We start from the raw sequence: 56,452 nt of genomic DNA, 5'->3' as shown, positions 1-56,452 counted from the left end.
CGCGGTCGGAAGCGCCGCGCTTGATGACGCCGACCACGCCGGTCTTGGCGATGCCGGTATGGGTCTCGATGCCCCAGCCGCGCAGCGCATCGGCCACCACCTTGGCGGTGCGGTGCTCTTCGTAGCAGAGCTCGGGATGGGCGTGCAGGTCGCGCCGCAGCGCCACAATATCGTCGAGATTGGCCAGGTCGGACACCGCTGACTCCGTAACAAAATTTGAGGTTTCAAGGATCCGGGGAATAGTACCCAGGGGCGTTCCCCCGGGACGCAAACATTTGCCTAGGGAAAACCCGACTCTTATTTACGTTTACGTAAACGTAATATTTGCGGTGCATCATTGCGTAGCCAGCGTCGATCAGCGCATCATGGGGCCACGCGGCGAGATCCGGCGCGATCCTGGCGCCCATAAGAATGTAAGTACCCACTATCACGGAGACAGCGATGAACCTTCCTGGCCTGAACTTCGATCTGGGCGAAGACCTGGACATGCTGCGCGACGCCGTGCGCACTTTCGCGCAGGCCGAGATCGCGCCGCGCGCCGCCGAAGTCGACCGCAGCGACCAGTTCCCCATGGACCTCTGGCGCAAGTTCGGCGACCTGGGCGTGCTGGGCATGACGGCCAGCGAGGAATACGGCGGCGCCAACATGGGCTACCTGGCCCACATGGTGGCGATGGAGGAAATCTCCCGCGCCAGCGCCTCGATCGGCCTGTCCTATGGCGCCCACTCGAACCTGTGCGTCAACCAGATCAACCGCAACGGCACCCCGGCGCAGAAGGCCAGATACCTGCCCAAGCTGATTTCCGGCGAACACGTCGGCGCGCTGGCCATGAGCGAACCGGGCGCCGGCTCGGACGTGGTCAGCATGAAGCTGCGCGCCGACAAGAAGGGCGACCGCTACGTGCTCAACGGCACCAAGATGTGGATCACCAACGGCCCCGACGCCGACACCCTGGTGGTCTACGCCAAGACCGACCCCGAGGCGCACCAGCGCGGCATCACCGCGTTCCTGGTGGAAAAGGGCTTCAAGGGTTTCTCGGTGGCGCAGAAGCTGGACAAGCTCGGCATGCGCGGCAGCCACACCGGCGAACTGGTGTTCCAGGATTGCGAGATCCCCGAGGAAAACGTGCTGGGCCAGGTCAACGGCGGCGTCAAGGTGCTGATGAGCGGCCTGGACTACGAACGCGCGGTGCTGTCGGGCGGCCCGGTCGGCATCATGCAGGCCGTGATGGACGTGGTGGTGCCGTACATCCATGACCGCAAGCAGTTCGGCCAGGCCATTGGCGAATTCCAGCTGATCCAGGGCAAGGTGGCGGACCTGTACACCACGCTGCAGGCCAGCCGCGCCTTCTGCTACCAGGTCGGCAAGAACCTCGACCGCCTCGGCGCCGAGCACGTGCGCCAGGTGCGCAAGGACTGCGCCGCGCTGATCCTGTACACCGCCGAGAAAGCCACCTGGATGGCCGGCGAGGGCGTGCAGATCCTGGGCGGCAACGGCTACATCAACGAATACCCCGTGGGCCGCCTCTGGCGCGACGCCAAGCTGTACGAGATCGGCGCCGGCACCAGCGAAATCCGCCGCATGCTGATCGGCCGCGAGCTGTTCGCCGAAACCGCCTGAGCCCGGCCGCCATGATCCGCACGTCCGACGTCCAGCACATCGAGCAGGCGCCCGCGCAGGGCCCCTCGGCGCTGGAGGTCGCGCGGCGGATCCTGGCCGGCTTCGACCGCCACTACGCGCTGTTCCGCTACAGCGCGCAGCGCGCCAAGGCGCTGTTCGAATCGGGCGACTGGCACGGCATCCAGCGCCTGTCGCGCGAACGCATCGAGTACTACGACATGCGGGTGCGCGAGTGCGCCAGCCAGCTCGAGGGCGTGCTGCGCGGCCGTCCCGAAGGCGCGGTCGGCGTCCACGGCGCTGACGAGGCCAACGGCGCGGCCGCCCCGGCCCTGACCGCGACGCAGACCGCCTACTGGCAGCAGATCAAGCAGGAATTCGTCGGCCTGCTGGGCGAGCACCGCCAGCCCGAATGCGCCGAGACCTTCTTCAACTCGGTGTCGTGCCGGCTGCTGCATCGCGACTATTTCCACAACGATTTCCTGTTCGTGCGGCCGGCCGTGGCCACCGACTACCTGGACAGCCGCATGCCGTCGTACCGGGTCTACTACCCGGTGACCGAGGGCCTGCAGAAGAGCCTGATCCGCATGGTGGCCGACTTCGGCCTGGCGCTGCCGTTCGAGGACCTGCCGCGCGACACCCGCCTGCTGGCGCGCGCCGCGGTGCGGCAGCTGCGCCAGCAGTTGCCGCGCCACGTCGGCCGCCGCATCGCCAGCGACTGCCAGGTGCACGCGCTGGGCTCGCTGTTCTTTCGCAACAAGGGCGCCTACATCGTCGGCCGCCTGATCAACCAGGGCACCGTCTACCCCTTCGCCGTGGCGCTCACGCGCAACCCGGCCGGGCAGGTGAACCTGGATGCGCTGCTGCTGGGCGCGGACGACCTGAGCACGCTGTTCAGCTTTACGCGCGCGTATTTCCTGGTGGACATGGAGACGCCGGCCGCGGTGGTCAACTTCCTGGCCAGCCTCTTGCCGCGCAAGCCCAAGGCCGAGCTGTACACCATGATCGGGCTGCAGAAGCAGGGCAAGACGCTGTTCTACCGCGATTTCCTGCACCACCTGGCGCATTCGCGCGACGCCTTCGACATCGCGCCCGGCATCAAGGGCATGGTGATGTGCGTGTTCACGCTGCCGTCCTATCCCTATGTGTTCAAGCTGATCAAGGACCGCATCGACAAGGACGGCATGGACCACGCCACCGTGCGGCGCAAATACCAGATGGTCAAGCTGCACGACCGCGTCGGCCGCATGGCCGATACCTGGGAATACTCCCAGGTGGCGCTGCCGCGCGATCGCTTCGCCGCGCCGCTGCTGGACGAACTGCGGCGCCTGGTGCCCAGCCTGATCGAGGAAACCGGGGACACCGTGGTCATCCGCCACGTCTACATCGAGCGGCGCATGACGCCGCTGAACCTGTATCTGAGCCAGGCGTCCGACGCGCTGCTGGAGCCGGCCGTGCGCGAATACGGCGACGCCATCCGCCAGCTGGCCGCGGCCAACATCTTCCCCGGCGACATGCTTTACAAGAACTTCGGCGTGACGCGGCTCGGACGGGTCGTGTTCTACGACTACGACGAAATCCAGCGCATGACCGAAATGAATTTCCGACGGATTCCACCCGCCCCCAACGAGGAGGCGGAAATGGCGTCGGAACCCTGGTACGCCATCGGACCGAACGACGTCTTCCCCGAGGAGTTCGGCCGTTTCCTGCTGGGCGACGCGCGCGTGCGCGGCGCCTTCCTGCGCCACCATGCCGACCTGCTGGAGCCGGATTGGTGGCAGGCCTGCCGCGCCCACGTGGCGCAAGGCCGGATCGAAGAATTTTTCCCTTACGATACGGACAGACGCCTGCGCCCGGCATCCGCCGGCGCGGCCTCGTAAGCAGACGCTGTCCCGACCCTCACAGGAGCTAGTCATGTCAGATCCCATCGTTATCGTTTCCGTCGCCCGCACGCCCATGGGCGGCATGCTCGGCAGCCTGTCCGGCCTGGCCGCGCACGAACTCGGCTCGATCGCCATCAAGGCCGCCGTCGAGCGCGCCGGCGTCAAGCCCGAACAGATCGAAGAAGTCATCATGGGCAACGTGCTGCAGGCCGGCCAGGGCCAGGCGCCCGCGCGCCAGGCCGCGCTGGGCGCGGGCCTGCCGCTGGGCGTGGCGTGCACCACCATCCACAAGGTGTGCGGTTCGGGCCTGAAGGCCGCCATGTTCGGCCACGACCTGCTGGCCGCGGGCTCGGCCAACATCGTCGTCGCTGGCGGCCAGGAAAGCATGAGCAACGCCCCCTACCTGCTGCTCAAGGGCCGCCAGGGCTACCGCTACGGCCACAACACCGTGTATGACCACATGGCGCTGGACGGCCTGGAAGACGCCTACGACAAGGGCAAGGCCATGGGCGTGTTCGCCGAGGACTGCGCCGCCAAGTATTCGTTCACCCGCGAGCAGCAGGACGCGTTCTCGCTGGAATCGCTGCGCCGCGCCCGCGCCGCCACCGAGGACGGCAGCTTCAAGTGGGAAATCACCCCCGTCACGGTCGCCGGCCGCAAGGGCGACACCGTGATCGACACCGACGAGGCCCCCACCAAGGCCATGCCGGAAAAGATCCCCACCCTCAAGCCCGCGTTCAAGAAGGACGGCACCGTCACCGCCGCCAACTCGTCGTCGATCTCCGATGGCGCCGCCGCCATGGTGCTGATGCGCGCCTCCACCGCCGAGAAGCTCGGCGTCAAGCCGCTGGCCCGCATCGTGGCGCACAGCCAGCACTCGCAGGAACCGAACTGGTTCACCACCGCCCCCGTCGGCGCGTTGAAGAACCTGTTCGCCAAGACCGGCTGGAAGGCCGAGGACGTGGACCTGTACGAGATCAACGAAGCCTTCGCGGTGGTCACCATGGCCGCCATGGCCGACTTCAAGCTGCCGCACGACAAGGTCAACGTGCACGGCGGCGCCACCGCCCTGGGCCACCCCATCGGCGCCTCCGGCGCCCGCCTGATGACCACGCTGATCGGCGCGCTGCGCAAGACCGGCGGCAAGCGCGGCGTGGCCACGCTGTGCATCGGCGGCGGCGAAGCCGTGGCGATGGCGATCGAGATGATCTAAGGCGGTACTTCTCCCGAGGCGCACTTTTTCCCTGGATGTCCCTGGGAAAAAGCGCCCCCTCGGGGGGCAGGAAGCCCGCGTAGCGGGTACACCGAGGGGCATCATTTCGCTGCGCCTTTTCCGCAAGGCGAAGTCCGCGACGGGTCGGTCGCGGGCCGTGCGGGAGAGGCGCAACGAAATGCAGCTGAGTTAATCCATGACAAGAATGCCCGGCTCAGCGGGCAGCGAGACAAACCGCTCGATCCCGAGCGCCTTCAACATCCCAATCAGCAGGACGGGTGGTACCCCATGCCCATCATCGAATCCCGCATCAATCCGCGGTCGCAGGACTACACCGACAACGCGCGCGCCATGCAGGCGCAGCTGGACGACCTGAGCCGGCAACTGGCGCAGACCGCGCTGGGCGGCAGCGAATCCTCGCGCGCCAAGCACGTGGCGCGCGGCAAGCTGCTGCCGCGCGACCGCGTCGAGAACCTGATTGATCCGGGGTCGCCGTTCCTGGAACTGTCGCCGATGGCGGCGCACGGCATGTACGACGGCGACGCGCCGGGCGCGGGCGTCATCACCGGCATCGGCCGCATCGCCGGCAACGAATGCGTGATCGTCTGCAACGACGCCACCGTCAAGGGCGGCACCTACTACCCGATGACGGTCAAGAAGCACCTGCGCGCGCAGGAGATCGCCGCGCAGAACCGGCTGCCGTGCGTCTACCTGGTCGACTCCGGCGGCGCCAACCTGCCGCAGCAGGACGAGGTCTTTCCCGACCGCGAACACTTCGGCCGCATCTTCTACAACCAGGCGCAGATGTCGGCGCAAGGCATCGCGCAGATCGCGGTGGTGATGGGCTCGTGCACCGCCGGCGGCGCCTACGTGCCCGCCATGAGCGACGAGTCCATCATCGTCAAGAACCAGGGCACCATCTTCCTGGGCGGCCCGCCGCTGGTGAAGGCCGCCACCGGCGAGGAAGTCAGCGCCGAGGACCTGGGCGGCGGCGACGTGCACACGCGCCTGTCGGGCGTGGCCGACCACCTGGCGGCCAACGACATGCACGCGCTGCAACTGGCGCGCGGCGCCGTGGCGCGCCTGAACCGCCAGAAGCCCGCGCCGCTGGCCACCGTGCCGGTGCGCGAGCCGCGCTACGACCCGGCCGAGCTGAACGGCATCATCCCCGCCGACACGCGCAAGCCGTATGACGTGCGCGAGGTCATCGCGCGCATCGTCGACGGCTCCGAGTTCGACGAATTCAAGGCGCGCTTCGGCCCCACGCTGGTGACGGGCTTTGCCCACATCCACGGCATGCCAGTGGGCATCGTCGCCAACAACGGCATCCTGTTCTCGGAATCGGCGCAGAAGGGCGCGCACTTCATCGAGCTGTGCGCGCAGCGCAAGATCCCGCTGGTGTTCCTGCAGAACATCACCGGCTTCATGGTCGGCCGCAAGTACGAAAACGAAGGCATCGCGCGCCACGGCGCCAAGATGGTGACGGCGGTGGCCACGGCCAACGTGCCCAAGTTCACCGTGCTGATCGGCGGCTCGTTCGGCGCCGGCAACTACGGCATGTGCGGCCGCGCCTATTCGCCGCGCCTCCTGTTCATGTGGCCCAACGCGCGCATCTCGGTGATGGGCGGCGAGCAGGCCGCCAGCGTGCTGGCCACGGTCAAGCGCGACGGCATCGAGGCGCGCGGCGGCCAGTGGTCGGCGGCCGAGGAAGACGCCTTCAAGGCGCCGATCCGCGAGCAGTACGAACGCGAGGGCCATCCGTACTACGCCACCGCGCGGCTGTGGGACGACGGCATCATCGCGCCGGCCGACACGCGCCGCGTGCTGGGGCTGGCGCTGTCGGCGGCGCTGAATGCGCCGATCGAGGACACGCGCTTCGGCGTCTTCCGGATGTAGAAGAACCCACCCCCTACGCGCTGCGCGCGCCCCCTCAAGGGGGCGACACCGGCGGACCGGCGAAGCCGGATCCGCGGTGTCCCCGATAAGGTCGGCGTAATGCGACGTGTGAGGGTTTTGGATGCAACGCGCTCGCCGCTGCAACGTAGTCAACGAATCATCCCAGTCTGGATAACGCCATGTTCGATACCCTGCTGATTGCCAACCGCGGCGAAATCGCCTGCCGCGTCGCCGCCACCGCCCGCCGCCTGGGCATCCGCACCGTCGCCGTCTATTCCGACGCCGACGCCAACGCCCGCCACGTCGCCGCTTGCGACGTCGCGGTGCATATCGGCGGCCCCGAGCCGCGCGCCAGCTACCTGCGCGCCGACGCCATCCTGCAAGCCGCGCGCGACACCGGCGCCGGCGCCATCCACCCCGGCTACGGCTTCCTGTCGGAGAACGAAGCCTTTGCCGAAGCCGCCGAACAGGCCGGCATCGCCTTCGTCGGCCCGCCGGCCTCGGCCATCGCCGCCATGGGCAGCAAGTCCGCGGCCAAGTCGCTGATGGAAAAGGCCGGCGTGCCGCTGGTGCCCGGCTACCACGGCGACAACCAGGACCCGCAATTCCTCAAGGAACAGGCCGACGCCATCGGCTACCCGGTGCTGATCAAGGCCAGCGCCGGCGGCGGCGGCAAGGGCATGCGCGTGGTAGAGTCGACGGGCGCGTTCCTCGATGCGCTGGCCTCGTGCCAGCGCGAGGCCGCCTCCAGCTTCGGCGACGACCGCGTGCTGATCGAACGCTATCTGCAGAAGCCGCGCCACATCGAGATCCAGGTGTTCGCCGACACCCACGGCAACTGCGTCTACCTGTTCGAGCGCGACTGCTCGGTGCAGCGCCGCCACCAGAAGGTGATCGAGGAAGCGCCCGCGCCCGGCATGACCGAGGAACGCCGCCGCGCCATGGGCGAGGCCGCCGTGGCCGCGGCGCGCGCGGTGGGCTATGTGGGCGCCGGCACGGTGGAATTCATCGCCGAGCCCGACGGCCGCTTCTATTTCATGGAAATGAACACGCGCCTGCAGGTCGAGCATCCGGTCACCGAGATGATCACCGGCCACGACCTGGTCGAATGGCAGCTGCGCGTGGCCGCCGGCCAGCCGCTGCCGGCGCGCCAGGAAGACCTGCGCATCCACGGCCACGCCATCGAGGCCCGCATCTACGCCGAGAACCCGGAAAAGGGCTTCCTGCCGTCGATCGGCACGCTGGCCTACCTGGGCCTGCCGGCCCACGTCGCCTTCGCCAACGGCGACATCCGCGTCGATGGCGGGGTGCGCACCGGCGACACTATCACGCCGTTCTACGACCCCATGATCGCCAAGCTGATCGTGCACGGCGCCGACCGCGACCAGGCCCGCGCCCGCATGCTGCAGGCGCTGGCGCAGACCCAGGCGGTGGGGGTGCAGACCAACGTCGCCTTCCTGTCGCGCCTGATGCGCGACAGCGCCTTCGCCGCCGCCGACCTCGATACCGGCCTGATCGAGCACCAGCGCGCCACGCTGCTGCCCGAGCCGACGCCGGCCGACGCCGCCACGCTGGCGCTGGCTACGGCCGCCGTGCTGGCCAGCCAGGGCCAGGCGCAATCGGCGCCGCATGCCGCCGCGCCGGCCGATCCGTGGGACACACGCGACGGCTGGCGCCTGGGCGGGCGCTACCAGCGCCAACTGCAATGGATCGACAACGGCGAGACCCGCCACGTCGGCGTCGCGCGCCAGGGCGCCGACTGGACCCTGGACAGCGGCGACGGCGCCCGGCCCTTCGCCTGGCGCGCCGAGCAGGCCACGGGCCCGGCCCGCGTGCTGCGCATCACGCTGGACGGCCGCGAACGCGCCGGCACCGTGGTGCTGCACGCCGACAAGGCCCACGTCTTCGGCGACGGCGGCGCGCGCGTGCTGGACCTGTACGACCCGCTGGCGCACGCCCAGGACACCCAGGGCGACCACGGCGGCGGCCTGACCGCGCCGATGCCCGGCAAGATCATCTCCATCGCCGTCAAGGCCGGCGACAGCGTCGCCAAGGGCCAGCCGCTGCTGGTGATGGAGGCCATGAAGATGGAGCACACCATCTCGGCGCCGGCCGACGGCAAGGTCGAGGAACTGTTCTACGCCGTCGGCGACCAGGTGACGGAAGGCGCGGAACTGGTGTCGATCGGCGACTGAGGCCGTCCCCCCGGGAGGCACGCAAGACCCCACGGCCGGCGGGCGCTTTAGTTTGGCGTCAGCCGGCTGTTTATAGAATGCGCATTCCGGCGCCGTCCGCGCGCCTGCCGCGCGCCCGCCCCGATGCCTGCCCCCGACTCGCCCAGTCCGCTTTACCGCCCCGCCTTCCTGCACTTCCTGTTCGCGCGCATCGGCGCGTCGCTGGCCTTCCAGATCGTCTCGGTAGCGGTGGGCTGGCAGATCTACGCGCTATCGGGCAGCGCGCTCGACCTGGGCCTGATCGGGCTGGCGCAGTTCCTGCCGATGGCGGCGCTGACGCTGGTGGTGGGCCACGTGGCCGACCGCTACGACCGCCGCAAGATCGTCGCCATCTGCATGGCGGTCGAGACCCTGGCCACGCTGCTGCTGGCGATCGCGGCGCTGCACGGCGTCGGCGGCAAGACGCTGATCTACGCCACCCTCATCATCATGAGCTCGGCGCGCGCCTTCGAGGCGCCCACGCTGACCACGCTGATTCCGGCCATCGTGCCGCGCGAGTGGTTGCCGCGCGCCACCGCGCTGTCGTCCTCCGGCGGCCAGATCGCGCAGATCGCCGGCCCGGCGCTGGGCGGCATCGGCTACGGCCTGGGGGCCGGGTGGATCTACTGCGTGGCAGCCGCGCTGTACCTGTGCGGCTTCGCCTGCATCGCCAGCATGTCGATCGACCGTGCCCCGCCGCGCAGGGAGCCCACCACCTGGCGCACCTTGTTCGCGGGCATCACCTTCATCTTCCAGCGCCGCATCCTGCTGGGCACGCTGTCGCTGGACCTGTTCGCGGTGCTGCTGGGCGGCGCCACGGCGCTGCTGCCGATCTTCGCCAAGGACATCCTCGATGCCGGCCCCTGGGCCCTGGGCGCGCTGCGCGCCGCGCCGGCCTGTGGCGCCATGCTGATGTCGCTGACGCTGGCGCGCCTGAGCCTGGGCGAACACGTCGGCCGCCTGCTGTTCGGCGCGCTGATCCTGTTCGGCCTGGCCACCACCGTGTTCGGCCTGTCGACCTCGATCCCGCTGTCGGTGGGCGCGCTGGTGGTGCTGGGCGCGGCCGACGCCATCAGCGTGGTGGTGCGTTCGTCGCTGGTGCAGCTGAATACGCCCGACCACATGCTGGGCCGCGTCAGCGCGGTCAACACGCTGTTCGTCGGCGCCTCCAACCAGCTGGGCGAGTTCGAGTCCGGCGTGATGGCGGCGCTGCTGGGCGCGGTGCCGGCGGTAGTGGTCGGCGGGCTGGGCACCATCGCGGTGGCGGGGCTGTGGATGCACTGGTTCCCGGAGCTGCGCCGGCTGCGCACGCTGCACCCCGAATCCGAGCCGGCCTGACCCCGGCGCCAACACCCGGCAAAACCGCGATTGTTGCTGGGCGAAAATTTGTTGCGACGCAACTTTACCCGCTTCGCGCGCCTGCCTATCTTGTGACCATGTTCAGCCATCGGGTTATGCCGCTGCCATGTCTTCACCGGATACAAGCCTGGTTTCCGCCACGAAAAAGGTCTGCCGCGTCCTCGCCAGCCTGTCGAACCGGCGCGTCCAGCGCCTGACCGACATCGCCCAGGCGGCGCAGCTGGACGTGTCCACCGCGCTGCGCATCCTGAAGGACCTGGAGGCCGAGGGTTTCGTGGAGCGAGACCCGGTCAGCAAGCACTACATGCTCGGTCCGCAGGTCTATGCCATGCACCACGCCATGGTCGACGGCCTCGATCTGCGCGCCCTGGCGCGGCCCGCGCTGATCCGCCTGGCGCGCAAGTTCGGCGACACCGTCATCCTGTCCCTGCCGACCGGCTGGGAGTCGGTCTGCCTGGACCTGTGCTTCGGCGACTATCCGATCCGCGCCAACTACCTGGAGGTCGGCAGCCGCCGTCCGCTCGGCATCGGCGCCGGCAGCCTGGCGCTGCTGGCGGCCATGGACGACAGCGAGGCGCAGGCGGTACTGCCACCGGTGCACCAGCGGTTGCAGGAACGCTACCCGCGTTATCCGGTGCGCCTGCTGGAACAGATGACGGCGCGCGCGCGCAAGCTCGGCCACGCCATGCTGCTGGACGTGGTGGTGGAAAAGATGGGCGGCCTGGGCGTGGCCGTGCGCGGCCCCAGCGGCCGCGCCATCGCCGCGCTCAGCGTGGCCGCCTTGAGCGAGCGCGTCGAATCGCGCGAACAGGAACTGGCCCAGGCCCTGGCGGCCGAAGCCCGCGCCATCGAACGCGCCTGGATGCCCCATGCCTGACCTTCGCCACGCCCACCTGCTGGCCGCGGCCACCACCCGCTTCGGCCGCCACGAGGGCCGCTCGGCCCTCGACCTGATGGCCGAGGCCGCCAACGCCGCGCTGGCGCAGTCCGGCCTGCGCCGCGCCGATATCGACGGCGTGCTGTGCGGCTACGCCACCACCTTCCCGCACCTGATGCTGGCCACGCTGCTCAGCGAAAAGCTGGGCCTGGACCCGCACTACGCGCACGGCATGCAGATGGGCGGCGCCACCGGCGCGGCCATGGTGATGCTGGCGCGCGAACTGGTGCGCGCCGGCCGCTGCCGCCGCGTACTGGTGGTGGCGGGCGAGAACCGCCTGACCGGCCAGGCCGTCGATGCGTCCATCCAGACCTTGGCCCAGGTCGGCGAGGCCGATACCGAAGTGCCCAACGGCGCCTCGGTGCCGGCCTACTACGCGCTGCTGGCCTCCGCCTATATGCACCAGACCGGCACCCGCCGCGAGGACCTGGCCGAGTTCGCCGCGCTGATGCGGCGCCATGCCGCCAGCCATCCGCATGCGCACCTGAACGAGGCTATCAGCGTCGAGCAGGTGCTGGCGTCCCGGCCCATCGCCACGCCGCTGCACCTGCTGGACTGCTGCCCGATCTCGGACGGCGCGGTCGCGCTGGTGGTGAGCGCCGACGAAGGGCCGGTGCGCATCAGCGGCGCCGGGCAGGCGCACCGCCACCAGCACCTGTCGGCGCTGCGCGACCTCCTCGACACCGGCGCGGCGCGGGCGCTCAAGTTGGCCTATGCCGACGCCGGCATCGGCCAGGACCAGGTCGACTACCTGGGCATCTACGATTCCTTCACCATCACGCTGGCCATGCTGCTGGAAGAACTGGGCTTCGCGCCACGCGGCGGCGCCGCGGATCGCGCGCGGCGCGGCGACTTCGACGCGGCCGGGCCGTTGCCGCTCAACACCCACGGAGGCCTGCTGTCGTTCGGGCATTCCGGCGTGGCGGGCGGCATGGCGCACGTGGCCGAGGCCTGGACCCAGCTGGCGGGCCGGGCCGGGTCGCGGCAAGTGGGCGCGCCGCGCTGCGCGCTGGTGCATGCGGACGGCGGCGTGCTGTCCGCCCACGTCAGCCTGGTGCTGCAGGCGCAGGAGGCCCGATGAACACCCGCGATCCCCTGGAATTGCAACGCTGCGAGGATTGCGGCGCGTGGTGGGCCCTGCGTCCCTATGCCTGCGCCCATTGCGGCGGCGCCAACCTGCCATGGCGACGCAGCAGCGGCGCGGGCGAAGTGCTGGCGCGCACCGAGATCCACCGCGCGCCCGACGCCTTCTGGCGCGCGCACGTGCCCTACGTGCTGGTGCTGGTGCGCCTGGAAGAGGGCGCGGTGCTGATGGGCCATGCCGACGCCGGCATCGCTATCGGCCAACAGGTCATGGGCCGCGCGATCACGATCGACGGCCGCGCATTGCTCGGTTTCGAGGCGCGCCGGCCGCCTTGAAGCGCCGCCGGCAACACCATCCCCAGCAAAACAACATATCCGCACGACGGAGGAGACAATCATGCGCGCAATCGCAGCATGCCGCACGGCCCTGGCCGCGCTTTCCCTGGTGGCAGCCGCCGCCTCGGCCGGGCAGGACTGGCCCGCCAAACCCATCACCGTGGTTGTGCCCTATCCCCCGGGCGGCCCGACGGACATCGTGGCCCGCGTGGTCGCGCAGGGACTGGGCGACGAGCTCAAGCAGACCATCATCATCGACAACCGCTCGGGCGCCGGTGGCAACATCGGCGCCGACATGGTGGCCAAGGCCGCGCCCGACGGCTACACGCTGCTGCTGGCGACCACGGCCCACGCCATCAACATGTCGCTGTTCAAGAACCTGAACTACGACACCCGCAAGAGCTTCGCGCCGGTATCGCTGCTGACCAGCGGCCCGCTGGTGATCGTGACGCGGCCGGACCTGCCCGCCAGCAACGTGCGCGAGCTGATCGAGCTGGCCAAGTCGACGCCGGGCAAACTGACCTTCGCCTCGTCGGGCAATGGCCAGTCGACCCACCTGGCGGCCGAACTGTTCGGCGCCATGGCCGGCGTGCGCATGGTGCACGTGCCCTATCGCGGCAGCGCGCCGGCGCTGACGGACGTCATGGGCGGCCAGGCCGACATCATGTTCGACACCATGCTGTCGTCGATGCCCTACGTGAACGGCGGCAAGCTCAAGGCGTTGGCCGTGACCGGCGCGGCGCGCTCGCCCGCCGCGCCCAACGTGCCCACCGTGGCCGAGGCCGGACTGCCGGGCTACGAGGCCACCGCCTGGAACGGCCTGCTGGCCCCGGCCGGCACGCCCGCGTCGGTGGTGGACCGATTGAACAGCGCCTTGCAGAAGGTGCTGGGCCGCGCCGACATCCAGCAGAAATTCGCCGCGCAGGGCTTCGCCTCGGAATGGAAGACGCCCGCCGACACGGCGCGCTTCCTCGACGTCGAGGTCGATAAATGGGCCGGCGTGGTCAAGACTTCCGGCGCCACGGTCAACTGACCGCGCGCGCCCGCCTTCATCCTACCCAGGGGAGTTTCATGGCTTCTGTACCCACCGGCGACGCCAGCCTCGCGCGCCTGCTCGATCCGGCCTCGATCGCGATCGTCGGCGCTTCCGACAATCCGGACAAGATCGGCGGCCGGCCCATCCACTACATGCGGCGCCACGGCTATGCGGGCGCGCTGTACCCGATCAACCCGCAACGCGCCGAGGTCCAGGGCGAACGCGCCTGGCCCAGCCTGGCCGCGCTGCCCGCGGCGCCGGACCTGGCGATCGTGGCGGTGGCCGGCGAGCAGGCGGTGCGGGCCGTGGATGACTGCGCGGCGCTGGGCGTGGCGGCGGCCATCGTCATCTCGGCCGGCTTCTCGGAAACCGGCGAAGCCGGCCGCGCCCTGCAGGATGCGATGACGGCGCGCGCCCGCGCCGCCGGCATGCGCATCGTCGGCCCCAACTCGCAAGGCCTGGCCAACTTCGGCAACGGCGCCATCGCCAGCTTCTCCACCATGTTCCTGGAGGTGGAGCCGGGCGACGGGCCGGTGGCGGTCATCAGCCAGAGCGGCGGCATGTGCGCCATGGTCTACGGCCTGCTGCGCCAGCGCGGCATCGGCGTGCGTCACGTGCATGCCACCGGCAACGAGGCCGATGTGTCGGTCGCCGAACTGGCCTGCGCGACGCTGCGCGATCCGGAAGTCGGCTGCGTGCTGCTGTACCTGGAATCGCTGCGCGAGGCCGGCCCCCTGGCCGAGGCGGCGGCGCTGGCGCGGGCGCGCGGCGTGCCGCTGATCGTGGTCAAGTCGGGCCGCTCCGAGGCCGGCGCGCGCGCCGCGGCCTCGCATACCGGCGCGCTGGCCAACGAGGACCGCGCGGTCGATGCGTTCTTCGAACACCACGGCATCCTGCGGGCGCGCGATCCGCAGGAACTGGTGCGCTACGCCGAACTGGCCCTGCGCAGCCCCTTGCCGCAAGGCCCGCGCGTGGTGGTGGTCAGCAACTCCGGCGCCAGCTGCGTGCTGGCCTCGGACGCGGCCGCCGAGCGCGGCCTGGAGATCGCGCCGCTGGCCGATGCCACCCAGCAGGCGCTGGCCGAGCGCCTGCCCGGCTATGCCACCACCGTGAACCCGGTGGACATCACCGCCGCGCTGCTGTCGAACAACGGCCTGTTCGGCCAGGTGCTGCCCGTGATCGGCGCCGACCCGGCGGCCGACATGTTCCTGCTGGACATTCCGGTGGCGGGGCGCGGCTACGACGTGGCCTCGTTCGCGGCGGATGCCGCCGGCTTTGCACAGGCCGCTTCCAAGCCGGTCGTGGTGGTGGCGTGGCAGGACAACGTGGCCAGCGCATTCCGCGCGCGCGGCCTGCCGGTCTATGCGGACGAAATCCAGGCGATGGATGCGCTGTCGGCGCTGTTCCGTCTGCGCCGCTTGCGCGAGCGCGACGGCGTGATCCCGGCGCCACAAGACGCGGTGGCGGTCGATCCGGCGCCGGACGCGGCCGGCGGCTTCCTGTCCGAGGCGGCCAGCCTTGCGCTGCTGGCCGACAACGGGCTGGCGGTGATCGAGCACGCCGTCTGCCGCACGGCCGACGAGGCCGTCGCCGCGTGGCGCCGTATCGGCGCGCCGGTGGCGTTGAAAGCCTGCTCGGCACAACTGCCGCACAAGTCCGAGCACGGGCTGGTGGCGCTGGGACTGAACGACGAGGCCGCGCTGCGCGCGGCGTTTGCCCATCAGGCCCAAACCTTGGGTAAGCTGAACGTGCGGGATGGCGCCTGGCTGGTGGCGCGGATGCAGCGCGGCCTGCACGAATGCGCGTTGGGCGCGCGCGTCGATCCAGTGCTGGGGCCGGTCGTCATGATCGGCAGCGGCGGCAAATACGTGGAAGCGCTGCGCGACGTGGCGGTGCTGATGCCGCCGTTCGACGCCGCGCAGGTGATCGAAAAGCTGCGCGGCCTGCGCATCGGCACGCTGCTGCAAGGCGTGCGTGGCGATCCGCCGGCCGACGTCGAGGCGCTGGCGCGGCAGGCCGTGGCGCTGGGCGATTACGCATTGGCGGCCGGTCCGCGGCTGGCGTCGGTCGACATCAACCCGGTGATGGTCGGCGCGGTGGGGCAGGGCGCGGTGGCGGTGGATGCGCTGGTGGAACTTCATCCCGCCAGCCAGGCCGCGACCCGTGAGGCGGCGTAATGCCGCCGGCAGACAAACAAAGGAGACGCACCGATGTTTGAAGACCTGAAATCCAAGACCGCGCTGGTCACCGGCGCCTATAGCGGACTGGGCCGCCACTTCGCACTGCGGCTGGCGGAAGCCGGCGCGCGCGTGGCCTTGTGCGGCCGCCGGACCGAACTGGGCGACGCGCTGGCGCAGGAGATCCGCGGCCATGGCGGCCAGGTCTGCGTCGCGGCCATGGACGTCACCCAACCCGACAGCGTGCAGGCGGCGTTCGCGCAGGCGGAACAGGCGCTCGGCCCGATCGACATCGTCATCAACAACGCCGGCATCGCCATGACGCGCCCCGCGCTGGAGATCAGCGAGGACGAGTGGACCGGCCTGATCGACGTCAACCTGAACGGCGCGTGGCGGGTGGCGCAGTGCGCCGCGCGCCACTTCCACGGCCACGGCCGGCCCGGCGCCATCGTCAACATCGCCTCGATCCTGGGCCAGCGCGTGGCCTCGCACGTCGCCGCCTACACCGCCGCCAAGGCCGGCCTGCTGCACCTGACCCGCGCCCTGGCGCTGGAATGGGCGCGCCACGGCATCCGCGTGAACGCGCTGGCGCCCGGCTACATCGGCACCGACCTGAACCGCGATTTCTTCGCCACGCCCGCCGGCGAGGCCCTGGTCAAGCGCATCCCGCAGCGCCGCCTGGGCCGTCCGCAGGACCTGGACGGCCCCTTGCTGCTGCTGGCCTCCGATGCCTCCGCCTACATGACGGGCGCGGTCATCGACGTCGACGGCGGCCACCTGGCCAGCTCGCTCTGAACCCGCATCCCCATCCGGAGACCCCGCCATGGATTTTTCGCTGCCCCCTGAACTGGAAGACTACCGCCAGCGCGTGCGCGCCTTCGTCGACCGCGAGCTGATTCCGCTGGAAGCCGACCGCGCCAACTACGACGACCACGAGAACATCGACGGAGCCCTGCTGGACCGCGTCCGCGCCAAGGCCCGCGAGGCCGGCCTGTGGGCGCTGCAGATGCCGCGCCAGCGCGGCGGCCAGGGCCTGCCGATGGTGGGCCTGGCCGCCTGCTACGAAGAAATGAACCGCTCCATCTTCGGCCCGGCCGCCTTCAACGCCGCCGCGCCCGACGACGGCAACATGCGCGTGCTGGCGCAGGTGGCGCGGCCCGACCAGCAGGACCGCTGGCTGCAGCCCATCATCGACGGCAAGGTGCGCTCGTCCTTCGTGATGACCGAACCCAACCCCGGCAGCGGCTCGGACCCGTCGATGATGCGCACCACCGCCACGCGCCAGGGCGACAAATGGCTGATCCACGGCCGCAAGTGGTTCATCACCGGCGCTGGCGCGGCACAGCATTTCATCCTGATCGCGCGCACCTCGGACGACGCCCGCAAGGGCCTGTCGGCCTTCCTGTTCGACGCCGACCAGCCCGGCTGGCGCATCGTGCGCCGCATCCCCATCATGGGCCCGGAAGAACACGGCGGCCATTGCGAACTGGAATTCGACGGTCTCGAAATCCCCGACGAAAACCGCCTGATGGAAGTGGGCGACGGCCTCAAGCTGACGCAGATCCGCCTCGGCCCGGCGCGCCTGACGCACTGCATGCGCTGGCTTGGCCTGGCGCGGCGCGCCATGGCGGTGGCGGTGGACTACGTCGGCGAACGCAGCAGCTTCGGCCAGAAGCTGGCCGACCGCGAAGGCGTGCAATGGCTGCTGGGCGACGCCGCCATGCAGATCGAGATCGGCCGCCTGCTGACCATGCGCGCCGCCGCGCGGCTGGACCAGGGCGACTTCGCGCGCAAGGAGATCTCCATGGCCAAGATCGTCGTGTCGGAAACCCTGCACAAGGTGGTCGACACCGCCCTGCAACTGAACGGCGCGCGCGGCTATTCCAAGGACACGCCGCTGGAATGGATCTACCGCTACGCGCGCCAGGCGCGGCTGGTGGACGGCGCCTCCGAAGTCCACAAGATGGTGCTGGCGCGCTACCTGATGGACCAGGGCGATGCGTTCTGGCAGTGGGACGCCGCGGACGCGCCGCGCAAGGCGCTGGTATGAGCGCGCCCGATCCGGCTACCAACGCCGCCCCCGACTGGCTGCCCGCCCTGGCCGCCTACCTGTCGGCCCAGGGCCTGGGCAACGCCGACGGCCTGCGCGCGCGGGCCTTGACGGGCGGCCAGTCCAATCCGACCTACCTGCTGGAAGACGCCAGCGGCGCGCGCGTGCTGCGCAAGCAGCCGCCCGGCGCGCTGCTGCCCTCGGCCCACGCCATCGACCGCGAATACCGCGTCATGGCCGCGCTGGCCGGCACCGCCGTGCCGGTGCCGGCGATGCTGCACTATTGCGCCGACCCTTCCATCGTCGGCACGCCGTTCTACCTGATGAGCTACGCCCGCGGCCGCGTCTTCATGGACCCGGCGCTGCCGGGCCTGGCGCCCGCCGAACGCGCTGCGCTCTACGCCGAGACCGGCCGCGTGCTGGCCGCGCTGCACGCCGTGGAACCGGCCGCCGTCGGCCTGGCGGACTACGGCAAGGCCGGCGACTATTTCGCGCGCCAGGTAGCGCGCTGGACCCGCCAATACCGCGACACCGAAACCACGCCCATCGCCGCCATGGACGCGCTGATCGACTGGCTGCCGCAGCATCTGCCCCACGACGACCAGACCCGCCTGGTGCACGGCGACTACCGCATCGACAACCTGGTGTTCGCGCCCGACGCGCCGCGCGCCATCGCCCTGCTGGACTGGGAACTGTCCACGCTGGGCCATCCGCTGGCGGACCTGGCCTATCACTGCATGTGCTGGCGCATCCCGCCGGCCCTGTGGCGCGGCATCGCCGGCCTGGACCTGGCGGCGCTGGGCATACCCGACGAAGCCGCGTTCGTGCGGGCTTATTGCGAGGCGCGCGGCATCGCGCCGCCGGCCAACTGGGACTTCTACCTGGCCTACAGCTTCTTTCGCATCGCCGCCATCCTGCAGGGCGTGTATGCCCGCGCCCGCGCCGGCAACGCCGCCGCCACGGACGCGCTGGAGATGGGCGCGCGCGTCGAACCGCTGGCCGCGCTCGGCTGGCAGGCCGCGCAACGCGAATCCGCACGCCTGGCCGCCGCCGGCCACTAGGAGCGCATCATGACCCCACCGTCCACCGACGCGCTGCCGCGCAACGCCGCCAACCACCAGCCGCTGACGCCGCTCGGCTTCCTGCAATGGGCCGCCGCCGTCTACCCGGAACGCGCCGCGCTGCTGCACGGCGACCGCAGCCAGAGCTGGCGCGTCACCGACGAACGCTGCCGCCGCATGGCCGCGGCGCTCGCCGCCTGGGGCGTGCGTCGTGGCGACGTGGTGGCGGTGCTGGCGCCCAACACGCCGGCCCTGTACGAAGCGCACTTCGGCGTGCCGATGGCCGGCGCGGTGCTGAACGCGCTCAACACCCGCCTGGACGCGCGCACGCTGGCGTTCATCCTGGAACACGGCGGCGCCACCGTGCTGCTGTACGACAGCGAATACGCCGCCCTGGTGCGCGAAGTGCTCGGCCACCTGCGCGCGCCGCCGCGCACCGTGCGCATCGAAGACAGCGAATACGCTGGCCCCCACGGCGACCTGGGCGACGCGGAATACGAAGCCTGGCTCGCCGCCCAACCGGCCGACGCCCCCTGGGAAGGGCCGCCGGACGAATGGGACAACCTGTGCCTGAACTACACCTCCGGCACCACCGGCAACCCCAAGGGCGTGCTCTATCACCACCGCGGCGCCTACCTCAACGCCACCGGCAACGTGCTGGCCTGCGGCATGCCGCCGCACGCCGTCTACCTGTGGACGCTGCCCATGTTCCACTGCAACGGCTGGTGCTTCCCGTGGACTCTGGCGGCGCTGGCCGGCACCAGCGTCTGCCTGCGGCGCGTGGAACCGGCCGCCATCTTCGAGGCCATCCGCCGCCACCAGGTCGGCTTCTTCTGCGCCGCCCCCGTGGTGCTGAACATGCTGGTCAACGCCCCCGCCGACGTGCGCCATCGCGCCACGCACCGCGTGCAGGCCATGACCGGCGGCGCCGCGCCGCCCGCCGCCATCATCGAAGCCATGGAGCAGCTGGGCATAGGCGTCACGCACCTGTACGGCCTGACCGAGACCTACGGCCCGTCGATCAGCTGCGCCTGGCATGAGGAATGGGACGACCTGCCGCTGGCCGAGCGTGCCGCGCTCAAGGCCCGCATCGGCGTGCGCAAGCTCAACGTCGAAGCCGTGCAGGTGATGGACGCCGCCATGCGGCCGGTGCCGGCCGACGGCGTCACGCTGGGCGAGATCATGCTGCGCGGCAATACCCTCATGAAAGGCTATCTGCGCAACCCCGACGCGACCGCCGAAGCCTTCGCGGGCGGCTGGTTCCACTCCGGCGACCTGGCCGTGGTGCACCCGGACGGCTACATCGAGATCAAGGACCGCGCCAAGGACATCATCATCTCCGGCGGCGAAAACATCTCGACCGTCGAGATCGAAAGCGTGCTGTACCGCCACCCCGACGTGCTGGAAGCCGCCGTGGTGGCGCGCCCCGATGCAGTGTGGGGCGAAACGCCCTGCGCCTTCGTCACGTTGAAAGAGGGCGCATCGCGCAGCGCGGACGAGTTGATCGCCTATTGCCGCGAACACCTGGCGCGCTTCAAGACGCCGCGCACCGTGGTGTTCGGCGCCTTGCCCAAGACCTCGACCGGCAAGATCCAGAAGTTCGTGCTGCGCGAGCAGGCGGCGGCGTTGGCGGATCGCGATCCGCCGAACTGAGGAGCGAGGTCCGGCGGTTCGCGCCCGCCCGGGCCTCGCGACGACGTCACGCTAATCGCATTGATACGTGACGCGCGCCAGATCGAACCGGCGCGCCGCGATGTCCTGCTCGCGCATCAGCACGTAGTAGGCGCCCGGCTGCGGAATGCCGGCACGCGGATCCGCGCCGATCTGCAACACCAGCCGCCAGTCGCGCGCCCCCGGCAGCAGGGCCTGCGCGGCCTCGCTGCGCCAGACCTCGCTGCCGCCGCAGTCCAGACCGTGCGACACCAGCTGGCAAGTGGCCTGCATGCCGTTCTGCAAGGACTGCGGATGGCCGCCAAGCTGATGGTTGTCGCGGCCGTCCATGTCCGGCGTGCCGAACTGCGAGCGCCAATCCTGGTAGCCGTCGTAGAGATCGTCGTCGTCGAGCTTGAACGCGTCCCAGCCCGCGTCGTCCACGCCGATCGGCGTCAACACGGTGCGCGCCGCCACCGGCGCGCCGGGGAACACGCAGGTCCATTCCTCATCCGACAGCGCGACAAGCTGCGCTGGCGCCGGTGCCCGCGTCAGCATCGCGGCGGGCGTGCTGTCCCACAGCACGCGCCAGCCCACCGAAGCCGCCGGCGTGAAGCTCTCGGCCTGCTCCAGGAAATCGTAGAACACCAGCAGGCGACCCTCGCTCGGCAAGGCGGCGTCGAATCCCGCCTGCCGCGACAGCGTGGCCAGATCGAACTGCCCCAGGAACGTCAGCGGAAACGTCGTCTCCACCGCATCTGCCCGGGCGCGGGCATCGGCGGCAAAACGCACGCCTTGCGCCGGGGTCATCCACGAGCCCTTTTTTTTGGAATCCGCCAGCAGGCGGTCGGCCTCCTGGCGATGCCCCGCGGCGCGCGCGCCCGCGTCCGGATAGGCGGGCCGCGTCGGCCAGGCCATGCCCGGCGGCAGGTCGGGGCGCCCGCCGATCTTGCTGGCGCCCAACGGGATGGCGTCCTCGTCGCCGGCGGTGGTTGCCAGCAGCAGCGCGGGGCGCGCTTGCGCCAGCAGGCGATCGATGACGGCGCGAGGCAGGTCGGTGTCGGCCAGCGAACGCTGCAAGGCGTCGTGGTCCGCGGGCAGCGGCTTGAAGTCCATCGGCGCATCCTTTCCCGGCGGTCGCGCTCTGCCGGCATGGGGTGGGTGTCGGAGACGAAAGCGCCATTCTAGGACAGCGACGCGTCCCCGCTCGCCTTGCAGTCGGACACAATTGGCAAACTGCTGTCCGACGCCAACCCCGGCCGCCCACTAAGATGGCGCCGCATCATGCGCCACGGTGCGCCTACCGAAGACCGATGAGAAAAAGTCCGATATGAAAACGCGTCTGAACGTCCGCCCATCCTCCCGTCGTCCGCTGCTGCGCGCCACGCTGGCCAGCCTGTGCCTCGCCACGCTGGGCGCGCTCGCCGGCCCGGCCGCCATCGCCGCCGAGCCCGCCGCCACCGCGCCGCGCCTGGATGCGGTCCAGGGCGCCGCCGCCGCCGTGACGCCGCCCGACGCGGCCACCGTGCTCTATTACATTTATCAAATCGACGGCAAGGGCGCCGATTCCTACGAAGTGGCCAACGGCAGCGTCGCCACCTACTGGTTCGGCCATGCCTTCGAGCTGGGCGGCACGCAGTACTTCACCGGCTTCGCCTGGGACACCCGCGAGAAATACGGCAAGCCCGGCGAAGACGAAGTCGGCCCGGAGACCCAGGTCAACCTGGCCGAGTCCACCTTCACCCTGACCGGCTCCAGCGCCGAACGCCCCTGGAAGTTCCGCGGCATGGAGCACACCATCGGCATGTTCGGCGCCTACGAGCGGCCCGAGGCCATCGACACCCGCCGCAAGCCGCTCGAATACCGCACCCCGGCCGGCAAGCTGGTGCTGGCCGTGCCCACGCAGGGCTTCGACAACGGCACCAGCTTCGAGGGCTACGCGCTGTTCGTCTTCAACATCGGCCCGCGCGACGAACTCAAGGACAACGTCTGGACCTACGTCGGCAGCCTCATCACCGGGGACGACAACAGCGCCGCCTGCGCCGACGGCGACGTCATGCCGTGCGTGTCCAAGACCGGCAAGCTGACCTTCACCGCGCAGAACGGCGGCGACATGCCCAGGATCACCGTCACCCCCAGCGGCAGCGAAATCTCCGGCCCGGGCAAGACCCGCCAGCTGGGCGCGGCCGACGCCGTCAGCTACGTCTACGACGCCGCCAGCAAAAAGTACGCCGAGAAGTAAGCCACCCCGCGGGGCGGCGCTGGCCGGCATGGCCCGCGCCGCGGCCCCGCGACTGCCGCTACACTGACAGGTCATGACGCACGTCTTCACGGAACGGACCATGACCTCCCAGCCCCCGGCCATCATCCCCGCGCGCACCGCGCTGTTGGTCATGCACTACCAGACCGACATCATGGACCTGTTCCCGTCGGTCGCCCCCCGGCTGCTGGCCGACGCGCGGCAACTGTGCGATGCCGCGCGCCAGGCCGGTGTGAGCGTCTACTTCGCCAAGATCCATTTCAGTCCCGGCTACCCGGAAGTCAGCCCGCTCAACAAGAACGGGCAGGGCATCCGGCAGCTGGGCCGCTTCGTGCATGACCGCGTCTCGCCCGAACTCGGCCGGCGCGACGACGAGCCCCTCATCCTGGCCCACCGCGCCAGCGTGTTCTTCGGCACCGACCTGCAGCCGCGCCTGTCCGCCCAGGGCATCGACACCCTGATCATGGCGGGCGTCGCCTCCACCGGCGTCATGCTGTCGTCCATCGCCCACGCCAGCGACGCCGACTACCGTCTCCTGACCGTCAAGGACTGTTGCTACGACCCCGACCCGGTCGTGCACGACCACCTGTTCGCGACCGCTTTCGAGTCCCGCACGACCGTGCTGTCGCTGGACGCCGCCCTGTCCCTGCTGGGCGGTCTATCGAACGAATGAGTTGACCCATGCGTACCCTGATCATTGCCTCCTTTGTCATCGCCCTGAACTTCTCGGCCGCCGGCGCGGCGCAAGCCGAACAAGGCTGCCCGGACGGCTACGCGCCCAGCGTCGGCACGCCCGGCCAGCAATGCGTGCCGATCCCCGTGGAGATCGCGCCCGCCGCGGGCGACGCGTCCACCCCCGCGTCGGGCAACGCCCAGCGCTGGGGCGCCGTGGCGTATGACGCCCCCTCGGGCTCGATCGGCATTTCGGCCGACCGGACCAGCAAAGCCAAGGCAGAGAAAGACGCGCTGGCCCAATGCGCCACCAAGGGCGGCGCCCGCTGCGCCATCAACACCACCTATCACGACCAGTGCGTGGCGGTGGCCTATGGCCCGTCGCCCAAGGGCAGCGGCGTCGTGATCAACTCCGCCCTCGCCGCCAGCGAAGAACTGGCCCGCATGCGCGCGCTGGAGACCTGCGGCAAAGACGCCGGCGGCAGCTGCCAGACGTTCTACGCCGGTTGCAGCCTGCCCCCGGCGGCCCAGTAATCGACGCCGCGCCGGCCCGCCATTCTCGAAGGACCTTCCATGCTTGACCCCGCCACCCTTGTCCTCTTCGGCGGCGCCTGCGTCGCCCTGGCCATGACGCCCGGCCCCGACATGCTGCTGATCGCCTCGCGCAGCGCCGCCCAGGGCAAGGGCGCCGGCTTCGCCTCGCTGGCGGGCATCCAGGCCGGCACCTACTGCCACGCGCTGCTGGCCGCCTTCGGCCTGTCGCAGCTGTTCGTGGCGGTGCCCATGGCCTACGACGCGGTGCGCTTCGCCGGCGCGCTCTACCTGCTGTACCTGGCCGTGCGCACCTTCCGCAGCAAGCCCGCGCAGAGCGTGCCCGACGCCGGCAGGGCCCGCTCGCCGGTGCGCGAGGTCTTCATGCAAGGCCTGCTGACCAACCTGCTCAACCCCAAGATGGCGCTGTTCGTGCTGGCGCTGTTCCCGCAGTTCGTGCGGCCGCAGGACGGCTCGGTGGCCCTGCAGATCCTGGTGCTGGCCACCATCCTCAACGTCATCGGCCTCTTCATCAACGGCGCCGTCATCCTGGCCGCGCACCAGCTCAGCCGGCGCTGGGCCGGACGGCAGCGCGTGTCGCGCTGGCCGCAGTACGTCCTGGGCTCGGTATTCCTGGCCCTGGCCTTGCGCCTGGCCACCGCCAACCGCACCTGACGCGCGCCCATGCAGAAAATCGAAGGCCAGGCATTCCGGATGGCCCTGGACAAGGGCAATGCGCATTTCCACGACCTGCATCTGCGCGACTGCGCCTTCGACAACTGCGGCCTGTCGATGGTCAAGTCTCCGCGGCGCATGTCGCGTGTACAGCACCTGCGGCTGTCCCAATGCCGCGTGACGAATTCAGAGATCAAGCCGTGCGTGTTCGAGGACGTGGTGGTCGAAGACCTGTCCACCAACCCCATCCTGCTGGTGTGGGCCTCGTTCTTTCGCCGCGTCACGCTCAAGGGCAAGATCGGCAAGCTCAATCTCAACCTGACGCCCGAAGCGTTCTGCACGGACGCGGACCGGCTGCAGCAATTCGAGACCGCCCGCGCCGCGTTCTATGCCGAGACCGACTGGGCGCTGGACATCAGCGAAGCCAAGCTGCTCGGACTGCGTTGCGAAGGCGTGCCGCTGCACCTGATCAGGCGCGATCCGCGGACCCAGGTGATCCTGGACAAGCGCGGCCGCTATCGTGGCCAACCGGCGCTGGACGCGGGCTTCGCCAAGGCCTTTCCCGTCGCCGACAGCGTGCTGCGCGGCTTCGACGAATCCGACAAGCCGGCCATGCTGCTGACCGCATCGCTGGGCGCGCCGAAGAAGCGGCGCGACGAGGAGCTGGGCGCGATCGCCGAACTCAGGACCCTGGGATTCCTGGAGGATTGAGCCTCATGACGCAGCGGCCTCATAACGCAACGGCCTCATGACAATGACCATGGACAATGACGATCGCACCTTGGTGATCCCCCGGCGCACACCCGCATCCGCCGCCATGACCGCGAACGTCAAGCGGGCCATGGCGCTTACCGCCGAGTTGAACCGCCTGACCTTCAACGACGCCGATGCCGTCCGCGCCCTGCTCAGCGAATTGATCGGCCAGCCCGTCGATGACAGCGTCCTGCTGATCCCGCCGTTCTACACCACCGGCGGCCCCGACATCCGGCTCGGACGCAATGTCTTCATCAACCAGAACTGCACCTTTTACGACCTGGGCGGCCTGTCCATCGCCGACGATGTGATGATCGGGCCGAACGTGAGCCTCATCACCTCCGGCCACCCGCTCGCGCCATCGCAACGGCGCGATTTCGTCACCGCCAGACCCATCGCGATCGAAAGAAACGTCTGGATTGCCGCCGGCGCCACCGTCATCGGCGGCGTGACCGTCGGCGAGAATTCGGTCGTGGCGGCGGGGTCCGTCGTCACCAGGGACGTGCCGCCGAACACCCTGGTGGCGGGCAACCCCGCGCGCGTGGTCCGGTCCCTCGAAGAGCCTGAAGGATAAAACCACGGCCGGGCGATCCATGAAGGAATCGTGTGGCCCCCCCATCGCGCAGGACATCGCCATGCCTCTTTCCGCCTTGTTGCACACCACCGATCTCGCCGCGACCCGCGACTTTTACGGGTCTGTGCTGGGCTTCACCGTCACCGACTCCGCCGAAGGCACGCTCACGGTCGAGAAACACGGCGGCCGGCTGATCTTCACCACGCTCGACCTGTGGCAGCGGGCGCCGGGATTCAGCGGCACCCTGTATTTCTCGCTTCCCGATGTCGAAGCGTTCTATCGGCAGATCAAGGACAAGACGCCCATCGCGTGGCCATTGCAACGCATGGCGTATGGCTCCCATGAGTTCGGGCTGGTGGATGGCAACGGATATACGCTGGCGTTTGTGCAGGGGGTTTGACGAAGACCCGGGCAAATCAGACCGGCGGCTGTGTGGGATGAGAAGCCCTGGTGTTACCTTCAATCGACTGCAAAAGTCGGTTGCAGCGTTTGTGGCCGGCGATAGACGACCACCATGCCAAGCCAGTCCTCTTTTATTGAACCGGTTTTTCTTCCTCGTCCATGGCATATACAATTTGGCATATGCCAAAAGGAAGAAGCCATGACGATTCCGACCTCCCCCGCCAAACCCCGCGAAGCCAAGCTCTTTCGCAACAACCGCAGCCAGGCGGTGCGCATTCCGGCAGAGTTCGAATTGCCAGGTGATCGTGTGCTGATCCATCGTGAGGGCACGAAGCTCATCATCGAACCGGTAATCGGGCCGCGCGACATCGTGGAATTGTTGGTCCAATGGCGACAAGACGAACCGCTTGGGCCGGAAGACCAATTTCCGGACATCGCCGACGCGCCGCTCAAGCCGGAGGACGTCCTGTGAGCGGTTATCTGCTGGACACCAACATCATCAGTGCGCTGCTGCGTGATCCCAACGGCCCGGCGGCCCGCCACATCGAGCGGGTAGGCCCAAAGAGGATATTCACCAGTATCGTCGTCGCGGCGGAACTGCGCTACGGCTGCGCCAAGAAGGGGTCCGCGAAGCTGCAAGCGAAAGTCGAAAGCCTGCTGAGCGCGCTCCCTGTACTGCCCCTGGATGTGCCCGTCGACATCAAGTACGGCAGCCTGCGCGCTGAACTGGAAGCCGCTGGCGAGCCGATTGGTGCAAACGATCTGTGGATAGGCGCACACGCCTGCACGCTCGGGCTGACGCTGGTGACGGGTAATACCCGGGAATTCGAGCGTATCCCCGGACTCGCCGTGGAAAACTGGCTGGCCTGAATCGATCACATCGTCTCGTTGCTTTAGCAGCATCGAGACCACGTGCCCCGATGCCGCCAATCTGCAAAAGGCGGTTTCGAACCTGCAACAACGGCGGCTTATTCAGCCCTGGCCTTCATCGAATGCTTCGGCGCCCGGTAATGCGTCGGCACCTTCGGCTCCCTGCGCGTGATGGCCGTTGGCGCGCCTCCCGGCGCCGCCAGCGCCTGCGCCAGCAACTTGGCGAACATCTTGCGGATGGCGGAATTGCTGTCGTTCACATCCTGCTTGCAATACAACCGGAACAGCCAGAATTGCCGCTCGGCGTCGCACCAGTAATAGATGACTCGCAAGCCGCTGCGCTTGCCCCGGCTGCGCTGCGGATCAACGTAACGCAGCTTGCGCAGCCCGCCGGTGCCTTCGATGACGACGCCGGCCTCGGGCAGTTTCAACATCAGGCATTGCAGCGCGCGAAATTCGTCGTCGGCCAGAAATTCCTCGCGGTGGCGAGAGAATTCGGGCAGCTCGACAAACAGGGCATTCATGGCAACGCACGCGTATCGCGTCTGGGGATCGACTGAAGCCCATTTTGACGGGCTTCATGTCGTCCATGCGTGTGCTGGGCGTGGGTTTCGGACGAAGCGAATGACGCTGCCTTGTGGCTGCAAGACGCGCCTTGCGCTTACACGACTGCCAGTCGTTCCACGGTATCGGGGAATCTCTCGACCAGACGAATCAGCAAGGCCGCCTGCGCATTCGGCTTGGCGCGGCCTTGCTCCCAGTTTTCCAACGTGCGAGGGTTGGTGCGCAGATAGTGCGCGAATACCTGCCGCGACAGGTGCAAGCGCTCGCGCAGAGCCAGCAGCTCTTCCGCGGTCACCTCCGGTGCGGGATTGCGTTCTACTTTGTGCGTGCGCAAGGTTCGCTTGCCCGCTCGCTCATCGGCAAGCGCATCGAGGCCCTCGGCTATTTCCGCATACAAATTCCGCTTTTTCATCGCCGCGCCTCGCGTTCCGCTTCCAACATGCTTTTGAGCAATTTCCTGTCCCTAGCGGTCAGGTCGTTCATTTCGTCCTTGTCATACAGCGTGAACAGCCAGAACTGAGATCGGCCATCCCACCAGTAGTAGATGACTCGCAGGCCGCCACGTTTACCCTTACCACGCCGCGGATCGCCAAACCGCAATTTGCGCAATCCACCTGTGCCTTCGATGACATCCCCAGCCTCCGGGCGTTGCATCATGGCTTGCTGCAGGGCATGAAAGCCATCGTCGTCGAGATAATCCGTGCGATGACGGGAAAACGCGGGTAATTCGACAAAAAGGGCTTTCATTAAAATGTACGCAAGTTGCGTATAAAAATCAACAGAGCAAAGACGCACAAAGGTGCCAGCGCGATCAAGACGAATCGGCGGAGCTGGAGTATGGAATGCCGGCAATAGCCAGGAGAGCCATTTTGGCGAGGTTGCCTTCTCAAGCGGATACGCAGCAGCTGATATCCGACCAACAGAAAAGAAAGTCGACATTGCATCGACGCAAGGCCCCGCTGCGTATCAACAGCGAGCCGACCCGCGCGATCGGCTCGCCGTTCACTCAACCCGTCGCGTCAGACATCGACTAAACGCTGTGCCCCAGGCAACGCGCTAGAACCGCCCCCGCAACGTCAACAACACGCTGCGCGGCGCGCCATAGTTGTTGCGGTTCTCCACGTACCCCGGGTACTCGTAATACACCTTGTCGAACAGGTTGTTCACGTTCAGCGCCGCCGTCCAGTGCGAGGTCAGGTCGTACGCCACCCGCGCATTCCACACGCTGTACGACGGCCGCCGCACCTTCGAGATGCTGTTGGTCAGCGCGCTCTGCCAGTTCACGCCGGCGCCCAGGCTCAGGCGGTTCCACTCGTCCGGCAGCCGGTATTCGCTCCAGACGCGCAGCAGGTGGCGCGGGGTTTCCTCGCTGAAGGTCTGGCCTTCGCGGTCGGGGTCGCTCAGGTACTTGTTGCTGTTGAAGGTGTAGCCGGCCGCCAGTTGCAGGCCGGTCATCACCTCGCCGCTCAGCTCGGCCTCGAAGCCCTGGCTGCGCACCTTGCCGGCGGCGCGCGAGCAATAGCCGCCGTTGCACACCGGGCCGGCCTCGTAGTCCTGCACCGCGCGGTTCTTCTGGTCGATGCGGTAGACGGCGAACGAGGTATTGAGTTTGCCGTCCATCAGCTCGCCCTTGATGCCGGCCTCGTAGTTGGCGCCGACGATGGGTTTGAGGATGCTGCCGTCCAGCGTGGTGGCGGTCTGCGGCTCGAAGATGTCGGCGTAGCTGGTGTAGACCGACCAGTTCGGCGTCAGCGCGTACACCAGCCCCAGGAACGGCGTGAACTCGGCGCTGGCCTTGCTGGTGCTGACGTCGCTCCAGGTGGCCGCCTGCGTGCTGTAGCGGCTCTCGAACCAGCTGAAGCGGCCGCCCGACACCAGCGTCAGGTCATCCGTCAGGCTGCTGCGCAACTGCGCGTAGACGCCTTTCTGCACGTGCGGCTCATAGCGCGAGGTGCGCTGCGAATCCGGGAAGCTGTCCGGCCTGGGCACGCGCGCAGCCGGGCGGAACACGTCCAGCGGCAGGTAGTTGGAGGCGTACTCGATGCGGTCGGTGGACTTGAGCCGCGACAGGCTCACGCCCACCACCAGATCCTGCTGCATGCCGAAGGTGGTGAAGCGCCCGTTCACGTTGGCGTCAAAGCCGATGTGCCGCGCCGACTTGTCGTAGTTCCAGGCGTTGCGCATCGGCCCCATCCGCGTCACCGGGTCCACCGCGCCCGTCGCGTCCAGCGCCGTGGTCAGGCTCTCTTCCTTGACGTAGGTGGCGGCGATCTTCAGGCGCCAGTCGTCGTTGAAGCGGTGCGTCAGGTCGGCGAACAGCTGCGTCTCGTCGCGATCCCACTTGTTCCAGTCCGCCCCCAGGAAGGTCGACCGCTTCAGGCCCAGCGAGCTGCCGTCGCTGTAGCGCGGCAGGCCGCCGAAGAAGGGCGTGGAACGCAGCCGCGACACCAGCACGCCCGCGCCCAGCGTAGTGCGCGGCGTCAGGTCGTAGTCGAGCGCGGCGTACAGGTTGGTGTCGCGCTCCTTGACCACGTCGATGAACGAACCCTTGGTGTCGTAGTCCAGCACCGCGCGGCCGCGCAGGCTGCCGTCGGCGTTGAGCGCGCCGCCCGCGTCCAGCATGCCGCCGTAGTGGTCCCACGACCCGGCGCGCGCTTCCATCAGCACCTGCGTCTCGGCGGTCGGGCGCTTGCGCACCAGGTTGACCGAGCCGCCCGGCTGGCCCGCGCCCTCGAACAGCCCCTGCGCGCCGCGGAACACCTCGACGCGGTCCAGATAGGCGGTGCTGCCGGTGAAGCTGTTGCCCACCGCATAGAAGCTGCGCGACAGCGGCACGCCGTCGTACTGGATATTGCTGATCTTGAACCCGCGCGAATAGAAATTGCGCCCGCCGTCCGCCACTTCGCTGATGGTCACGCCGGTGGTGTTCTCCAGCACCTCGCTGATGGTGGCCAGGTTCTGGTCGTCGATGCGCTTGCGCGTCACCACCGTGACCGACTGCGGAATGTCCTTGAGCGCCTGCTCCGTCTTGCCGATGGTCGCCGCGCTGGCCGCGTACGACTGCGAGCCCTCGGTATGGGCGTGGTACGTGCCGCTCACCAGCACCGGCGACAACGTGCTGACGCCGGTGCGCGGCTCGGCCTCGATGCGGATGCCGCCATCGACATTGACCGCGCGATAGCCCGTGCCCGCCAACAGCGCGCGCAAGCCGTCCGCCGTGTCGAAGGCGCCGTTCAACCCGGCGCTGCGCGCCCCCGCCAGCTGCGCGGACGAATACGCCAGCGAGATCCCCGCCTGCCGCGCGAACGCCGACAGCGCGTCATTCAAAGGCCCGGGCGCGATGGCATAGACGCGCGCCGACGCGGTCGCCGCCTGCGTCGCGGGCGGCGCGGCCTGGGCGCGCGCCGGAGCCGCGCTCGTCAACGCGCCCAGGGCCACCATCAACGGCAGCAGCGCAACAGGGGAAAGGGAAGGGCAGGCGCGCAAGCAAGCCCGGTCACCGGGCGGCGTCGCCGCGGCCCGGAGGCGGTGGGTCTTCACGAGAGATACTCCATTGAGGGTCGGTCGATACGGGGCAGTGCGCACTGCTGCACCCGGTATGACGAGCGTCTTGCCCAATCCCCTCAAATTCTTTGTAACGGCGCTCAGCCGCGCGCCCGCACCCGCGTCACCCGGCCGCCCCACCACAGGCGCCCGGCCTGCGGCTCCACCGGCAGGATCTGGCGTAGCAGCGCCAGCACCTTGCGCGTGTCGTCCAGCTGGAACACGCCCGACACCTTCAAGCGCGCCACAGTAGGGTCGCACTCGATCGGCCCGTGATAGCGCGCCAGCTCGCGCAGGAAGGCGTCCAGCGGCATGTCGCGCACCGACAGCGCGCCCTCGACCCAGGCGCCGCCGTCCATCATGCGAGCGGCCTCGGGCGCGATCGGCTCGACGCCGCGCGGCGTCATGCGCGCGGACTGGCCCGGATGCAGCGTGGTCGAGGTATCGCCCTCGCGCGGCGCCAGCGCCACCGCGCCTTCATCCACCGCGACCTCGCTGTAGTCGTCCCACTGCCGCACCCGGTAGCGCGTGCCCAGCGCCTGCGCGCGGCCATCACGCGTCTCCACGAACAGCGGCCGCGCCTGCGGCTCGTGTCCCGAGATCAGATAGATTTCACCGGCCAGCAACCGGATGCGACGCACCGCGCCGCCATAGTCGATATCGACGGCGCTATCGCTGTTGAGCACCAGCGTGCCGCCATCCTGCAGGCGGACCTCGCGCCGCTCGCCGCGCGCGGTGGACACGTCGGCCAGCATCTGCTGCACCAGGGGCGCATCGCCCAGCCGCCACGCCATCCACCCGCCCGCCGCCAGCGCGCCAAACGACGCCAGCACCTTGCGGCGCGAACGCCGCGCCTGTGCCGCGCCCGTCTGCCGCAGGATGCGCGCGGCCGCTTGCGGCGGCATCCCCGCCGCCGGCCGTTGCAACCGGGCGCCCAGCGCCTGCAGGCGTTCCCACACCACCGCGTGCGCCGGCCGCGCATGCAGCCAGGCCTCGAACGCCTGCCACGCGCCAGCATCGGCCGTGTTGTATTGCAGCTTAATGCGCCACTGGATCGCCGCGTCCAGCACGGCCGGTTCCGCCGCGCCGTCCGTCGCCGGGCCGGAATCGGCCTGCGCCGCGGGCGTGCGATCAAGACTCATAGACCAGCCGATAGCAATGGCCCAGCGCCTGCGCCAGATAACGTTCCACCGTCGCCACCGACTTGCCCACCTGCCGCGCGATCTGCGGGCAGGTGTAGCCGTCCATCTGCGCCAGCAGGAACACATCGCGCACCTCGGGCTTGAGACGCCCCAGCATCTGCGCCACCTGCTCCAGCGATTCCAGGATCAGCAGCCGCGATTCTTCAGAGGGCCAGTGCTGTTGCGGATAGGTCTGCAACACCGCCAGATAGCTGCGCTCGATGTCGAGCCGGCGCCAGTGGTCGACCAGCAGCCGGTTGGCGATGGTGCGCAGATAGGCGCGCGGCTCGCGCAAGGCGGTGTCGGGAGGGTGGGAGGCGTTGGACGCGTGCGGGGTGTCGGACGGGCTTTGCGCGTCGGACGGGTGCGGCGTGCCGGACGGATTGGCCGACAGCAGGCGCACGAAGGTGTCCTGCGCCAGATCGGCTGCGCGGTGCGCATCGCCCAGTTTCAGGCGCAGCCAGCCATGCAGCCAGGCGTGATGGTCACGGTAGAGCGTCGCGATACCGGCGTCGGGGCTGGCGCTGGGCTTGGCTGGCATGAGGGCAGGGCATGTGAATGGGAATTGTTCACATTATAGGGGTGAAGCTTGGGCTCCTCCGGGACTGCGAGGCCAGGCCAACACCTTCGGCGCCTGAAGCGACAAGCCACCATATCGACGCCATCGAGGCCATCAAGCGACATGTCGCCCTCAGAACGGCTTCATCACCACCAGCAGAATGATCAGGACCGGCGCGGCCAGCACCACCGGCGTCAGCCGCGCACGGCCCGCCTCGGTGACGTCACCCGCCGCCTCCGCCAGCCGCCGCAGCCGTCCCGCCTGCATCCCGTGCACCGCCGCCAGCAACAGCACCAACGCCAGCTTCACCGACAGCCACCCGCTGCCAAACCAGCCCGCGCTCGTCGCCAGATACACGCCGCTGGCCAACGCGCCCACCATCGCCGGCGTGGTCAGCAGCCGTTCCCACTTGCGCAGCAGCCGCAGGCGCGCCAGCTCCTGCGGCAAGGCCGGCCCCGGCAGCTTGTCGGCCGCCGCCAGCACGAACGCCTGCACCACCATCCCCGCCACCCAGAACAGCACCAGCGCCAGGTGCAGCGACTTGATCAGCAGATACGCCATCGCTCACGCCTCCCGCGCGCGGCGCAGCGAACGCGCGATCACGAAGCCGCCAAACGGCACCAGCGTCGCCACCAACGTCCACACCAGCCGCTGACGCGGCCAGCCCTGCGCCGACGCCACATTGCACGCCAGCGCGATATAGACCATGAACGCCACCCCATGCACCGGCCCCACCCACGACACCCCTTGCGGCATCCCGGCCAGATGCTTCAACGGCACCGCGACGCCCAGCAGCGCCAGCAGCGTCACGCCTTCCAGCATGGCCGCCCACTTGAAGAGAGCAGGGGTCGAAGCATCGGAGTCTTTCAGGGGCATGGCAGCGTCTCGCAACAGGATGAGCGGCATTGTCCGGGCTGGCGCAATCGCCAGCCATTGGCCAAAATGCCAATCTTCGAAAGAAATCCGCCAACCGTGCGCCGCCGTCCGCCCGACCCGTCCCGAGGCCCCAGCCCCATGCCCCCGCCCACCCCGCACCGCGTCGCCGTGCTCGCCTTCGACGGCCTTGTCGCGGGCGACCTGTCCATCCCCTGCGAGATCTTCCAGCTCGCCGAAACCCTCGACGGCCGCCGCCCCTACGCGGTGCAGGTCCACGCCAGCAAACCCCGCGTCCGCACCCACGCCTACGACCTGCACATCCGCCACCACCTGGACGCCGCGCGCGGCGCCGACACCCTCGTCATCCCCGGCCTGGCCGACCCGGCCGACAGTGTCCCGGACGACATCCTCGACCTGGTCCGCCACGCCCACGCCCAGGGCGCCCGCATCGCCTCCATCTGCACCGGCGCCTTCGTCCTGGCCGCCAGCGGCATCCTCGACGGCCTCAAGGCCACCACCCACTGGAAAGCCGCCGGCCTGCTCGCGCGCCGCTACCCCGCCATCGACGTCAACCCCAACGTCCTGTTCGTCGACAACGGCCAGGTCCTGACCTCCGCCGGCGCCGCCGCCGGCATGGACCTGTGCCTGCACATGATCAAGCGCGACCACGGCGCCGCCGTCGCCGCCAACAGCGCCCGCCTCGCCGTCGTGCCGCTGGAGCGCGCCGGCGGCCAGGCGCAATTCATCGTCCGGCCCACGCCGGCCTCGCACACCGACCTGACGCCGCTGCTGCACTGGATCGAACACCGACTGGCCGAGAACCTGACCGTCGCCGCGCTGGCCGCCCAGGCCGCGGTCAGCGTGCGCACCCTGAACCGGCGGTTTCAGGAACTGCTGGGGGTGAGTCCGCTGCAATGGGTGATCCAGGCGAGGGTGAATCGTGCGCGCGGGATGCTGGAGACGACGGACCTGCCGGTGGAGCGGGTGGCGATGGAGGTGGGGTTCGGGTCAGCGGTGTCGCTGCGGGAGCATTTCACGGGGATCGTGGGGACGAGCCCGATGGGGTATCGAAGGGCGTTCCGGCGGGCGGCGTGAGGGTGACTTGATGCTTGGGGATGGGGCGGCCTGACGCTTGGTGGCCTGGAACGGGCCTGACGCGTTGCGCGGCAGGCCGTTGGTCTTTTTCAGGTTACTGGATCGAGCGCGGCGCGTTGTGCGTGGCGGCGTCGAACGCGGCGTCATCAGCGTAGGCGCGGGCCGATTCCCGCATGGCTTCGGTCAGGGTGCCGAGGTGATCGCACAGGCCCTCCACGCCACCCATCAACGCGGCCACCGTCCATGCGTCCAGCGGCTGGCTGCCGGTGGCGGCGGGTTCCGAGGCGCTGTTGCCGACCAGGCGCGCGATGGTCTGGATGGCGTAGCGGGCGCGTTCGATGTTGTAGAGGTGGGAAAGGGGGACCGGGCCGTGCTCGGGGTCGGTGTCGACCAGCCAGGGGTTTTGGGTGAGGGGGTGGGATTGCATGGCAGGCTCCAAAGACTGATGAAGCCCGCTCCCCACTTCCAAATGGGGTGGGCGGGCGCAAGGCAAGGTTGGAAGACCGGCGTCTTTGGAAACCGGCGTGCGCGAACGCACCCTCGCCAGGGCCCGCCCATAGGGACGTGCAGAGGCGTACGGACGTGAAAAAGCCGCCAAGCGGCGGCGGTCCGCCAAAGACATTGCCGGCTTCCAAACCGGGGCTACCGTTGGTGACGGTAGTGTAGAGAGTATAAGGCGATGGTCGGTGCCTTATCTGCAAAACGAGGCAATTTTGCCACTGGCACAGACACTAAGTGAGGTCTGCTTTCGACCCATCTGCGACGTTCGAATTCACGAATCCGAATCCTCAAAGCGGACAGCGTTGCCTCGAAGCTAGCGAATCTGCCAATGGCCTTCAGGGAGCTGCCCAGATCAGTTCAGCGAGAGCCGTGTAAGTGGCCCCACGGGCCGCGATGCTGCCCTTCTCAAAATCTGCAACTGACGCCAGTCCGACCCCAGGCCTCGCGGCAATGAACTTCGCTACGTCAGGATTGTTTCCGTAGAAAGCAGGGGTGAGAGTCTGTGCCAGGACGTTTTCAGTCGCATAGATCGCCAGCTTCTCCTTGTACGACTTGTCTTGAAGCGATCGATTCCTTGAGCGGGGCAAGAGGATCAGGGCTCCCAGCAGGTTTCGTTGCTCTGAATAATCCTTTGCGTCTACGAAGCCATGCGTTGCAGGGAGCACCGTTGCGTCGTAAGTGGACTTGAACAGGTGCTCTATGTCGAAGGTCTTCTGATTGCGATCACGCCTCCAGAACATCACGAAGCCTGTCTTCGACTTCATCCCCAGTTCGTCCTCAAGATACGCGGCAATCCGGGCAAGGAGGAAGAGCAGATCAGACTTGTCGGCACTCGTGTAGGAGAGCTTCGCAAATTGAGCAAGATGGGCGAAATACTTCGGCCACTCCGCCTTGACGTAGGTCAGGAGGTCCGCCTCTATCTTGCCGCGTACGGCCTTAGCGAGGTTGAACGAGATGTCCCGCAGGTTTTCATAGTTGTTCTCTTTGCCTTCGATGGTTCGGCTCGTGAGCAATACGTCTGCCAGCCGAGCGACCAGAAGAATTTTGGCCTTCCAGTCCGCCGTGACATCGCTTACTGACGTCACGGCCATCAGGGTCATGGACTGGAATGAAAACTTGCGAACTGCGTTGTAGTACAAGACTTCGTAGCCGGCTATCGGTGAGGCCTCCGCCTGCTTAATGAAGGTGTAAATCTCGACGTACTTCGGAATATCTACCTTCGCAAATCTTAAGTAGTCGTCGCTATTCGCGATGCCAAGCTTTCCTGCATTATCTTCGAACCATCGGTGGTATGCGTCGCCGATATTGTCAAAATCTCCGGGCGGATCGCCCTTTGATTTCCCTCTAATCGTGTCGGCCCACTTGGCTCTAAACAATGTCCGGAAGAACAATGAGTCTTCTTCAGCGCCGAGTGAGCGTAGCTGATTGATTGACTCAACCCAGCTCGCGTGAGAGGCCTGACTCTCTGCCGACGTGGGAATCTTGGACAGAATCTGTCCTTTTAGCAAATCGATCGGGCCAAGCCTCAGGCCTCGATCATTCATCGTCACGAATACTCGGTGCGCCTCAGCTTCAGATGCCACGGAGATGTCGATCAGAAGTACCCGTTCGACAACGTAGTCGATGAAGTAGGCGATATTATTCTTCACCGACGAATCAAGCAGGCCCTCAGTGTTTCTCAAGGCCTCGAGCAGGCGCTCATCACCCTCGTCGAGTCCTGTTACGTCTTCCGCGACTTCGATTGCTTGATCGAGCGTTCGCGTCTTGTCCAAGTACGCATCGAAGACGGCCTTACGGGAGGCGGAAAACTCGATCGAGTAGTCCATGACACCGAAGCTGACACTTCCCAAAAGCGTAGATAGATCGAGAGCGGCGGCAACCGCCTTGTCTCGACGCATTCGCTCTAGGACCGCGAGCAGCAGGAAAGTCGAGGTCAGGCGCTGCTGCCCGTCAATGAGAGGTTTCTTTCCGCCAGCTTCGACAGAAGTGATTATCGAACCGAGGAAGTATGGTGCGTACGAAGCGACCTCCGTTCGACCATGCTTGGGATCAAATGAAAGGAGAAAAGCCTCCTGCACGTCGTTGATCAGTTCTGCGAAGTGCTGAGGTTCCCACTTGTACTCCCGTTGGAAATACGGCAGCGAGTAGCGGCTTTGGAAGCAGGTCTTGATACTTTGGGTTGACGGGTTGACGTAGGCCACCGTTGTTTCTCCTCCTTGTTAAGACCTGAGTGTACGATCAGTTAGCGGTCGACCGCGACCGGCGGCTTCTGGCCGCAACCGGACATCAACCAAAGGCCGCCTCCGGCCAGTAGTAGCCAGTCGCGGTAGATGAAAGCGGTCGCTCAATCTTGAGCGCCCAGTGGCAACACAGTATCATTCGAATTTCTTGAGCGTATTCCGGCGACGATCAGAAATTTGGAGACCGAATTCCGAAGCAGACGTTGTCATTCGGATTTTTTGAAACCCTGCGATTTGATTGGGACGGACCGACGATTACCGTCTTTCCGGGCTGAAGCACCCCAGGCAAGCGCCAGGATCTCGGCGGGCCCTTATTGTTGGAAGCATATCGAGCAGCCCGGTAGAATGGCGAGAAACCCATAAGCGGAGTCGTTTCGAATGATTAACCACATCGACAAGAGCAAGGGCTACCTCTTTTCGACGCACGATCTGAACGCCGTCATCCAGCACCAGCTCTCGGCCATGCGCGACGAGATTGAGAAGCTGGATCCCAACCGCTTACTCAATACGGCGCCGGCCGACCTTACTAACTACTTTGCTCAGAAGTACTGCCTCGAGCCAATTCAGCTTCATCGGGACCAATGGCACGCAGCAGAGCAGGAGACTCAGATCGATGTGCGGCACGATCCTCGTCGTTGGATCGACGATCGTAGCCGCCCGGTCTACAGGCCTGGGCAGCGCATCGAAGTTGCCGTTCCTTTCGAGGGCGATAGCGAGCTTTTTTACTGCCGTTCGAACAAATTCACCCTCAATCCCCCCCGAGCAGTCGTGCGGGGCCAAGAACTCGTACTTGCCTTTGAGTTCGCAGATGACAGTGCGCCTGATATCCGTCAGGACATTGATCAACAACTCAATTCGATCAGTGAGCACCTAAATTGGGGGCGGGTGCTGGTCGACGGTTTCAACAGTGAACTTACTCGTCAAGCGGAACAGTCCATCGAAAATCGTCGCAATCGCCTCCTCGTGAACCAGAACCGCCTGGCATCTTTAGGGATACCAGTCAAAGTCAGAGCGGACGCTCCGAAAACCTACGCCGTCCCGTCGGTTCGGCGAAAAGCCGCGCCGACTCTACCGCCGGCCACTTCGACTCCATTCGAGCCCGAGCCGACCTGGGCGATGGAGCATTATGAACATGCCCTTACCGTCGTGCAAAACATGGCCGCACTGATGGAACGCTCCCCAAGCGCCTTCGCCAAGCAGAACGAGGAGCACCTGCGTGATCAGTTCTTGTTTCAATTGAATGGTCAGTTTGAGGGACGCGCAACGGGGGAAACGTTCAACCTCAATGGAAAGACCGACATCCTTCTCCGCGAGAACGGCCGCAACGTGTTTATCGCCGAATGCAAATTCTGGAAGGGACCGAAGAAGTTTGGCGAGACCATCGATCAGTTGCTCGGCTATACGGCCTGGCGCGACACCAAAACTGCGATCCTCGTTTTCAATCGAGGGACAGACACGTCCACGGTGCTAAACGGCATTGAAGAGATCGCCGAGAAGCACCCGAACTACAAGCGGACCCTTCCTTGGAAGCATGAGAGTGGGTTCCGCTACATCTTCCATCAGCCCGGCGATTTGAACCGGGAGTTCTTGCTGACCGTGGTCGTATTTCACGTACCGGCGTAGTTACGGGCGGGCGTCTAATAGCGCGGCGCGACCAACATCACGGCCGCCGCTTACGATGGCCCGATCGCTCAAGTCATTTGATCCGTGCTCCTAAGCGTCCGCTTCCGGGAAGCTCGAGCGACCACTAAGGGTCGAAGCAGTCGCATTGCAGCAGCCATTTGGCTCCCTGCCTTCCGACGGGGCGGGATGAGGGTACGGGGAACAGGGCCTTGGATGTCGAAACGAGGAATTGATTGCGTGGCTACCCAACCCATCGCGGGATATCGATGACATCCTCCCTTATATCTGTGGACGTGCGCCCGTGGTGCTGAGCTGGTCGGAATGGAAGCTGCGGAAATCTCGGAAGAGGCGGATGGTCTATGGTGGATCGTCCCAAGGACCAAGCCGAAGAACGCTAGGCATGCGGAAGTCAAACGATCTGATTTCAGTGCGGATTTACTAAATGCCTACTTGAAAGTGCGAGGAATAGTGTTTTAAATTTTTAATGGGATTAATATTCCAAGATAGAAAAAAATGACGAAAAGGTAGGATGGTTGGTGTTTGACTTCCAGATTGTGAGCGACTGGCTGCTGAAGTCAGTGTGGGGTGTTCTGACTATTGGAGCTCTTGGCAGCATTGTGGGTGCCGGCGTGCTCTATGTGGTTAAGAGGCTCGCTAAACGTTTCGTGGCTTCCCGAGAGGAATGGACCATGACGCTCTTATGGTTTGCGGGCAGGGAATACCTGGTGGGACGGGAGGTTCGAGACGCAATCGGTCCAAAAGCGGAAGATGGGAAGTTTCTCGCCTATCTGTTGGTGCAAATTTTTGCAGGTGTGGCTGACGTAGTATTTTTCGCGCTCTGGGTAGGACTTGCTGCATTTGTCGCGATAGCATACGGCCTCGACAGACCCATTTTGCTGGCGAGCTTGATCGCATTGGCTTTGCTATTCGCGCGAATGATAATTAAATTCGCGATGAGGATGTACGGTCTTTTGGACGCGATCAATCTTTTTGTGATCGAGAAGTTATCCGAGGTGCCGCCGCGAAGTTTTTCAAAGTGGCGCGAGTTGCAGGAGAACAAAAGTAAAGTGGAATCTGACTAGTTGTGCTTTGGCAGGCCAGACGGTCGGCTCATGGCCGAAAACGGCCTTGAATCGATTTCAATGCCAAGTAAATAGTCATATGAAAAAAACAAGGGCCGCAGAAGCAGCCCTTGTTTCACCTACGAAAAAACAATACTCAAGCCTTACGCACCTGCCCAATCAACCCATCCAACTGCGTCAACATCGTATCGATTTCCTCAGCCGTCACATTCAACGCCGGCATAAACCGCAGCAAATTCCCCCGCGGCGCATTCAGCAGCAGACCATTCGGCGCCAGGTTGCGCGCGGCTTCGACGATGGCGGGGCCATCATCCCGATCCATGATCAGCGCACGCAGCAGACCCATCCCACGCTCACCCTTCATGCCGTACTTGGCCGACAGAGCCAACAACCCTTCGGACAGTTGCTTCGCACGCGCATTGACCGACTCCATAAAGCCAGGCGCAGCCAGCGCATCAAACACCGCCACACCCACAGCCGCCATCAACGGATTCCCGTTATACGTACCACCCTGGTCCCCATGCGAGAACACGCAGACTTCCTGACGGGCCAACAAAGCAGCCAACGGCACCCCACCACCAATCCCCTTGGCCAGCGTCATGATGTCCGGCACCACGTCGGATTGCTGATAGGCGAACAGGGTACCGGTACGGCCCATCCCCGTCTGCACTTCATCCACAATGAACAGCAGCTTGTGCTCATCCGCCAGCTTGCGCAGGCCCTGCATGAATTCCTTCGTCGCCGGGATGACGCCGGCTTCGCCCTGCACCGGTTCCAGCATGATCGCAACCGTCTGGTCGTCGATCAGCTTGCGCACCGATTCCAGATCATTGATCTCGGCCTTCGGGAAACCTTCCACCTGCGGCGCGAACATCTTGTCCCAGCCCGGCTTGCCGGACGCGGACATCGTGGCCAGGGTGCGGCCGTGGAAGCCGTGGTTCATGGTGATGATCTTGTAGGCGCCTTTCTTGTTGACCTGGCCCCATTTGCGCGCCAGCTTGATGGCGCCTTCGTTGGCTTCGCCGCCGCTGTTGGCGAAGAAGACGCGGTCGAAGACCGAGGCGCCGGTCAGGCGGGTGGCCAGTTCGATGGAGGGCAGGTTGTAGAACGCCGGCGACGGGTTCATCAGCAGCTTGGACTGGTCCAGCAGGGCTTTCTGCATTTCCGGGGCGCTGTGGCCCAGGGTGTTGACGGCCCAGCCCTGGACGAAGTCCAGGTATCGCTTGCCCGCGTGATCCTCCAGCCAGGACCCCTGGCCGCGCACGAACACGAGGTCCGGACGGGAGGTGATCTCCATGAGGGCGTTGACGTTGTACTGGCTGAATTCCATGGCGGTTCCTGCTGAAAGGAGAGAACAGGGGTTGAAAAAGAAAGGGAAACGCTAAATGCCGAATTTAGCACCGGCGGGGGAATGCTATCGTGACGCACCCCCAGCCGATCCGCCCCACGGCCGCCCCAAAAGGGCCGCTTGCGCGGGGCTCTCTATTTTATGCAACAGGGCCGGCGCCGGACGCCGCTCTTTGTCGCTTTTTACTGACCGATCATGACACGAATTCTTTCCAGTCTTGCCGCCGGCCTGGTGCTGGCGGCGGCCGCGACGGCCGCGCATGCCGAGTATCCCGACCGTCCCATCCGCCTGATCGTGCCGTTCCCGCCGGGGCAGGCCACCGATATCTTCGCCCGCGCGCTGGCCGAAAAGCTGGGCACGGCGGTCAAGCAGCCGATCGTGGTGGAGAACCGCGCCGGCGCCGGCAGCAATATCGGCATGGAGCAGGCCGCGCGCGCGACGCCGGACGGTTACACGCTGGTGATCGCGGGTTCTGCCGCGGCGGTGAACCAGACGCTGTACAAGACCATCAACTACAGCCTGACCAAGGATTTCGCGCCGGTATCGGGGGTGTTCTCGGTGCCGCTGATGTTCCTGGCGACGCCGGCTTCGGGCATTACGTCGCTGCAGCAGCTGGTCAAGCAGGCGCGCGCCAATCCGGGCGAGCTGGCGTATGCCAGCGCCGGCATCGGCGGCACGCAGCATCTGTCGGCCGAGATGTTCAAGGCGGCGGCCAATATCGACATCCGCCATATTCCGTACAAGGGCAGCGGCCCGGCACAGGCGGATTTCCTGGGGCACCAGGTGCCGCTGATGGTGGATTCGGTGACGGCGGGGCTGCCGCACGTGCAGAGCAAGAAGGCGGTGGCGCTGGCGGTGACGACGGCCAAGCGCCTGCCGCAACTGCCGGACGTGCCGACGGTGGCCGAGAGCGGCTATCCGGGTTTCGAGGCGATCGGCTGGGCCTCGGTGCTGGCGCCGCGTGATACGCCGCCGGCTGTCACCAACTACCTGAGCCAGCAGATCGCCCACGTGCTGGGCACGCCGGAGATGCAGAAGTTCTTCCGAGACCGCGGCGCGGAGCCGATGCCGTTGACGCCCGAGGCCACCGGCACGTTCATCGCCGGCGAGGTGGAGAAGTGGGGCAAGGCGGTCAAGCAGTCCGGCGCGCAGGTGGACTGAGCCCTCTATAAGTAAGTAGACGGCAAGGCGGCGGGCGAGAGGCCCGCCGCGCTTCTTTCAGCGCCCCTTGCGGGCGCTTTTGCTTGCATGGCCCAGCGCGTCCATGGCGGACGCGACGATGTGGCCGCGCCATTCGCGCTTCATGTCCATGCGCGCGGCGGTCAGCGCCGCGATGCCGAGGCCGCAGAAGGCGGTGGTGACGCGCACCACGCGCTCCAGTTCCAGGTCAGCCATGTCGATGCCGAGCGCGGCGTACAGGGTGAGGCCGGTCTTGATCAGTTCCGGGTCGACGTCGGCGCCCTGGTCCGCCAGGCGGTTGGCCAGCGCGGACAGGCCGGGCCAGTCGTAGGTGAAGTCGACGGAGGCTTCGACCACGGCGCGATCGCGCTCGATGCCGACGGGGATGTCGGCGACGCTATCCAGCAGGGACTGCATGTGGTCGGAGCCGGTCTTGAGGGCAGCCTCGTAGATCGCCTGCTTGCTGGGATAGTGGTGCAGCAAGCCCGCCTTCGAGTAATTGACGGCGTCGGCGATCTGCTGCAACGAGGTGTGCGCAAAACCGTGCTTGGCGAACAGGGCCGCGGCGCGGTCGAGGATCTCGGCGTCTATTTCGGATTTGGTGGGTTTGGGCATGGTGGATTCTTCCGGTTCGGCGCATTTTGCCTGATGCCGCTTCAGAGCGCCGCGCGCGGCAGGGCCGACATGATGCCGACGAAGGGCACGATGCGCGGCGGCGGCTCGGTCAGGCACAGCCAGGCGGCGATGCCGGCGAGCAGGGCGAGGGCGGCGGCCATTCTCAGGGTTCCGAGGCGACGGTCCGAGAAGGGACGGTGCGGCCGGGACGATGTCGGGCGGAAGCGGGGCAACACGGGTTCCTGGAAGTCCGGGCGGCGGGCAGGGCCGTCCGGGTGATGGATGCGGCCATATTAAACCAATTCGGTATTTTTCCAACCATTATGGTTGGTTTATTGAATCCGCTTCGGGTGCCGTCCGCCACTCCCATTCCAGTGCCACGCGTGCGCCGTAGCGGCGCATGCCGCACCATGCCGGTGCATTCGGCGCCGCCCTGGCGGCATCCGTCCAAGGGACGGCCGAATGGCACAGAACTTGCTTTTCCAGTTTTGTATACCGAATTGGTGTGCAGCGCTCGACCCCGCTCCCGGGGCGGCGCGCCCTGGAGAGTTCCTCATGAACCGTAGAACCCTGTTGCTGTCCCTCTGCACCGCCGCCGCCCTGCTGGCCGCGCCGCTCACGCATGCCGACACCCTGGACGACATCGTCAAGCGCGGCACCCTCAAGGTCGCGGTGCCGCAGGACTTCCCGCCGTTCGGCTCGGTCGGCGCCGACATGAAGCCGCTGGGCTACGACATCGACACCGCCGCGCTGATCGCCAAGCAGCTGGGCGTGAAGCTGGAGCTGGTGCCGGTGACCAGCGCCAACCGCGTGCCGTACCTGCAGACCCGCAAGGTGGATCTGGTGATCTCCAGCCTGGGCAAGAATCCGGAGCGCGAGAAGGCGATCGATTTCTCCGACGCGTATGCGCCGTTCTTCAACGGCGTGTTCGGCCCGGCCGACCTGAAGGTGGCGTCGGCCGCCGACCTGGCGGGCAAGACCATCGGCGTGACGCGCGGCGCGGTCGAGGACATCGAACTGAGCAAGATCGCCCCGCCCACGGCCACGCTCAAGCGCTATGAGGACAACAACGGCACCATCACCGCCTTCCTGTCGGGCCAGGTGCCGCTGATCGCGACTGGCAACGTGGTGGCCGCGGCGATCCTGGCGCGCAACCCGCCGAAGAAGCCGGAGACCAAGTTCCTGATCAAGGATTCGCCCTGCTACATCGGCCTGAACAAGGACGAGCCGAAGCTGCGCGCCAAGGTCAACGAGATCCTGGCCAACGCCAAACGCGACGGCTCGCTGGCGGCGATCTCGCAGAAGTGGCTGGGCGCCGGCCTGCCCAAGGACCTGTAGGGCGGGCGCGCACGCGCCGGAGCGCTTTTCATGGCTTATCAATTCGACTTCGCTTCCGTGTTCGATTACACGCCGGTGCTCATCAAGGGCATCGGCGTGACGGTCGAACTGATCGCGTTTGGCGCGGTGGCGGGCGTGGCGCTGGGCATCGGCTGCGCCTGGGCGCGCACGCAGGGCCCGCGCTGGCTGCGCGCGCCGGTCACCGCCTATGTGGAGGCGGTGCGCAACACGCCGTTCCTGATCCAGTTGTTCTTCGTGTTCTTCGGGCTGCCGTCGCTGGGCGTGCAGTTCAGCGAGATGCAGGCGGCCTGCCTGGCGATGGCGCTGAACCTGGGCGCCTACAGCGCCGAGATCATCCGCGCCGGCATCGACGCCACGCCCAAGGGCCAGTACGAGGCCGGCGCCAGCCTGGCGATGACGCGCTGGCAGGTGTTCCGCCATGTCGTGCTCAAACCCGCGCTGGCGCGCATCTGGCCGGCCTTGTCGTCGCAGATCGTGATCGTGATGCTGGGGTCGGCGGTGTGCTCGCAGATCGCGGCCGAGGACCTGACGTTCGCGGCCAACTTCATCCAGTCGCGCAATTTCCGCGCGTTCGAGGTGTATTTCGTGACCACCGGCATCTATCTGGTGCTGGCGGTGGGGTTGCGCCAGTTGCTGCGCATGACGGGCAGGCGGTTGTTCCGCAAGGCGGCGCGATGATCGAGTTCACCACCTGGGACATTGTCCGCAACCTGCTGCTGGCGGCGCGCTGGACCGTCGTGCTGTCGCTGGTGGCGTTTGCCGGCGGCGCGCTCATGGGCATGCTGGCGCTGATGATGCGGACCTCGCGCGTGGCGCTGATGCGGCGGGTCAGCTGGGCGTATATCGAACTGTTCCAGGGCACGCCGCTGCTGATGCAGCTGTTCCTGGCGTTCTTCGGGCTGTCGCTGATCGGCGTGGAAGTGCCGCCGTGGCTGGCCGCGGGCGCGGCGCTGACGCTGTGGTCGGGCGCGTTCCTGGCCGAGATCTGGCGCGGCTGCGTGGAAGCGATTCCGAAGGGCCAGTGGGAAGCCTCGGCCAGCCTGGCGCTGGGCTATGTGCAGCAGATGCGCTACGTGGTGCTGCCGCAGGCGCTGCGCATCGCGGTGGCGCCGACCGTCGGCTTCGCGGTGCAGATCGTCAAGAGCACGGCGCTGACCTCCATCATCGGCTTTACCGAGCTGTCCAAGGCCAGCACGGTGATCACCAACGCCACCTTCAGCCCCTTCACCGTCTATGCCTGCGCCGCGCTGATCTATTTCGCGCTGTGCTGGCCCCTGTCGCGCCTCAGCCTCCGGCTGGAAAGGATGTTGCATGCCCCTCATCGCCCTTGAAGACGTCCGCAAGAAGTTCGGCGACAACGAAGTCCTGAAAGGGGTGACGTTGCGCGTCGAGCCCGGCGAGGTGATCGCCATCATCGGCAAAAGCGGTTCCGGCAAGAGCACGCTGCTGCGCTGCGTGAACGGGCTGGAGCAGATCGACAGCGGCGCCATCATGGTGGCGGACGCGCAGCTGGGCGACGACGAGCTGCGGCTGCGCGCGCTGCGGCTGAAGGTGGGCATGATCTTCCAGCAGTTCAACCTGTTCCCGCACCTGACGGTGGGGCGCAACGTGATGCTGTCGCCGATGGTGGCCAAGCGCATGCCGCAGGACCAGGCCGCCGACCTGGCGCGGGCGATGCTGACGCGGGTGGGGCTGGAGCACAAGTTCGACGCCTGGCCCGAGGAATTGTCGGGCGGCCAGCAGCAGCGCGTGGCGATCGCGCGCGCGTTGGCGATGCAGCCGCTGGCGCTGTTGTGCGACGAGATCACGTCGGCGCTGGACCCGGAGCTGGTCAACGAGGTGCTGGCGGTGGTGCGCGAGCTGGCCGCCGACGGCATGACGCTGCTGATGGTGACGCACGAGATGCGCTTTGCGCGCGAGGTATGCGACCGCGTGGTCTTCATGCACCAGGGCCGCGTGCACGAGATCGGGCCGCCGGAGGAACTGTTCACGGCGCCGGCGACGCCGGAGCTGCGGCAGTTCCTGGGGATGACGGATCTGGCCGGATAGGGCGCGTGGATCCTGGCGGCGGCCATGGCCCGGCCGCCGAGGGTCAAGCGGCTGACAGCCGGCCCAACAATGCGTCGAAACGACCCAGGCGCACATGACGCAGCTGTCCGCCCACCACCACCTCGCCATCCGGCAAAATCCACGCGCGCTGGATGCCGCTGTCCAGGTCGAGCGCGCCATGGCGGATGCGCAGGACCTGCCCGGAATCGGGATGCCACAGCTGGCCCAGGTCCAGGCTGCGATGCGGCGCGTGCCAGTGGCCCAGCAGCAGCCAGCCTTGCGGCAGAGACTGCAGGATCATGCCGCCGGCGGGCATCTGTTGGGGCGCATGGCGGCTGACGGCAAGGGCGTCCAGGTCCGCGTGGCAAAGCGCATCGTCTTCGAGCCAGGCGATGGCGCCGTTGCCGCAGGCGACGGGATGCGAGAGATCCCCCGATGCCGAGTCGGCAGGGCCCAATGCCAGGGGATGCAACTGGCCATCGCGCCACCGCAGCAGCTGGCCACGGCACAGCACGCAGGCGCGGCCATCGGGCGTCTGGATCACCGCAGAGCGGTCGCTGACGGGGCGGCGTTGCGGCGGCGCGGTGTACAGCAGCGCCGGCTCGATGGCGGCCGCTTCGTCCAGCGTGGCAAAGCCCCGGTACACGAACGCCATGCCGCGATCCACCAGCAGCAGGTCGTCGCCCGCGAAGCCCAGGCTGAATTCGGGCGTGCGGCGCTGCGCCTGCGCCGCGCGCGGTGGCAGCGCGAGGCCGGGGCGGTCGAGCGGCGCGGCCTCGACCCGGGGCGCGCGCAGCAGGTGTGCATAGGGCGTGCTGGCGATGCCGTCGGGGCCCTGTTCAATCCAGGCATGGACGCCGTTGGCGGCGACGGCCGACGCCAGCAGGCCGCGATGCGGCTGGAACTTGCCGCCGACCTCGCGCAAGGCCGGCCAATCATGCAGGTCCACCAGTTCCGGCGCCGCCGTGTCACGATTGGCCACGCCAGCCCAGCCCGGCGCCAGCGGCACGCACTGCGCCATGTCCAGGTAGTCGCCGGGTTGGGCCAGCGGACCGGAAGCGGGGCGGGGCAGCGTGGCCGGGGCATCCTGCGCCGCGCCATCCTGCCGATGCCGCACAGCCTGCCTGCCTTGCGCGGCCAGCCGCGCCAGCGCGTCGCCGGCATCGGCCCGCGGCACAATCAGCAGGTGGATGGCGTCGTCGTCTTCGTCCTGCCCGATCAGCGCCAGTCCCAGCGCCTCCAGTTCCTGGCCCAACAGCGGCAGAAAGTCGTCGGCGCGGTCATCGCGCAACGCGGCGCGCAGCGCATCCAACCGAGCGGAGGCCAGGACCGGGTAGCGCGCCGCATACGCCTGCCGCAACCCGTCCAGCAGTTCCGGCAGCGGCGTCTTCCAGTCGAAGGACAACGGTTCCATCGCGCTCGGCATGACCGGTTTCAGCGCGAGAAGCCGCGCGCCGAGATCTCCCAGATGTCCCGCACGATGCCGTCGCGGTAGACCACCAGCCCGTCATGCAGGTTGAAGGTCGGGTCGACGTGCGAGGGCACCAGCAGTAGCGTGTCGCCCAGCGCGGGCACCGGCGCGCCAGCCGCCACGCGCACCACGCCGTGCTCGTCGTTGATGGCGGCGTATTGCAGGCCCTGGGCGCCGTGGATCGCGGGCGGGCCGCATTCAGCGGTGGTGGACTTCAGGCCGGCGTCGAGGATGACGCGATCGGGCGCCGGCGTGCTCATCACGGTGGACAGCACGAACAGGCTGTTCTGGAACGCCAGCGGGCCGTCCCATTCGTTGGCGCCGTAGTCGCCGTCCATGAAGGCGTAGGAACCGGCCTGCAGTTCGGTGTAGACGCCGCTGGCGGCATCGAACTCGACGCTGCCGGTGCCGCCGCCGGTGATGATGTCGCAGGCGATGCCGCTTTCACGCAGCAGCAATTGATACGACGCGGCGATGCGCGCGGCCTGGCGGCAGACGGCGGCGCGTTCCTCGCGGGTGCGGAAATGCTGCACCGAGCCGTGATAGGCCTGCAGGCCGACGAAGTTCACGCCCGGCAGCGCGCGCGCCTGCTGCGCCAGCGCCAGCACGGTGGCGTCGTCGGACACGCCGCAGCGGCCCTGGCCCACGTCCACTTCCACCAGCACGTCGATCTCGGCGCCGGCCGCGGCCATGGCCTGCGAGATCTGCACCAGGTTGGCGGCGTTGTCGACGCAGACGCTGAGCTTGGCGGCGCGCGCCAGCTGGCCCAAGAGGCGCAGCTTGGCCGGGCCGACCACTTCGTTGCTGATGTGGATGTCGGTGATGCCGGCGGCCACGAAGGGCACGGCCTCGCTGACCTTCTGGCAACAGATGCCGCGCGCGCCCAGCGCCAGCTGGCGGCGAGCGATCTCGGGACATTTGTGGGCCTTGGCGTGGGGCCGCAGCGCGACCTCGTGGCGGTCGGCCCAGGCCTGCATGGTGCGCAGGTTGGCCTCGAACGCGGCCAGGTCCAGCACCAGGCTGGGCGTGTCGACGCTGGCCAGGGGATCGCCGGCCTGCGCGGGCGGGGGCAGCGCAATGCCGCGTATGACTTCCTGGGACATCTGGAGACTCCGTTGTCTGCACTGCGAGGAAAGCGGCGACCCCCTGGTAAACCATAGCCCTGCAAGCATTGGCGCGGGGGTGCGGCCATGCCAGAATTTCACCACAAATAAAGCCCCGCGCCATGCGCCCGCACAACGGGCCGATCCGATACCGAGCGGGAGCCGAGGCCGCGAAACGGCCCAGCAGCGTCAAAGCATGCCCCTTATCTATTCCCTGGAGAAGCCCGCATGAAAACGAGAAGCTGGATCACCACCCTGGCAATGGCGTTGTCCCTGGCGGCCGCGGCCGGTACGGCGCAGGCGCAGCAGTTCTTCCGCATCGGCACCGGCGGCACCGCCGGCACCTACTACCCCGTCGGCGGCATCATCGGCAACGCCGTGTCGCAGCCCGGCAAGCTGATCGCCACCGCGGTCGCCTCCAATGGCTCGGTCGCCAACATCAACGGCATCATGGGCGGTTCGTTCGAGGCCGGTTTCACGCAATCGGACGTGGCGTTCTGGGCCTACAGCGGCACTGGCACGTTCGAAGGCAAGCCCAAGGCGCAGGACCTGCGGCTGATTGCCACGCTGTATCCGGAAAGCATCCACCTGGTGACGCGCAAGGGCGCCGGCATCAAGGGCGTGGCCGACCTGAAGGGCAAGCGCGTGTCGATGGACGAGCCGGGCTCGGGCACGCTGGTCGACGTGCGCCTGATCCTGGGCGCCTACGGCATGACCGACAAGGACATCAAGGCCGAATACCTCAAGCCCAATCAGGCCGGCGACAAGCTCAAGGACGGCGGGCTGGACGCGTTCTTCTTCGTGGGCGGCGCCCCCGCCGGCGCCATCGCCGAGCTGGCCTCCACCGGCAATATCGAGCTGGTGCCGCTGGTCGGCCCGGAGATCGACGCGCTGCGCGCCAAGCAGGAGTTCTTCACGCCCGACGTGATCGCCGCCAACACCTACCAGAACCTGCCCGAGGTCAAGACCATCTCGGTCAACGCGCAGATGGTGACATCCGCCAAGATCCCCGAGCAGACGGTGTATGAGGTGACCAAGGCGCTGTACAGCGACGCCACCCGCAAGACGCTGGACGCGGGCCATGCCAAGGGCAAGCTCATCACCAAGGAAAACGCGGTCAAGGGCGCGGGCATTCCGTTCCATCCGGGCGCCGAGAAGTTCTACAAGGAAGTCGGCCTGCTGAAGTAGGCCCGCCGCCGCGGACCCGTTGACGTCGGCCTGCCGCGCCGGCGTCGGTCCGCACGCATCCGCGCGCGCCGTCGCGTGGCAGGGGCAGGGCCGTCCGGCCCTGCCCGCCGTGTTCTTGCCGAGATTCCTGGCCATGGAAATTGACCACCAGAAGACCCAGCAGCTGGCGGAAAAGTACGATTCCGAAATCCGCTTCCGCCCGCTGCACAAGACCGCCACGTGGCTCGTGTCCGGCCTGCTCGTCGCGCTGTCGCTGTTCCACTACTACACCGCCGGCTTCGGCCTGTTGCGCGAGGCCACGCATCGCGGCGTGCACCTGGCGTTCGTGCTGAGCCTGATCTTCCTGGTGTTCGGCTTTTCCAAGTCGCACTATCAGCGCGAGCCGAAGTCCACCTGGTATGCGCCGGGCGGCGTGCCGCTGTACGACTGGATCATCGCCATCGCGCTGGCGCTGTCGGTGCTGTACATCCCCTACATCTTCGAGGACCTGGCGTTCCGCGTCGGCAATCCGATGCCGATGGACGTCTTCATGGGCTCGATCCTGCTGATCGGGCTGCTGGAGGCGACGCGCCGCGCCATGGGCTGGCCGCTGCCCATCATCGCGCTGGTGTTCATGGCCTATGCGATGTTCGGGCCGTATTTCCCCGGGCTGCTCAAGCACGCGGGCAACACCTTGCCGCAGATCGTCAACCACATGTACCTGACCAGCCAGGGCGTCTACGGCGTGGCGGTGGGGGTGGTGGCGACCTACGTGTTCCACTTCGTGCTGTTCGGCGTGCTGGCCACGCGCATCGGCCTGGGCCAGCTGTTCCTGGACGTGGCCTCGACGGTCGCCGGGCGCTACGCCGGCGGGCCGGCCAAGGTGTCGGTGTTCGGCTCGGCCATGTTCGGCATGCTGTCGGGGTCGTCGGTGGCCAACGCCGTCACGGTCGGCTCGCTGACCATTCCGGCGATGATCCGCATCGGCTATCCGCGCCATTTCGCGGCGGGGGTGGAGGCGGCCAGCAGCACCGGCGGCCAGATCACGCCGCCGATCATGGGCGCGGCGGCGTTCCTGATGATCGAGTTCCTGGGCATTCCGTACCAGCAAATCGCGATCGCCGGCATCTTCCCGGCCTTCCTGTATTTCTTCGGCATGTTCATGCAGGTGCACTTCGAGGCCAAGCGCGAGGGCCTGCGCGGGCTGACCGAGGCCGAGATGCCGAAGCTGAAGCAGTCGTTCAAGATGCGCTGGCCGACGCTGATCCCGCTGTTCCTGCTGATCGGCGTGCTGGCCAGCGGCCGCACCCCGTACCTGGCGGCGTTCGCCGGCATCACCGGCTGCATCATCGTCGGCCTGCTCAATCCGTTCCAGCGGCTGCGCTGGCGCGATCTGTACGAGGCCTTCGAGACCGGCGCCAAGTACGCGCTGGCGGTGGGCGCGGCGGCGGGCACGGTGGGCATCGTGATCGGCGTGGTGACGCTGACGGGCGTGGGCTTCAAGATCTCGTACATCGTGATCGCGGCCTCGCAGGCGCTGGCCGCCGGCGCGGCCGCGGTGATTCCGGACAGCATCGCCAACATGCAGTCGCTGACGCTGATCGCCGCGCTCATCATGACGGGCATCGTGTGCATCCTGATGGGCTGCGGCGTGCCGACCACCGCCAACTACCTGATCATGGTGGCGGTGGCCGCGCCAACGCTGGTGCAGCTGGGGGTGCAGCCGATCGCGGTGCACTTCTTCGTGTTCTATTTCGGCATCCTGGCCGACATCACGCCGCCGGTGGCGCTGGCGGCCTACGCGGCGGCGGGCATGGCGGGCAGCGATCCGTTCAAGACCGGCAACACCGCGTTCCGGCTGGGCATCACCAAGCTGATCGTGCCGTTCGTGTTCGTGTTCTCGCCGTCGCTGCTGATCTCGGTGCAGGGCTTCACCTGGTACGACTTCTTCGTGACCCTGTTCGGCTGCATGGTGGGGCTGGTGCTGCTGTCGGCGGCGTTCTCGCGCTACATGCTGGTGGGGATGAAGAGCTGGGAACGCTGGCTGTGTACGCTGGGCGCGCTGCTGACCATCCTGCCGGGCCTGGCCAGCGGGCTGATCGGGCTGGCCATCTGCATCCCGGTGTTCATCCGCCAGCTGGCGCAGCTGAAGCTGGAAACGGCGCCGAAAACCGCCTGATTCGTAGGGGTATTAAAGAGGGGCGGACCCTGGAAGTCCGCCCCTGGCAGATCGCGCAACCCCTTATTCTGTCAGCCTTTCCGCGCGGTTTTCATGACTGTCGCAAGGCCACTACGCCCCGCCGCCCCCGGCCTTTTCGGCGGTTGCCCGGGCAAATAAATCAGCGTAAAGTAAAATTCATGTTTGCTGGTCTGCCGATATGCGGGCCGACTGTGCAAACAGGCACAAGACTGCGCCATATGTTCGATATCCTGGTTTACCTGTACGAGAATTACTACACGCCGCAAGCCTGTCCCGCCGCCGATGTCCTGGCGAAACGGCTGGCCGCCGCCGGGTTCGAGCACGAAGACATCGACGATGCGTTAGGCTGGCTCTACGGGCTGGCCGAAACCACCGAACGCTGTGTCGACCTCGCCCAGGCGCCCACCAGCGGCACCCGGATCTACACCGATAACGAATACCAGCAACTGGGTTCCGAATCCATCGGCTTCATCGCCTTCCTGGAATCGGCCGGCGTGCTGCCCGCGCCCTTGCGCGAGATCGTCATCGACCGGGGCCTGGCTTCGCCGGAATCGCCCGTGCCGCTCTCCAAGATCAAGATCATCGCCCTCATGGTTCTCTGGAGCCAGGAAGCCGAGATCGACAATCTGGTCCTGGAAGAGCTGCTGGACGAAGACGGCGTGCGCTTGCTGCACTGACGGCGCCGGCTCCGGCCGACGTCCGTTTCCCCACGACCCGCGCGCGTCAGGCGCGCGGCGCCGCTTCGCCGTAACCCCATTGTTTTGCCGCGCCATCCCGTGACCTACACCGGCCGCTTCGCCCCCAGCCCCAGCGGCCCGCTGCACGCGGGTTCGCTCGTGGCCGCGCTGGCCAGCTGGCTGGATGCGCGCGCCAACGACGGCCGCTGGCTGCTGCGCATCGAGGACGTGGACACGCCGCGCACCGTGCCCGGCGCAGCCGAACACATCATGGGCCAGCTCGAATCGCTGGGCCTGCACTGGGACGGCGAGATCCTGTGGCAATCGCGCCGCGGCGACGTCTACCAGGCGGCCTTCGACGCCCTGGCCGCGCGCGGCCTGGTCTATGGCTGCGGCTGCACCCGCCGCGAGATCGCCGACTCGGCGCTGCGCGGCCAGACGGCGCCGGGCGCCGATGGCGAACGCCCGTACCCCGGCACCTGCCGCCACGGCCTGCCGCCCGGCCGCGAGGCGCGCGCCTGGCGCGTGATCATGCCGGCAGGCGTGGAACGCTTCGAGGACCGCTGGCTGGGACCGCAGGAACAGGACGTGGCGCAGGCAGTGGGCGACATCGCGGTCAAGCGCGCCGACGGCCTGTGGGCCTATCAATTGGCGGTGGTGGTGGACGATGGCGCGCAGGGCGTGACCGACGTGGTGCGCGGCGCCGACCTGCTCAGCTCGACCGCGCGCCAGCGCGTACTGGGCCGGCTGCTGGACCTGCCGCCGGTGCGCTACCTGCACGTGCCGCTGATCCTGGACCCCGCCAACGGCCTGAAACTGTCCAAGCAGAACGGCGCCCCGGCCATCGACACGGCGGCGCCCCTGGCGTCGCTGCAGGGCGCCTGGCGCGCCCTGGGCTTCGCGCCGCTGCCCGCCGCCGACCCCGGCGCATTCCTGCGCGAGGCGACGGCGCGCTGGGCGGCGCGCTTTCCGCTGGCCTGAAGCGGCCCCAAGGCTGGCGCGATCACCCGGCGCCGCCCGTCCCGATCCGAGCTTGTCGGGACGGCCGCCGCCGGCGGCCCGCCCGCGCCATCACAGCGGCTGCAGATCCTCGCCCAGCATCCGCACCAGCAGGGCCTCGCCGTTCTCGGCCACGCGCAACTCGCCAAACTTGGCGACTTCATAGCGGCTGGCCTGGCCTTCGGGGAAGAAATAGGCGTTGGTGACGATGCGCACACCGTTGTCGCGGACGCGGTAGCGCAGCGGCACCTCGTTGTCGGCGTGCGGACGGGCATCGGACTGGATGCGCACCGGCTGCGACACGCCGCGCGCGTCGGCCGTCAGCAGCACGTAGCCGTCGGGCTCGTAGCCCATGATCGAGTCGTCGGCGTCCTGGCGTTCGCCGCCCAGCCGCATGCGGGTGACCTCGCGCCCGGCGGCGAAGTTGAGCGCCATGTAATCGCCCTGCATCAGCGAGCGCGGGTCGACCGGCGCCAGTTCCAGGATCACCACCTTGCCGTTGGCCAGCAGCTTCTCGCGCTGCCAGATGCCACCGTTGGCCACGCCCAGGACCAGCACCAGGCCCCCCAGGATCGCCAGGGTGCGCCAGCGCAGGGCCGGCGAGATCGGCGGCAGGGGCGCGCGGCGCGACGGCGCCTGGGTGCGCATCAGGCGCGGCACCAGCCACACCAGCCCGCGCAGCACGAACAGCAGCACGGCGCCGCCGCCCAGCCACAGGGCCTTTTCCAGCAATGGCACGTCCAGCTGGTAGTAATAGACGCCCAGGTAGATCAGCAGGCTGAAGACGCCGAACAGCGCCACCCGCGGCTGGTTCAGGCCGAAGCCCAGCAGCAGCCAGGCCAGCGCGAAGCCGACACCGGGGCTGGGCAGCCAGAACAGCGCCAGCAGCAGCAGGGCGATGGGCACGCCCCACAGCACGCCGGCGGTCAGCACGCGGCGCCGCGGCCACAGCACCGCCAGCGCCGAGGCGGCCGGCAGCACCGCCCCCGCGCCCACCAGCAGCGCGGTCTGCGGGTTCAGCTGCCACATGGCCGGCAGCTGCATGATCGACAGGCCGCTGGCCAGCCAGACCATGCCCTGCACCGACAGCAGGAAGGCCCAGGCCAGCGGCTGCAGCGCGTGGCCGCGCTTGCCGCCCAGGCGCTGGCCCAGGGTCAGGATCACCGCCGTGGCCCAGGCGCCGGTCACCGCGATCGGCAGCCAGACGAAGGCGGCGCGGGCCATGTCGAAGTACAGCAGGGCGTCGAGTATGTCGTCGCGCAGCAGCTCGGGCGCCAGGACGCGCCAGATCAGGCCGGCGCCGGCCATCGCGATCAGCCCCCCGCTCAGGAAGCGCAGGATCACGTCGGGCCCCAGCGCGTAGACCGCCGTGGCCATCAGCAACACGAACAGGCAGGCGCTGGCGAACGAGGTCGACTCGGACATGCCGTAGATGATGAGGATCTGGCCGGCAAACGCCATGGCGGTGCCGCACTGGCGCCAGAACGGGCCGGTGTCGCTGCGCAGCACGGCCACGCCGGCGGCGCACAGCACCAGGCCGGCCACCAGCGCGCCTTCCTCTGAATTGATCATGCCGGAGAAGGCCACGAACGCCAGCAACAGCAGCGTCGACAGCCAGGCGCTGAGCGCCAGGATGCATTGCACGTACCAGGGCGGCTCGGTGTGCGGCACGGCGGGCGGCGCCAGTTGCGCCACCGGTTCGCCGGCCTCGCCGGGATCGACCGCATTGCCGGCCGAGGCGGCGGCGGGCTCGGCATCGGCCGGCGCCGCGGC

53 protein-coding genes (1 of these 53 cut by a window edge) are annotated in these 56,452 nt (G+C 67.6%); 36 read left to right on the top strand and 17 right to left on the bottom strand.

Features of this window, described 5'->3' with window-relative positions; genetic code table 11:
• Positions 1-196: the start of a M20 aminoacylase family protein gene (locus H0523_RS16130; RefSeq protein ID WP_054433920.1), read on the bottom strand. 983 nt of this gene lie to the left of the window's left edge; the window shows 196 of its 1,179 coding nt (coding positions 1-196); the start codon lies at positions 194-196; its stop codon lies off the left edge, out of view.
• Between the two features lie 245 nt (positions 197-441).
• Between H0523_RS16130 and H0523_RS16125 the strand changes: the two genes are divergently transcribed.
• From H0523_RS16125 to H0523_RS16055, 15 genes are all read left to right on the top strand, one after another.
• The gene (locus H0523_RS16125; protein WP_054433919.1) at positions 442-1,620 is read left to right on the top strand and encodes an isovaleryl-CoA dehydrogenase; all 1,179 of its coding nucleotides are present in this window, start codon (positions 442-444) and stop codon (positions 1,618-1,620) included.
• 11 nt (positions 1,621-1,631) lie between these two features.
• A complete protein-coding gene (gene aceK / locus H0523_RS16120) occupies positions 1,632-3,497 on the top strand; it encodes a bifunctional isocitrate dehydrogenase kinase/phosphatase (protein ID WP_054433918.1) in 1,866 nt (621 codons plus the stop codon).
• Between the two features lie 34 nt (positions 3,498-3,531).
• Positions 3,532-4,713 (top strand): acetyl-CoA C-acetyltransferase, encoded by a 1,182-nt coding sequence (locus tag H0523_RS16115; protein ID WP_054433917.1) that lies wholly within the window; start codon positions 3,532-3,534, stop codon positions 4,711-4,713.
• A 288-nt stretch (positions 4,714-5,001) separates the two neighbouring features.
• Positions 5,002-6,609 (top strand): carboxyl transferase domain-containing protein, encoded by a 1,608-nt coding sequence (locus tag H0523_RS16110; RefSeq protein ID WP_054433916.1) that lies wholly within the window; start codon positions 5,002-5,004, stop codon positions 6,607-6,609.
• Positions 6,610-6,788: 179 nt separating this feature from the next.
• Entirely contained in the window at positions 6,789-8,804 is a 2,016-nt protein-coding gene (locus H0523_RS16105; protein ID WP_054433915.1) for an acetyl/propionyl/methylcrotonyl-CoA carboxylase subunit alpha, read from the top strand.
• A 123-nt stretch (positions 8,805-8,927) separates the two neighbouring features.
• On the top strand, positions 8,928-10,160 hold the full coding sequence (locus tag H0523_RS16100; protein WP_054433913.1) for an MFS transporter: 1,233 nt from the start codon (positions 8,928-8,930) through the stop codon (positions 10,158-10,160).
• Positions 10,161-10,287: 127 nt separating this feature from the next.
• Positions 10,288-11,058: an IclR family transcriptional regulator gene (locus H0523_RS16095; protein WP_054433911.1), complete on the top strand. Its 771-nt coding sequence runs from the start codon at positions 10,288-10,290 to the stop codon at positions 11,056-11,058.
• Entirely contained in the window at positions 11,051-12,199 is a 1,149-nt protein-coding gene (locus H0523_RS16090) for a thiolase family protein (RefSeq protein ID WP_054433909.1), read from the top strand. The genes H0523_RS16095 and H0523_RS16090 overlap by 8 nt, the downstream gene beginning before the upstream one ends.
• Positions 12,196-12,537 (top strand): Zn-ribbon domain-containing OB-fold protein, encoded by a 342-nt coding sequence (locus H0523_RS16085; protein ID WP_054433907.1) that lies wholly within the window; start codon positions 12,196-12,198, stop codon positions 12,535-12,537. The genes H0523_RS16090 and H0523_RS16085 overlap by 4 nt, the downstream gene beginning before the upstream one ends.
• Positions 12,538-12,598: 61 nt before the next feature.
• Complete coding sequence (locus H0523_RS16080; protein WP_054433905.1) at positions 12,599-13,570, top strand: tripartite tricarboxylate transporter substrate binding protein; 972 nt, start codon at positions 12,599-12,601, stop codon at positions 13,568-13,570.
• A 38-nt stretch (positions 13,571-13,608) separates the two neighbouring features.
• Positions 13,609-15,750: an acetate--CoA ligase family protein gene (locus H0523_RS16075; RefSeq protein ID WP_054433903.1), complete on the top strand. Its 2,142-nt coding sequence runs from the start codon at positions 13,609-13,611 to the stop codon at positions 15,748-15,750.
• Between the two features lie 33 nt (positions 15,751-15,783).
• Entirely contained in the window at positions 15,784-16,545 is a 762-nt protein-coding gene (locus tag H0523_RS16070; RefSeq protein ID WP_054433901.1) for an SDR family NAD(P)-dependent oxidoreductase, read from the top strand.
• Between the two features lie 28 nt (positions 16,546-16,573).
• Entirely contained in the window at positions 16,574-17,800 is a 1,227-nt protein-coding gene (locus H0523_RS16065) for an acyl-CoA dehydrogenase family protein (RefSeq protein WP_054433900.1), read from the top strand.
• Positions 17,797-18,861: a phosphotransferase family protein gene (locus H0523_RS16060; RefSeq protein ID WP_054433899.1), complete on the top strand. Its 1,065-nt coding sequence runs from the start codon at positions 17,797-17,799 to the stop codon at positions 18,859-18,861. Before H0523_RS16065 ends, H0523_RS16060 begins: the two co-directional genes overlap by 4 nt.
• 9 nt (positions 18,862-18,870) lie before the next feature.
• Positions 18,871-20,514, top strand: a complete 1,644-nt coding sequence (locus tag H0523_RS16055; protein ID WP_054433897.1) for an acyl-CoA synthetase — start codon at positions 18,871-18,873, stop codon at positions 20,512-20,514.
• Positions 20,515-20,565: 51 nt separating this feature from the next.
• On the opposite strand, the gene H0523_RS16050 is transcribed toward H0523_RS16055, so the two are convergent.
• The gene (locus H0523_RS16050) at positions 20,566-21,627 is read right to left on the bottom strand and encodes a YwqG family protein (protein ID WP_054433895.1); all 1,062 of its coding nucleotides are present in this window, start codon (positions 21,625-21,627) and stop codon (positions 20,566-20,568) included.
• A gap of 214 nt (positions 21,628-21,841) precedes the next feature.
• Here H0523_RS16050 and H0523_RS16045 point away from each other — a divergent pair, with 214 nt between their 5' ends.
• The 9 genes from H0523_RS16045 to H0523_RS16005 all read left to right on the top strand — a co-directional run bounded on the left by H0523_RS16045 (position 21,842) and on the right by H0523_RS16005 (position 27,248).
• Positions 21,842-22,753, top strand: coding sequence for a hypothetical protein (locus H0523_RS16045; protein ID WP_054433892.1), 912 nt, complete (start codon positions 21,842-21,844; stop codon positions 22,751-22,753).
• A gap of 100 nt (positions 22,754-22,853) precedes the next feature.
• Positions 22,854-23,444, top strand: coding sequence for a cysteine hydrolase family protein (locus H0523_RS16040; RefSeq protein WP_054433890.1), 591 nt, complete (start codon positions 22,854-22,856; stop codon positions 23,442-23,444).
• Between the two features lie 8 nt (positions 23,445-23,452).
• Positions 23,453-23,977 (top strand): DUF4189 domain-containing protein, encoded by a 525-nt coding sequence (locus H0523_RS16035; protein WP_054433888.1) that lies wholly within the window; start codon positions 23,453-23,455, stop codon positions 23,975-23,977.
• A gap of 39 nt (positions 23,978-24,016) precedes the next feature.
• Positions 24,017-24,649, top strand: a complete 633-nt coding sequence (locus tag H0523_RS16030; protein WP_054433886.1) for a LysE family translocator — start codon at positions 24,017-24,019, stop codon at positions 24,647-24,649.
• 9 nt (positions 24,650-24,658) lie between these two features.
• The gene (locus tag H0523_RS16025; RefSeq protein ID WP_054433885.1) at positions 24,659-25,360 is read left to right on the top strand and encodes a hypothetical protein; all 702 of its coding nucleotides are present in this window, start codon (positions 24,659-24,661) and stop codon (positions 25,358-25,360) included.
• A 49-nt stretch (positions 25,361-25,409) separates the two neighbouring features.
• A complete protein-coding gene (locus H0523_RS32405) occupies positions 25,410-25,976 on the top strand; it encodes a sugar O-acetyltransferase (protein ID WP_054433954.1) in 567 nt (188 codons plus the stop codon).
• Between the two features lie 61 nt (positions 25,977-26,037).
• Positions 26,038-26,376: a VOC family protein gene (locus H0523_RS16015; RefSeq protein WP_054433953.1), complete on the top strand. Its 339-nt coding sequence runs from the start codon at positions 26,038-26,040 to the stop codon at positions 26,374-26,376.
• Positions 26,377-26,577: 201 nt separating this feature from the next.
• On the top strand, positions 26,578-26,850 hold the full coding sequence (locus H0523_RS16010) for an AbrB/MazE/SpoVT family DNA-binding domain-containing protein (RefSeq protein ID WP_054433883.1): 273 nt from the start codon (positions 26,578-26,580) through the stop codon (positions 26,848-26,850).
• Positions 26,847-27,248 (top strand): type II toxin-antitoxin system VapC family toxin, encoded by a 402-nt coding sequence (locus H0523_RS16005; protein ID WP_054433881.1) that lies wholly within the window; start codon positions 26,847-26,849, stop codon positions 27,246-27,248. The genes H0523_RS16010 and H0523_RS16005 overlap by 4 nt, the downstream gene beginning before the upstream one ends.
• A gap of 98 nt (positions 27,249-27,346) precedes the next feature.
• Here the strand turns inward: H0523_RS16005 and H0523_RS16000 are convergent, their stop codons facing one another.
• The 8 genes from H0523_RS16000 to H0523_RS15965 all read right to left on the bottom strand — a co-directional run bounded on the left by H0523_RS16000 (position 27,347) and on the right by H0523_RS15965 (position 33,971).
• Entirely contained in the window at positions 27,347-27,772 is a 426-nt protein-coding gene (locus tag H0523_RS16000) for a hypothetical protein (protein WP_054433879.1), read from the bottom strand.
• 137 nt (positions 27,773-27,909) lie between these two features.
• The gene (locus H0523_RS15995; protein WP_054433877.1) at positions 27,910-28,224 is read right to left on the bottom strand and encodes a helix-turn-helix domain-containing protein; all 315 of its coding nucleotides are present in this window, start codon (positions 28,222-28,224) and stop codon (positions 27,910-27,912) included.
• Entirely contained in the window at positions 28,221-28,751 is a 531-nt protein-coding gene (locus tag H0523_RS32280) for a hypothetical protein (protein ID WP_231689952.1), read from the bottom strand. Before H0523_RS32280 ends, H0523_RS15995 begins: the two co-directional genes overlap by 4 nt.
• Before the next feature lie 117 nt (positions 28,752-28,868).
• Positions 28,869-31,298, bottom strand: coding sequence for a TonB-dependent siderophore receptor (locus H0523_RS15985; RefSeq protein ID WP_231689953.1), 2,430 nt, complete (start codon positions 31,296-31,298; stop codon positions 28,869-28,871).
• Positions 31,299-31,456: 158 nt separating this feature from the next.
• On the bottom strand, positions 31,457-32,497 hold the full coding sequence (locus tag H0523_RS15980) for a FecR domain-containing protein (protein ID WP_054433872.1): 1,041 nt from the start codon (positions 32,495-32,497) through the stop codon (positions 31,457-31,459).
• Positions 32,487-33,077: a sigma factor-like helix-turn-helix DNA-binding protein gene (locus H0523_RS15975; protein ID WP_054433871.1), complete on the bottom strand. Its 591-nt coding sequence runs from the start codon at positions 33,075-33,077 to the stop codon at positions 32,487-32,489. Before H0523_RS15975 ends, H0523_RS15980 begins: the two co-directional genes overlap by 11 nt.
• A gap of 150 nt (positions 33,078-33,227) precedes the next feature.
• Positions 33,228-33,656 carry a CopD family protein gene (locus H0523_RS15970; protein ID WP_054433868.1) on the bottom strand — a complete coding sequence of 143 codons (429 nt, stop codon included), beginning with the start codon at positions 33,654-33,656 and terminating at the stop codon, positions 33,228-33,230.
• Positions 33,657-33,659: 3 nt separating this feature from the next.
• Positions 33,660-33,971: a DUF3817 domain-containing protein gene (locus tag H0523_RS15965; protein ID WP_054433866.1), complete on the bottom strand. Its 312-nt coding sequence runs from the start codon at positions 33,969-33,971 to the stop codon at positions 33,660-33,662.
• Positions 33,972-34,109: 138 nt separating this feature from the next.
• On the opposite strand from H0523_RS15965, the gene H0523_RS15960 reads away from it, so the two are divergent.
• A complete protein-coding gene (locus H0523_RS15960) occupies positions 34,110-35,066 on the top strand; it encodes a GlxA family transcriptional regulator (RefSeq protein ID WP_054433863.1) in 957 nt (318 codons plus the stop codon).
• Positions 35,067-35,160: 94 nt separating this feature from the next.
• On the opposite strand, the gene H0523_RS15955 is transcribed toward H0523_RS15960, so the two are convergent.
• Positions 35,161-35,493, bottom strand: coding sequence for a hypothetical protein (locus H0523_RS15955; protein ID WP_054433861.1), 333 nt, complete (start codon positions 35,491-35,493; stop codon positions 35,161-35,163).
• A gap of 409 nt (positions 35,494-35,902) precedes the next feature.
• Positions 35,903-37,768 carry a DUF262 domain-containing protein gene (locus tag H0523_RS15950; RefSeq protein ID WP_054433859.1) on the bottom strand — a complete coding sequence of 622 codons (1,866 nt, stop codon included), beginning with the start codon at positions 37,766-37,768 and terminating at the stop codon, positions 35,903-35,905.
• A gap of 417 nt (positions 37,769-38,185) precedes the next feature.
• Here H0523_RS15950 and H0523_RS15945 point away from each other — a divergent pair, with 417 nt between their 5' ends.
• Complete coding sequence (locus H0523_RS15945) at positions 38,186-39,430, top strand: hypothetical protein (protein ID WP_082404742.1); 1,245 nt, start codon at positions 38,186-38,188, stop codon at positions 39,428-39,430.
• 536 nt (positions 39,431-39,966) lie between these two features.
• Positions 39,967-40,512 carry a hypothetical protein gene (locus tag H0523_RS15940; RefSeq protein ID WP_156350528.1) on the top strand — a complete coding sequence of 182 codons (546 nt, stop codon included), beginning with the start codon at positions 39,967-39,969 and terminating at the stop codon, positions 40,510-40,512.
• Positions 40,513-40,648: 136 nt separating this feature from the next.
• On the opposite strand, the gene H0523_RS15935 is transcribed toward H0523_RS15940, so the two are convergent.
• Positions 40,649-41,842 carry an acetylornithine transaminase gene (locus H0523_RS15935; protein ID WP_054433855.1) on the bottom strand — a complete coding sequence of 398 codons (1,194 nt, stop codon included), beginning with the start codon at positions 41,840-41,842 and terminating at the stop codon, positions 40,649-40,651.
• 213 nt (positions 41,843-42,055) lie between these two features.
• Here H0523_RS15935 and H0523_RS15930 point away from each other — a divergent pair, with 213 nt between their 5' ends.
• A complete protein-coding gene (locus tag H0523_RS15930; RefSeq protein ID WP_054433853.1) occupies positions 42,056-43,021 on the top strand; it encodes a Bug family tripartite tricarboxylate transporter substrate binding protein in 966 nt (321 codons plus the stop codon).
• A 57-nt stretch (positions 43,022-43,078) separates the two neighbouring features.
• Here H0523_RS15930 and H0523_RS15925 read toward each other — a convergent pair whose 3' ends face one another.
• On the bottom strand, positions 43,079-43,654 hold the full coding sequence (locus tag H0523_RS15925) for a TetR/AcrR family transcriptional regulator (RefSeq protein ID WP_054433851.1): 576 nt from the start codon (positions 43,652-43,654) through the stop codon (positions 43,079-43,081).
• 555 nt (positions 43,655-44,209) lie between these two features.
• On the opposite strand from H0523_RS15925, the gene H0523_RS15920 reads away from it, so the two are divergent.
• Genes H0523_RS15920 through H0523_RS15905 form a run of 4 tightly spaced genes read left to right on the top strand, consistent with a single transcriptional unit; the run spans position 44,210 to position 47,062 of the window.
• A complete protein-coding gene (locus H0523_RS15920) occupies positions 44,210-44,992 on the top strand; it encodes a transporter substrate-binding domain-containing protein (protein WP_054433849.1) in 783 nt (260 codons plus the stop codon).
• Positions 44,993-45,022: 30 nt separating this feature from the next.
• Positions 45,023-45,691 (top strand): amino acid ABC transporter permease, encoded by a 669-nt coding sequence (locus H0523_RS15915; RefSeq protein WP_054433847.1) that lies wholly within the window; start codon positions 45,023-45,025, stop codon positions 45,689-45,691.
• Positions 45,688-46,344, top strand: a complete 657-nt coding sequence (locus tag H0523_RS15910; protein ID WP_054433845.1) for an amino acid ABC transporter permease — start codon at positions 45,688-45,690, stop codon at positions 46,342-46,344. Before H0523_RS15915 ends, H0523_RS15910 begins: the two co-directional genes overlap by 4 nt.
• The gene (locus H0523_RS15905; protein ID WP_020925708.1) at positions 46,325-47,062 is read left to right on the top strand and encodes an amino acid ABC transporter ATP-binding protein; all 738 of its coding nucleotides are present in this window, start codon (positions 46,325-46,327) and stop codon (positions 47,060-47,062) included. The genes H0523_RS15910 and H0523_RS15905 overlap by 20 nt, the downstream gene beginning before the upstream one ends.
• A gap of 43 nt (positions 47,063-47,105) precedes the next feature.
• On the opposite strand, the gene H0523_RS15900 is transcribed toward H0523_RS15905, so the two are convergent.
• Together H0523_RS15900 and H0523_RS15895 are read right to left on the bottom strand one after the other, a co-directional pair.
• The gene (locus H0523_RS15900) at positions 47,106-48,488 is read right to left on the bottom strand and encodes a DUF6630 family protein (protein ID WP_054433843.1); all 1,383 of its coding nucleotides are present in this window, start codon (positions 48,486-48,488) and stop codon (positions 47,106-47,108) included.
• Between the two features lie 8 nt (positions 48,489-48,496).
• On the bottom strand, positions 48,497-49,636 hold the full coding sequence (locus H0523_RS15895) for a DSD1 family PLP-dependent enzyme (RefSeq protein WP_054433841.1): 1,140 nt from the start codon (positions 49,634-49,636) through the stop codon (positions 48,497-48,499).
• Positions 49,637-49,864: 228 nt separating this feature from the next.
• On the opposite strand from H0523_RS15895, the gene H0523_RS15890 reads away from it, so the two are divergent.
• The 4 genes from H0523_RS15890 to gluQRS all read left to right on the top strand — a co-directional run bounded on the left by H0523_RS15890 (position 49,865) and on the right by gluQRS (position 54,661).
• Positions 49,865-50,824 carry a TAXI family TRAP transporter solute-binding subunit gene (locus H0523_RS15890; RefSeq protein WP_054433839.1) on the top strand — a complete coding sequence of 320 codons (960 nt, stop codon included), beginning with the start codon at positions 49,865-49,867 and terminating at the stop codon, positions 50,822-50,824.
• Between the two features lie 133 nt (positions 50,825-50,957).
• Complete coding sequence (locus H0523_RS15885) at positions 50,958-52,982, top strand: TRAP transporter permease (protein ID WP_180180089.1); 2,025 nt, start codon at positions 50,958-50,960, stop codon at positions 52,980-52,982.
• A gap of 239 nt (positions 52,983-53,221) precedes the next feature.
• Positions 53,222-53,680, top strand: a complete 459-nt coding sequence (locus tag H0523_RS15880; RefSeq protein WP_006392201.1) for a Smg family protein — start codon at positions 53,222-53,224, stop codon at positions 53,678-53,680.
• 99 nt (positions 53,681-53,779) lie between these two features.
• A complete protein-coding gene (gene gluQRS / locus H0523_RS15875) occupies positions 53,780-54,661 on the top strand; it encodes a tRNA glutamyl-Q(34) synthetase GluQRS (RefSeq protein ID WP_054433949.1) in 882 nt (293 codons plus the stop codon).
• Positions 54,662-54,751: 90 nt separating this feature from the next.
• Here the strand turns inward: gluQRS and H0523_RS15870 are convergent.
• On the bottom strand, positions 54,752-56,452 hold a 1,701-nt coding region (locus H0523_RS15870; protein WP_180180088.1), incomplete at its 5' end, for a GDYXXLXY domain-containing protein.

This window comes from Achromobacter insuavis (assembly GCF_902859645.1).
GTDB lineage: Bacteria > Pseudomonadota > Gammaproteobacteria > Burkholderiales > Burkholderiaceae_B > Achromobacter > Achromobacter insuavis.
Note: the sequence above shows the minus strand (reverse complement) of the source record. Positions and strands in the feature narration are given on the sequence as shown.

Bases quoted from the DNA above. Each gene is read 5' to 3' on its own strand.
- H0523_RS16125 (WP_054433919.1), top strand. From the start codon at position 442: ATGAACCTTCCTGGCCTGAACTTCGATCTGGGCGAAGACCTGGACATG.
- aceK (WP_054433918.1), top strand. From the start codon at position 1,632: ATGATCCGCACGTCCGACGTCCAGCACATCGAGCAGGCGCCCGCGCAG.
- H0523_RS16115 (WP_054433917.1), top strand. From the start codon at position 3,532: ATGTCAGATCCCATCGTTATCGTTTCCGTCGCCCGCACGCCCATGGGC.
- H0523_RS16110 (WP_054433916.1), top strand. From the start codon at position 5,002: ATGCCCATCATCGAATCCCGCATCAATCCGCGGTCGCAGGACTACACC.
- H0523_RS16105 (WP_054433915.1), top strand. From the start codon at position 6,789: ATGTTCGATACCCTGCTGATTGCCAACCGCGGCGAAATCGCCTGCCGC.
- H0523_RS16100 (WP_054433913.1), top strand. From the start codon at position 8,928: ATGCCTGCCCCCGACTCGCCCAGTCCGCTTTACCGCCCCGCCTTCCTG.
- H0523_RS16095 (WP_054433911.1), top strand. From the start codon at position 10,288: ATGTCTTCACCGGATACAAGCCTGGTTTCCGCCACGAAAAAGGTCTGC.
- H0523_RS16090 (WP_054433909.1), top strand. From the start codon at position 11,051: ATGCCTGACCTTCGCCACGCCCACCTGCTGGCCGCGGCCACCACCCGC.
- H0523_RS16085 (WP_054433907.1), top strand. From the start codon at position 12,196: ATGAACACCCGCGATCCCCTGGAATTGCAACGCTGCGAGGATTGCGGC.
- H0523_RS16080 (WP_054433905.1), top strand. From the start codon at position 12,599: ATGCGCGCAATCGCAGCATGCCGCACGGCCCTGGCCGCGCTTTCCCTG.
- H0523_RS16075 (WP_054433903.1), top strand. From the start codon at position 13,609: ATGGCTTCTGTACCCACCGGCGACGCCAGCCTCGCGCGCCTGCTCGAT.
- H0523_RS16070 (WP_054433901.1), top strand. From the start codon at position 15,784: ATGTTTGAAGACCTGAAATCCAAGACCGCGCTGGTCACCGGCGCCTAT.
- H0523_RS16065 (WP_054433900.1), top strand. From the start codon at position 16,574: ATGGATTTTTCGCTGCCCCCTGAACTGGAAGACTACCGCCAGCGCGTG.
- H0523_RS16060 (WP_054433899.1), top strand. From the start codon at position 17,797: ATGAGCGCGCCCGATCCGGCTACCAACGCCGCCCCCGACTGGCTGCCC.
- H0523_RS16055 (WP_054433897.1), top strand. From the start codon at position 18,871: ATGACCCCACCGTCCACCGACGCGCTGCCGCGCAACGCCGCCAACCAC.
- H0523_RS16050 (WP_054433895.1), bottom strand. From the start codon at position 21,627: ATGGACTTCAAGCCGCTGCCCGCGGACCACGACGCCTTGCAGCGTTCG.
- H0523_RS16045 (WP_054433892.1), top strand. From the start codon at position 21,842: ATGAAAACGCGTCTGAACGTCCGCCCATCCTCCCGTCGTCCGCTGCTG.
- H0523_RS16040 (WP_054433890.1), top strand. From the start codon at position 22,854: ATGACCTCCCAGCCCCCGGCCATCATCCCCGCGCGCACCGCGCTGTTG.
- H0523_RS16035 (WP_054433888.1), top strand. From the start codon at position 23,453: ATGCGTACCCTGATCATTGCCTCCTTTGTCATCGCCCTGAACTTCTCG.
- H0523_RS16030 (WP_054433886.1), top strand. From the start codon at position 24,017: ATGCTTGACCCCGCCACCCTTGTCCTCTTCGGCGGCGCCTGCGTCGCC.
- H0523_RS16025 (WP_054433885.1), top strand. From the start codon at position 24,659: ATGCAGAAAATCGAAGGCCAGGCATTCCGGATGGCCCTGGACAAGGGC.
- H0523_RS32405 (WP_054433954.1), top strand. From the start codon at position 25,410: ATGGACAATGACGATCGCACCTTGGTGATCCCCCGGCGCACACCCGCA.
- H0523_RS16015 (WP_054433953.1), top strand. From the start codon at position 26,038: ATGCCTCTTTCCGCCTTGTTGCACACCACCGATCTCGCCGCGACCCGC.
- H0523_RS16010 (WP_054433883.1), top strand. From the start codon at position 26,578: ATGACGATTCCGACCTCCCCCGCCAAACCCCGCGAAGCCAAGCTCTTT.
- H0523_RS16000 (WP_054433879.1), bottom strand. From the start codon at position 27,772: ATGAATGCCCTGTTTGTCGAGCTGCCCGAATTCTCTCGCCACCGCGAG.
- H0523_RS15995 (WP_054433877.1), bottom strand. From the start codon at position 28,224: ATGAAAAAGCGGAATTTGTATGCGGAAATAGCCGAGGGCCTCGATGCG.
- H0523_RS32280 (WP_231689952.1), bottom strand. From the start codon at position 28,751: ATGTCGACTTTCTTTTCTGTTGGTCGGATATCAGCTGCTGCGTATCCG.
- H0523_RS15980 (WP_054433872.1), bottom strand. From the start codon at position 32,497: ATGAGTCTTGATCGCACGCCCGCGGCGCAGGCCGATTCCGGCCCGGCG.
- H0523_RS15975 (WP_054433871.1), bottom strand. From the start codon at position 33,077: ATGCCAGCCAAGCCCAGCGCCAGCCCCGACGCCGGTATCGCGACGCTC.
- H0523_RS15970 (WP_054433868.1), bottom strand. From the start codon at position 33,656: ATGGCGTATCTGCTGATCAAGTCGCTGCACCTGGCGCTGGTGCTGTTC.
- H0523_RS15965 (WP_054433866.1), bottom strand. From the start codon at position 33,971: ATGCCCCTGAAAGACTCCGATGCTTCGACCCCTGCTCTCTTCAAGTGG.
- H0523_RS15960 (WP_054433863.1), top strand. From the start codon at position 34,110: ATGCCCCCGCCCACCCCGCACCGCGTCGCCGTGCTCGCCTTCGACGGC.
- H0523_RS15955 (WP_054433861.1), bottom strand. From the start codon at position 35,493: ATGCAATCCCACCCCCTCACCCAAAACCCCTGGCTGGTCGACACCGAC.
- H0523_RS15945 (WP_082404742.1), top strand. From the start codon at position 38,186: ATGATTAACCACATCGACAAGAGCAAGGGCTACCTCTTTTCGACGCAC.
- H0523_RS15935 (WP_054433855.1), bottom strand. From the start codon at position 41,842: ATGGAATTCAGCCAGTACAACGTCAACGCCCTCATGGAGATCACCTCC.
- H0523_RS15930 (WP_054433853.1), top strand. From the start codon at position 42,056: ATGACACGAATTCTTTCCAGTCTTGCCGCCGGCCTGGTGCTGGCGGCG.
- H0523_RS15925 (WP_054433851.1), bottom strand. From the start codon at position 43,654: ATGCCCAAACCCACCAAATCCGAAATAGACGCCGAGATCCTCGACCGC.
- H0523_RS15920 (WP_054433849.1), top strand. From the start codon at position 44,210: ATGAACCGTAGAACCCTGTTGCTGTCCCTCTGCACCGCCGCCGCCCTG.
- H0523_RS15915 (WP_054433847.1), top strand. From the start codon at position 45,023: ATGGCTTATCAATTCGACTTCGCTTCCGTGTTCGATTACACGCCGGTG.
- H0523_RS15910 (WP_054433845.1), top strand. From the start codon at position 45,688: ATGATCGAGTTCACCACCTGGGACATTGTCCGCAACCTGCTGCTGGCG.
- H0523_RS15905 (WP_020925708.1), top strand. From the start codon at position 46,325: ATGCCCCTCATCGCCCTTGAAGACGTCCGCAAGAAGTTCGGCGACAAC.
- H0523_RS15900 (WP_054433843.1), bottom strand. From the start codon at position 48,488: ATGCCGAGCGCGATGGAACCGTTGTCCTTCGACTGGAAGACGCCGCTG.
- H0523_RS15895 (WP_054433841.1), bottom strand. From the start codon at position 49,636: ATGTCCCAGGAAGTCATACGCGGCATTGCGCTGCCCCCGCCCGCGCAG.
- H0523_RS15890 (WP_054433839.1), top strand. From the start codon at position 49,865: ATGAAAACGAGAAGCTGGATCACCACCCTGGCAATGGCGTTGTCCCTG.
- H0523_RS15885 (WP_180180089.1), top strand. From the start codon at position 50,958: ATGGAAATTGACCACCAGAAGACCCAGCAGCTGGCGGAAAAGTACGAT.
- H0523_RS15880 (WP_006392201.1), top strand. From the start codon at position 53,222: ATGTTCGATATCCTGGTTTACCTGTACGAGAATTACTACACGCCGCAA.